This is a genomic window from Lacibacter sp. H407 (assembly GCF_037892605.1).
In the GTDB taxonomy this organism is placed as follows: Bacteria; Bacteroidota; Bacteroidia; order Chitinophagales; family Chitinophagaceae; genus Lacibacter.
The window spans coordinates 1-57,671 of record NZ_JBBKTU010000003.1 but is presented as its reverse complement, the minus strand read 5'-3'; the positions used below and the strand labels follow the sequence as shown (position 1 = coordinate 57,671).

Here is a 57,671-nt window from a genome sequence, read left to right as displayed (position 1 = left end):
ACACGTGTGATTGGTGCTAATGGTGGGCATGTGCAAATTGTTTTGCCGTTAAATGCACCATCATCTGCCAACCCTGGTAATCTTGGTGCTGTGATCACTTCTGCACAAAATCTCGGAACAGTTACCATACGCCGGGGACATACAGCACAAAACATTTCAGTTATAAGCCGCCAGTCAATTAATCGTTATTACGACATAACACCAACAACAAGCACAAGTTTAAATGCTACACTAAGGTTCAATTATTTTAACGCAGAATTAAATGGCCGAAATGAAGCGCTGTTAAGTTTATGGAGGAGCAATGATAACATAAACTGGACCGGTGCAGGATTCTCCAGCAGAGATGCAACAAGTAATTTTGTGCAACAAACGGGCATTGCATCTTTCTCAAGATGGACTTTAACTGATATTGATTTCCCAACAAATGTATTCGACCTAACATCTGCCGGCGCACCGGCTATTAAAGTGTGGCCTAACCCAACAGTTGAGTTGCTCAATATTTCTGTAAGAGTAAAGAAAACGACTGATGCAACTGTTTCAGTAATTGATATGCAGGGCAGGCGGCTAATGAATCGTGCAGTGAAACTCGTAGCAGGAAATAATCAATTGCAGATCGAAACATTACAATTGGCGGCAGGGGCTTATCAATTAATTATTACTGCTGAAGATGGATCAACATTAAAATCAACACTCATCAGGCAATAAGTGAACCAACATTATTTTTTATTCAATCATCAACTAAAACACCGGTTATGAAAAAAGTATTCGCACTACTATTCTTTGTTTGTCTTTTTCTTTCCTGCGGCAAAAAAAATGACGGCGGGCTACAGGGTATTTCTATCAATTTTCCGCACGCTTCCATCTTTACTATTGATAATGGAACCGATTGGATCTATTTACGCATTGGCTCCAATGTAATTCTCAGGGATCCAGTTGAAAAAACGTACAACATGAATGATCTGGCAAGGGAGAAAGACTGCAAGTTTGAAGTAAGACTTGGTAACACCATCAACTCAAGACAGAGTTACAGTTTTCATTTAATTACCGATCCCAACATCAGAATGCGTGTACGTAAAACTGCATCCGCTTTTGGAGCGGAGGAATTGTACCTCGGCATTCATGAATCAAGTTCTGCACCATCTGATGATAGCTGGAAGTTCTTTCTCGATTTTGAATCGGATGTAGATGGTAAAAAGCGTGTAAGGGTAGAGAGTGTGCAATACCCCGGTTACTTTTTCACAAACTCAGGTCACACATTAAACGGCAAAGGAGTGCAATTAAAAACAGAAAGCGATCAGCGGGCTGCTTTGTTCGTTTTACATCGCTAAAAAATCCACATATAAAAAACGGTTTCACAAAAGTGAAACCGTTTTTTGCAATACACCCCTTTAGGGGGTGGGGGCTTAAAGTGTCTTCAACACATCATTCATATTTCTTACAGCATCGGCGCTCTTATTAAATGCAGCTTGTTCATCAGCATTCAATTCAAAGTCAAGAATTTTTTCCCAACCGTTGCGACCAATCGTAACAGGAACACCTAAGCAAATATCTTTCTGTCCGTATTCACCTTCAAGCGCTACGCAACAAGTAAAGAGTTTCTTTTCATCACGCAAAATACTTTCAACCATTGCAGCTCCCGCAGCACCTGGTGCATACCATGCAGAAGTACCAATTAATGCAGTAAGTGTAGCACCACCCACCATTGTATCTTTTACAATTTTCTCTTGCTGTTCAGCACTTAAGAATTTTGTTACGGGAACACTGTTCCATGTTGCTAAACGGATCAAAGGGATCATCGTTGTATCACCATGACCACCAACTACCACTGCATTAAGATCAGCAGGAGAGCAACCTAAATGCTGGCTCAGTTGATATTTAAAGCGGCTGCTGTCAAGCGTGCCACCCATACCAATGATGCGGTTCTTTGGTAAACCTGTTGAAGTTAAAGCGAGGTAAGTCATCGTATCCATCGGGTTACTGATGATGATGATGATGGTATCAGGAGAATACTTCAAAATGTTTTCGCAAACACTTTTTACAATACCTGCGTTCACACCAATCAATTCTTCACGGGTCATGCCGGGTTTACGTGGCAAGCCAGATGTAATTACCACAACATCGCTGTTAGCAGTTTTGCTATAGTCGTTGGTGCTGCCAACGATCTTAGTATCAAAACCAAGGAGGGCTGCCGTTTGCATCATATCCTGTGCTTTACCTTCGGCAACGCCTTCTTTGATATCGAGCAACACAAGTTCAGAACACAATTCTTTACGGGCAATATTATCAGCACAGGTTGCACCCACGGCACCGGCACCTACAACAGTAACTTTCATGGAACAAGTATTTTTAAGTGAAATAAAATGTGGCGCAAAGGTATTGGACGAAAGGCGAAATGACAAAAGAAGGAATTACTATCTTTAAGGGAACCAAAAACAACCCATATGATCATTTTGTATGTTATCCTCGGCATTATTGCCTTTGTATTGCTGGTGGCCGCTGTGCTGCCCGGTAAATACCTCGTTGAAAAATCAACGATCATTAGCAAGCCTCCCGCAGAAGTGTATAACAAAATAGCGAACCTGAATCATTACAGAGATTGGAACCCTTGGGCAAAGACTGACCCTGATGCGCAAACCAGCATAACAGGTGATCCAATGCATGTAGGTCATAAATATTACTGGAATGGAAAGAAAGTAGGAGAGGGCAGTTTAACTGTTCGTTCAACAGTACCAAGTAAGGCCATTAATTTCGACCTTGTATTTTTGAAACCGTTCAAATCGCAAGCAATTGATGCCTGGGATTTTACCGAAGTGGAAGGGGGTACAAAAGTAGTATGGCGCAACAGCGGTGCATTTCCGTTTCCGGTTGCACGCCTGATGGGCCCTTCAATTACCAAACAACTCAATTCACAATTTGAAGACGGGTTACGTAACCTGAAGGAAATGTGTGAGAAATAAGGAAGGTTAGACAAGGTTGCCAACCTTACATAGCAAAACAAAGGCTGGTCTATTTTGGCCGGCCTTTGTTTTGTCAATCAGTTAACAAAGCTAGAAAATAAATTTGGAGGTCTACGAAAAAACCGTAGCTTTACGAAAACTTCGTAGAAATGCTGGAAAAACTCACACAACAGGAAGAAGAAGCGATGCAGGCCGTTTGGCGAAAAGGAGAAGGAAATGTAAAATCGTTTCTGGAACATTTGGATGAAGAGATCCCATACACCACACTGGCATCTACTATTAAGAATTTAGAAAAGAAAGGATTCCTCTGCAGCAGGCTGGTGGGCAATGCATATCTATATAAGCCGGCCATAACAGAAGAAGAATACAAAAAGAAATTCATGAATGGATTTGTAAAAGAGTATTTCGAAAACTCGTACAAAGAGCTGGTGAACTTTTTTGTGGAGCAGAAAAAATTATCACCAAAAGAGCTGAAAGAAATTGTTGAGATGATTGAAGGGAGGAAATGATGAAGAATGAGTAATGAATGATCAGTGATGAGTTGCTGATGTTCAATTTTCAAATTTTCAAATTATCAAACTAAGATGCCTTTTCTCATTGAGTATTTATTAAAAGTTTCCATCGCCCTTGCGATTGTGTATTTGTTTTATCAGTTTGTATTGCGCCGGCTAACATTTTACAATTGGAACCGCTGGTATCTGATGGGCTACAGCCTGCTTTGTTTCACCATTCCGTTCATGAACGTTACTGATTTTTTGTTCAGGCATGAACTGGACGGAGCGCAGTTTGTACAATTGGTGCCGGTGTATAACCTGCAATTTACGGATCCGGGTTTTGAATGGGACCAATGGACCATTTCAATTGCTATTCTTGTAACAGGAATGCTGATCATGGGTATCAGGATCTTGATCCAGCTATTCAGTTTGCAACGCATAAAAACAAATGCAATACTGTTGAACGAAGGAGATGTAAAACTTTTTGATGTAAATGAACACATCGTTCCATTCTCTTTTAACAATGGAATTTATATCAACCGTCAGTTGCATACGGAAGCTGAATTACAAGAGATCATTCGCCATGAGTTTGTCCACATCAAACAAAAACACAGTATTGATATTCTGTTCGCCGAATTATTATGCATGCTGTTGTGGTTTCATCCGGCAGCCTGGCTTATCCGCAAAGCGATCCGCCAGAACCTTGAATTTATTGCAGACGAAAAAGTGTTACAGGATGGAGTTGATAAAAAGCAATATCAATACCTGTTGCTGAAGGTTGTTGGCAACACTAATTACAGCATTGCACCGAATTTTAATTTTTCTTCACTTAAAAACCGAATCATCATGATGAATCAAATGAAATCTGCCCGGGTGCAGATCATCCGTTTTCTGTTTGTATTGCCGCTGCTGGCAGTATTGTTGCTGGCCTTTAGGGAAGCGAGACAAAACGAAACAAAACAGGATTTTATACAAACAGATGTATTGCTCGCTGATACATTGCCTGCTGATGAAATAAAAAGTGTGCGTGTTAATAAAAACAACAATGAACAATCAGTAACGATCATATTAAAAAACGGAACGAAAGAAACCTACAATCTGAATAATGAAATAGAGAAAGCGGCATTTGAAAAGAAATATGGCAAACTGGACAAACTGGTGCCGCCACCACCTCCTCCTCCTACACCGGCAACAATTGCACCTTCAACACCAGCTCATGAAATTGTGAAGCTAAACGAGAAAGGTTATTACGTAACAATTGCCGATAATCTGGGCGAGTGTATTGTGATTGTAAAAGATAAAAAGAAAAATATTGTTGAGGCACTCAAGCTTACCGACTGGACATTGAAAGAAGCGGCGTATGAAAAGAAGTATGGAAAAATTCCTCCACCTCCTCCGCCAACACCTGATGTACCTGCTGCGGTTTCTGTTGTGTCGCCCGTAAGTACAACCGCTGCTGTGAGTGCGCCTGCTGAAGTAAGCACCATTGCGAACGTGTCTACTGCAAATGAGGTAGTCGTTACAGGATATGGAACTACAGCAACCTCACCAGCTAATCCCCTTAAGGAAGTAACAGTAGTTGGTTACGCAACTTCCGCAACAGCAACATCTCCGGAAGCGTCGAATAAGGAGGTGATCGTTAAGGGTTATAAGAAAATTGAATCATCTGGTCGTCCGGTTACAGTGGAAGGATATCAGAAATCGCCAATGGTTGGCAGCGCCTTATCAAATTCAAAGGGAACAATTACGATTGGTTTAGGATATGGTTATAATAATGAAAATATCTTATACATTGTTGATGGCAAAGAAACTGATTATGATGAGTTAAGGACATTTGATGTGAACACGATTGAAAGCGTTAGCGTTTTAAAAGATGAGTCAGCAGTAAAAGCTTATGGTCAAAAAGGAAAAAATGGTGTAGTGATCATTAAAACAAAAACAAAGAAAACAAGTTTTAAATTCTTTACAACTCCCTGGAAAGTAGAGAACGAAAAATGCTGATCCTTTTCAGTACTGCAATCATTCAACTTTATCATCAACCATCAGCGAATCATTTTGAACAATGATTCGCTTTTTTATTCGCTGATCAAACGGATGAGTTCAGCCGTGGACATTCCTCCATCTGCATAATGTATCAGTTCGCCTTTTTTATTATAGACCGCAATAAGCGGCAGGTAATGATTCAGAAAATATTTTGGAAAGAAGTATAATACATCTCTGCCCATGATGATATTTTTAAAAGATGCGATCTTGTACTCGTCATGAAATGCTTTCATCATGCCAAACGGAAGGGTAGTAGCCATTACGATCTGCACATGCTTAAACTTATCGATCTGCTCTGTAATTTCTTTGGTTTGTTGTTTGCAATGGTCGCATTCGGGGCTAAAACTCATGAGGATGGTGATACGGTTGCTTTTCAGGTTTTCGGTATAAAAGTTCGTGCTGCTGTCGGGCAGTAACAGCTTAAAATCGGGCAAGCGAAGGTTTTTTAAATGAGCGGGGATAGAATCTGTTGCCGGGTTTGCTTTTGCAGTTACTGTAACGGATACCAGGAAAAGCAGGAAAAAAACGTTTTTCATAGCCGCAAGATACAGGAAACAGCAAAAAGGTTGTCTGACCGTGAAACTATCCCATCTTCAATTTGCCTGCTTGCCTCATTGCCGTATATTTGCAGCCTTCATTCAAAAATTAATCAGTTTTATGGCAACTACATCAGACATCAGTCGTGGTATGATCATTAAGGTCGACGGCAGCTTATATAAAATCGTGGAGTTTGGCGAAAACAAAACGGCACGTGCCGCCGCAAAAGTGTGGGCCAAGCTGAAAGGTGTTGATAATAACCGTTCAGTAGAGCAAACCTGGAACAGCGGCGAAACCATTTACCCCGTTCGTGTAGAGCGTAAAGATTTCCAGTTTTTATACAAAGATGATACAGGTTACAGTTTTATGAACAATGAAACATTTGAGCAAATAACCGTACAGGAAAGTTTGATCGACGCTCCGCAGTTCTTGAAAGATGGCGGCGAAGTATCGGTACTCATCAATACCGAAACGGAATTACCCATGACGGTTGAATTACCCGATAAAATTGTAATGCTGGTTACCTACAGCGAACCGGGCATGAAAGGCGATACTGCTACCCGTACCTTAAAGGCTGCTACCATTGAAACCGGTGCAACTGTGATGGTGCCGTTGTTTGTAAACGAAGGTGAACTCATCCGCATCAACACCAAAACAGGTGATTATGTGGAAAGAGTGAAGGAATAAGATTCTTACAATACTTGATAGCCGCCTCGTTTTGAGGCGGCTTTTTTTATGTTTCCGTGTTTCCACGCTTGCATTTTCTGGATATTATTAGCATATTTATGATACCTAAAATCACCAGAATGCTCAGGCGCTACCTGCTTTTTCTTCTTTTTACACTTTCATTCACTATTCAAAATTTATGCACCTATGCCCAGTTTTCGGGGGTGAAGTGGGAAAGAGAATTATACAACGGCAATTCTTCAAGGTCTGATTATTGCGATAAATTACCTCGAATTAAGAAAGTAATTCATTCTGCAGAAAATCATACGTTTATAGTTGGGCGAATATTTGGCGAGTGTGGAACACCGGCGTTAGGAAGGCCATTTGTTTCCAGAGTTGATAATGAGGGAACAATATTGTGGACCACTTGGCTGGATAGGTATTGGTATTACAATTATAATAAAGAGATATTGGAAGCAGTTCCTTCACAAGATGGAGGCTTGTTTTTGCTTACAGCTGAGCAAGGTTCTGGCGGTAGCCAATGGGACACAACTTCTGGTTATGATTTTGAGGATACTACCTTTTATGCTGAACATTGGACAGATATTTATTTGAGTAAAATATCAGCTGATGGAATTCTGCTATGGCATCGAAGTATCGGAGGGAAAAGGGAGGATTATGGCAATAGTTTAGTAGTTGATCCTCAAGGAAACGTTCTTGTTGCGGGACAGACATTTTCAGCATTTAATGATTTTGCCGGAAAAAGAAGGTATGTAGACAGCGTCACGTACTGGGATGACTCTACCTATGACGTGGATAATAACGATGCGTTTGTTTCAAAAATTTCACCCACTGGAGTATTGCTTAATGTTAAATGTTACGGCGGAAGTTCTTCAGATAATTTTTTGCATATCCAAAATCATCCAACTTATGGTTACGTTGTCGCAGGTTATTCTGAATCTAATGACTTGGATCTTCCCGCAGAAGGCACAAAGAACGGTTTGTGGATATTACATCTTGATTCAGCTCTAAATATAGTTCAGCAAACAATAATTGATACGTCAATCACCGCTGGGAGTACTTTTTTTGTAAAGGATAATAAGATGTACTTATCAAGTTTACTGAAGTTCAGAGAAATTGGTGCTGATGGGGCTTTCACACGTGAGCATAGTTCAGGTGGGGTAATGTTTGGTTCGAATTGCTATTTTGATAAAACAGGATACATCTACAGGCCATTTAGCAACAGACAGGTTTTTGTATATGATAGTACTTTGCAACTCGTGGATACTTTAAGTTTTCAGGGTTGGAATCATGGCATCTATTCGATTGATGGTACTAATAGAAATAATCTGTATTTAGTAGGTATCGAAAGGAGAAGACAGGAGCTTGACTATTTTGTGGATGGGTTATCGACAATAATGATGTACAGTAACGTAGTGATGAATTTTTCGGAGCAATATAACCTCGTTACGGGTAGCGTTTATATTGACTATAATAACAATGGTCTTAAAGATAGTGGAGAGAATCAAATTCGAGGAATAAAAATACAGGCAAATAATGGATCACTGCAAAGAACGATTTTACCGCATACATCGGGTCGTTATCGGTTGCCTTTAGATTCAGGTAACTACACAATTCAGGTATCTTCTGTTTTTCCGTATCATACTGTGACACCGACCTCAGTTAACCTGCAGTTTCGTGCTTTTGATAAAACTGATACTATCAATTTCGCCCTTCAACCCATCCCCAACAAAAAAGACCTTTCCATCAATCTTCTCCCTTTGAACATAGCCCGTCCCGGTTTCCCTGTTCAATACCAATTGATCTGCACCAACAAGGGAACAGAAATTATTTCAAATGTGCAGGTGAAATTTGTAAAAAATCCAAGAGTAAGTTTTGTTTCATCATCGCCGCTAGTAACCACAACTGTTGGCGATACATTGATCTGGAACATCGCTTCCATGAAGCCGTTTGATACTTCGTACATCAATTTGGATTTACGTATTGCAGCACCACCCGCAGTGAACAATACCGATACGCTTTTATTCAGATCATTTGCCTTTCCATTAGTTGCTGATGAAACACCGGAAGACAATCAGTTCAACTTAGTGCAGCAAGTACAAGGTTCGTATGATCCTAACGACAAAACAGAAACACACGGTGGCATTATTACACCTGAGCAATTGACAGGCGATGAATTTCTCACCTATCTCATCCGTTTTCAAAATACCGGAACCGATACTGCTTTTACTGTAATGATCAGAGATACACTCACAAACAAACTTGACTGGAGCAGTTTTGAAATGCTATCATCAAGTCATCCGTATCAGCTGTACATGATCAAGCCGCATATCCTTGAATTTAGTTTCCCGAATATTCTGTTAGTTGATAGCAACAAAAACGAACCGGCCAGTCATGGTTTTGTTGCATACCGTATTAAGCCAAAATCGAATCTTGCAGTCGGTGATACTGTGCTGAACCGTGCACATATTTATTTTGATTACAACTTGCCGGTCATTACAAATGATGAGTTGACGGTCCTACGCAACACAGTCATTACTTCCGTGATTGACATTGATCGCCCGGATAATCAGTTGTTGCTTTACCCGAATCCCTCAAACGGATTGGTGACTATTTTCAGAAAAGGAAGATTGAACGGCAATGCGAATCTGCAGATCATTGATATGAATGGCAAGGTGGTTCATCAATCCAATTTAGGACAAATTGCAACGGAGCAATTTAATCAATCAGTTGATGTGAGTAGATTACTGAAAGGTATGTATATCGTTCGCTTGCATGCAGGACGGGATATTTATCAATGTAAGGTTATCATACAATAACAGCTGTAATAATGTAAAAATTGTTTATGAATAAGCAATTCATCAAACGAATTCTTTTTATGCTGCTTTTTGCAGTACTGAATTTGTTTGCGAATGCCCAGTTTTCGGGGGTGAGGTGGCAACAAAAATTTCTTGACTCCATTTATTTCAGAGGCGATCACGCACCATTAGAAGTACTGAGAAAAATTGCGCATTCGACTAAAGATGAAGTATTTGTTGTTGGGAGACAGGGCCCACCTAATATGCATTCATTTACCTTAGGAAACATATCAATTATTAAGTTTAGCAACGATAAAAGTTATATGTGGAAATCTCGTTTTGGTATGCTATGGGGGGATAGAGATTCTTACAATGCAGATGTTGCAGAAGTAATGCCAACAAATGATGGAGGGATTATAGGATTAACTGTAAATCCTACAATGGAGTTCGGGATTGATCTGCCTGATGGAAGGCACGATGGTTCTGAATATGCTGATATTTATTTATGTAAATTTTCCAGTAGCGGGACTCTGGAATGGGAGAAATACATTGGTGGCACACGGTGGGATTATGCATTTAATTTAAGTCTTGATCGGTTTGGTAATATTTTAATTGCAGGACAAACCTGGTCGGCAACAAATTACTTTGCCAGTAAGCGCCGTTCCGTTGATACAGCTTCCATGGCATATAAAACCAACGGAGGCGTTTCCGATTCAATATACAGAGATACCGCAATTTCTAATGAATGGTACAGACAGTATATGAGAATGAACGATGCTTTTGTTGCCAAATTCTCCCCAGCCGGACAATTAATGAACATAAAGTGTTTTGGAGGATCTTCAACCGACAAGTTTATACATATAAAAGATCATCCCGTTTACGGTTATGTAGCAGTTGGGTATTCAGATTCAAAAGACCTAGACTTGCCAGCAGCGGGAACAAAAGGCGTACCGTGGATTCTACATCTGGATACAGCATTGAATATTGTGCAAAACATAATTGTTGATTCCGCTTTAATTGGAACGAGTTCTTTCTTTATAAAAGATGACAAAATGTACTTATCTGATTCTTTACGATTTCGACAAATTGGTTATAATGGTTCCATCGAAAGGGAACACAATGCAAATGGGGCAAAGTTTAATGCGTCTAGTTACTTTGATTCCAGCGGATATATCTATAAGCCTATTGATAATCAAAAATTAATGATTTATGATAGTACGCTTCAATTTGTAGATTCACTTAAATTCCCCGGTTGGGAGCACGGATATTACTCTATGGTTGGAATGAACAGAAATAATCTTTATTTAATAGGGAACAATACAAATTTTGAATTTCGGAGCTGGCCACTCGGTTCACCTGATCCTGATTGGGATGTATATAGTAACGCCGTCATCAACTTCGCTGATCAGTTCAATTTTTTTAAAGGGAAAACATATGTTGACAACAACAAAAACAATCTGTTTGATGCGGGGGAATCTTTTCTAAATGGCGTAAAAGTTGAAGCACAAAAACAAAATAACGTTTTTACAGTTACAACTGACACAGAAGGCAGATTTAGTTTGCCATTAGATACAGGCAGCTATAGAATTAAAGTGTCATCGCCGTTGCCATATTATAGTATTTTTCCTTCAACAGCCAATGTTCAATTCACAAGTTTTGGTGTGAACGATTCTATTGACTTCGCCTTACAACCCATCCCCAACAAAAAAGACCTTTCAATCAATCTTCTTCCTCTAAACATAGCCCGTCCCGGTTTTCCTGTTCAATACCAATTGATCTGTACTAATCAGGGAACAGAAACCATTTCAAATGTGCAGGTGAAATTTTTGCGTAATCCGAGAGTTAGTTTTGTTTCGGCATCGCCTGTAGTAAATGCAACTATTGGCGATACCTTGATCTGGAACATTGCATCCCTAAAACCATTTGATACATCGTACATCAATCTTGATTTACGAATTGCAGCACCACCAACAGTGAACAATACTGATACGCTGTTATTCAAATCGTTTGTCTTTCCGTTAATTGCTGATGAAACACCCGAAGACAATCAGTTCAACTTAGTGCAGCAAGTACAAGGTTCGTACGATCCCAACGACAAAACAGAAACACACGGCGGCATTATTACACCTGAGCAATTGGCAGGTGATGAATTTCTAACCTATCTCATCCGTTTTCAAAACACCGGAACCGACACCGCTTTTACTGTAATGATCAGAGATACGTTGACAAACAAACTTGACTGGAACAGTTTTGAAATGCTCTCATCAAGTCATCCCTATCAATTGTACATGATCAAGCCGCATATCCTTGAATTTAGCTTTCCGAATATTCTGTTAGTCGATAGTAGTAAGAACGAACCGGCCAGTCATGGTTTTGTTGCCTACCGGATCAAACCAAAATCGAATCTTGCAGTTGGGGATACTGTGCTGAACAGGGCACATATTTATTTTGATTACAATCTGCCGGTAATTACAAACGATGAGTTAACGGTTCTGCGCAACACAGTCATTACTTCCGTGATCGATATTGATCGACCGCATAATCAATTGTTGCTTTACCCCAATCCATCAAATGGTTTGGTAACAATTTTCAGAAAAGGACAAATAAACGGCAATGCAAATCTGCAGATCATTGATATGAATGGGAAGGTTGTTCATCAATCCAATTTAGGACGGATTTCCACTGAGCAGTTTAATCAATCAGTTGACGTGAGTGGATTAGTGAAAGGTATGTATGTCGTTCGATTGCTGGCAGGACGGGATATTTATCAATGTAAATTTATCATACAATAGAAACTGAAATCTTACAACCAGGTAGTTGATATAAAAATTATCTTATGGGTCGGCAATACTCAAATAGTATTCTTCTTACAATGCTCTTGCTTATAAGCAGTTCGTTGGTGAATGCCCAGTTTTCGGGGGTGAGGTGGGAAAGAGAAATTTTAGATTCTCAGTTTTACCGAGGTGATTGGCCCCCCCTTGAAAGATTAAGGAAAGTAATACAAAATAGTAATAGTGAAGTTTTTGTTCTTGGCAGAAAAGGAGACCAAAATACGTATAACTTTTCTTTAGGGCGGATATCCGTTTCTAAATTTGGAAATGGCGGAAACTTCTTATGGCAAGTTTATTTTGGCAGAGACTGGATTTACGGGCACTCGGCTGATGTTTCAGAAATCATACCTACAAATGATGGTGGATTTTTAGGGCTTACAGTTAATCAGACAAAAGAATTTGGTTATGAACATCCGTATGTTGGTGATCCATTTTTGTTTGCTGATATTTATTTGTGCAAAATATCAGCAAATGGAGTGCTTGAATGGCAACAATATGTTGGGGGTACAAGATGGGATTTCGCATATAGTTTAGATATTGATCGAAATAATAATATTTTAATTGCAGGACAAACATGGTCTGCTACAAATTATTTTGCAGGTAAACGGCGTTCAGTTGATACAACCTCGCCGGCCTACAAATCAGTAGGCGGGGTTTTTGATACAGTCTATAGAAATTATGATACAATAGTTGAATATGATACTAGTTTTTATAAACGACTAGCCAGTCAGTATTCACAAATGAATGATGCTTTTGTTGCAAAATTTTCTTCCTCGGGTCAATTATTGAACATTAAATGTTTTGGCGGCAGTGTATCTGATAAATTCATACACATACATGATCATCCTGTAAATGGTTATGTGGCAGTTGGCTATTCCGACTCAAAGGATATGGATTTACCAGTTGAAGGAACAAAAGGCGGACTCTGGATGCTGCATTTGGATACAGCCCTGAATATAATTCAAAATAAAATAATTGATTCATCATTAATTGGAAAGAGTTTCTTTTTTACAAAAGATAAAAAAATGTATTTGTCAGATTCAGTAAGGTTTCGTGAGCTTGGTTATGATGGATTAGTGGTTACCGATCGTAATACCAATGGTGTAAAATTTGATGCATCCAGTTATTTTGATCTAACTGGTTATGTTTTTAAGCCCAGTGAAAACAGAAATGTGGCTGTTTATGACAGCATCCTTCAATTTGTTGATTCCATCAAACTTCCAGGAATTAGGAATGGTTACCATCTTATAGATGGCACTAACAGGAATAATTTATATGTAATCAATAATAGCCTGAATGAAGAACGTTATCATGATATAGATTTCGAATGGGATATTTATAGTAATACAGTACTCAATTTTTCTGAACAATACAATCTTGTTACCGGCAATATTTTCATTGACAATAACAGTAACGGCATTAAAGACATAGGAGAATATTTTATCAATAATTTAAAAATAGAAGCTAAAAAGGGCAACAGATTAATAGCGGCTGCTTCGTCTATGGACAACGGTTATAATATTCCGTTGGATTCTGGTCAGTACACAATCAAGGTTTCTTCTTCTCTTCCGTATTATACTATTGCACCCGCCTCAGTTAATCTGCAGTTTCCTGCTTTTGATAAAACGGACACCATCAACTTTGCCCTTCAACCAATAGGTTCTAAAAAAGATCTCTCAATTAATCTTCTTCCTCTAAATATTGCCCGTCCCGGTTTCCCCGTTCAATATCAATTGATCTGCACTAACCAGGGAACTGAAACCATTTCAAATGTGCAGGTGAAATTTGTACAAAACCCGAGAGTTAGTTTTGTCTCTGCATCTCCTGTTGTTAATACAACAGTTGGCGATACATTGATCTGGAATATCGCTTCCATGAAACCGTTTGATACATCGTACATCAATCTGGATTTGCGCATTGCAGCACCACCCGCAGTGAACAATACCGATACGCTTTTATTCAAATCATTTGTCTTTCCTTTAATTGCTGATGAAACACCGGAAGACAATCAATTCAACTTGGTCCAGCAAGTACAAGGTTCGTATGATCCTAACGACAAAACAGAAACACACGGTGGCATTATTACACCTGAGCAATTGGCCGGTGATGAATTTCTAACCTATCTCATCCGTTTTCAAAATACCGGAACCGATACTGCTTTTACTGTAATGATCAGAGATACGTTGACAAACAAACTTGACTGGAGCAGTTTTGAAATGCTTTCATCAAGCCATCCCTATCAGCTGTACATGATCAAGCCGCATATCCTTGAATTTAGTTTTCCGAATATTCTGTTAGTCGATAGTAGTAAGAACGAACCGGCCAGTCATGGTTTTGTTGCATACCGTATTAAGCCAAAATCGAATCTTGCAGTCGGTGATACTGTGCTGAACCGTGCACATATTTATTTTGATTACAACTTGCCGGTCATTACAAATGATGAGTTGACGGTCCTACGCAACACAGTCATTACTTCCGTGATTGACATTGATCGCCCGGATAATCAGTTGTTGCTTTACCCGAATCCCTCAAACGGATTGGTGACTATTTTCAGAAAAGGACGATTGAGCGGCAATGCGAATCTGCAGATCATAGATATGAATGGCAAGGTTGTGCATCGATCCAATTTAGGACAAATTGCAACGGAGCAGTTTAACCAAACAATTGACATCAGTAACTTGCCCAAAGGATTTTATCTGATCAGTCTTCGTGTAGGAAAGGATCAGTACACGTGCAGGTTCATTATTCAGTAATACTCTTGAATCAACTTGGCATTTTTTGAGCCATCGGATTTGCCTGTTTTTTGTCGTTTTTCTTATGATTTTGGGCATTTTTGGCCCATTTTTGCCCGAAATTGTAAAAAATTGCTCATTTCTGGAACTGATTCCCTTATCTTAGCCGCCCGTTATTATTCACTAAATTAAACCTCACGATCATGGATTTCAAGCAAATTCAGGAGTTGATAAAATTGGTCAACAAATCGAATCTCAGTGAACTTACAATTGAAGAAAAAGACTTTAAAGTAACCATACGACAAAAAGACGAGATCATACAGCAAACAGTGATCTCTGGTCAGTTTCAATCGGCTCCTGCATTAGCTCCGGCTCCTGCTCCGGCACCTGCTATTGCTGCTGCACCAGCTGCCCCAACAACTACTGCTGCACCTGCTGATGACAACAGCAAATACATCACGATCAAGAGTCCGATGATCGGAACATTTTATCGCAAGCCATCTCCTGATAAACCACTGTTTGTTGAAGTGGGTTCAGAAGTTACACCTGGTAAAGTGGTGTGCATTATTGAAGCGATGAAGCTGTTCAATGAAATTGAAAGCGAAGTAAAAGGTAAGATCGTAAAGATATTGGTGGAAGATCAATCGCCTGTTGAATATGATCAGCCATTATTCCTCGTAGACCCAAGTTAATTTGAGAATGTGTTAATTTGAAAATTTGAAAATGCAAAACCATTTTCAAATTTCAGATTGCCGTTCATTTTCAAATTATCTAATTCTCAAATTTTCAAATTGTCTCCATGTTTAAAAAGATATTGATTGCCAACCGTGGTGAAATTGCATTACGCATTATCCGCACTTGTCGTGAAATGGGTATTAAAACGGTGGCTGTTTATTCTACTGCCGACAGAGAGAGTCTGCATGTGAAGTTTGCGGATGAAGCGGTTTGTATTGGAAAACCTGCCGGTGCAGAATCGTACCTCAATGTTCCCAATATTATTGCAGCTGCTGAGATTACCAATGCAGATGCCATTCATCCGGGTTATGGTTTTTTAGCAGAGAATGCAAAGTTTGCCGAGATCTGCGGACAAAACGGAATTAAATTTATTGGACCTACGCCCGATCAGATTCGTTCAATGGGTGATAAGATCACTGCCAAAGAAACGATGATCAAAGCCGGGGTTCCTGTAGTGCCGGGCGGTGGTGGATTATTAGAAAGTGTGGACCATGCCAAACAAATTGCAAGTGAAGTTGGCTATCCTGTTATTTTAAAAGCAACAGCAGGTGGCGGTGGTAAAGGAATGCGTGTGGTGTGGAGTGAAGATGAATTGGAACGTAATTTTGATATGGCGAAGAATGAAGCAGGAGCTTCATTTAAAAATGATGGCATCTATCTGGAAAAGTTTGTAGAAGAGCCACGTCATATTGAAATACAAGTTGCTGGTGATCGCTACGGAACAGTATGTCATTTAAGTGAGCGTGATTGTTCAATTCAACGTCGCCATCAGAAACTGGTAGAAGAATCGCCATCACCTTTCATGACGCCCGAGCTGCGAAAAGCAATGGGTGATGCAGCCTGCAAAGCGGCAAGTGCAATTGGGTATGAAAGTGTAGGTACCATCGAATTTCTGGTGGATAAGCATCGCAATTTCTATTTCATGGAAATGAATACACGTATCCAGGTAGAACATTGCGTAACGGAAGAGGTAACCAACTTTGATTTGATCAAAGAACAGATATTGATCGCCCAAGGCGAAAAGATCAGCGGTGAAAATTATGAGCCCCAGATGCATGCCATTGAGTGCCGTATCAATGCGGAAGATCCATACAACGATTTTCGTCCATCTCCCGGAAAGATCACCACGTTGCATCAGCCGGGTGGACATGGTATCCGTATCGACTCGCATGTGTATGCGGGTTATGTAATTCCTCCTTATTACGATTCAATGATCGCAAAAATTATTGCGGTTGCCCGTACACGTGAGGAAGCCATCAACACCATGAGCCGTGCATTGAGTGAGTATGTGATCGAAGGTGTAAAAACAACCATTCCATTCCATCAGCAATTGATGTTGGATGAAAATTTCCGGAAAGGAAATTTCACAACGAAGTTCTTGGAAGGATTTACAATGAAATAAGTTGATCTTGTTTTAATACCCGAAAGCCACTTATTTAAGTGGCTTTTTTATTTGGATAAAATGAAAAGAAAAAAGACCTGCAATTTCTGCAGGTCTTTTACTATAACCAAATTAGTAAGTAGCTTCTTAGCGTAAGAATAACAACTCTCTGTATTTCGGCAGATACCAGCTTGCATCATCAACAAGCAACTCAAGCTTGTCAACATGGTAGCGGATCTCATCAAAGAACACACCCTTAACATCATCGCAATAAGCAATTGCTTTTGCTCTTGTGTCAGTAAGGTTGTTTGCTTTTTTGCGTGCTTCGATCATCTGCTCAACCAAGTCGCTCACTTTATTGATGTGAACCGATATCTTTTCAAGGATCTGCAATTGATTTGCATACGAATCAGCTTTTACGCCGATATCTTTCAATCCTTTGATGTTGTTGATCAGAATGTTCTGGTAACGGATCGCAGCAGGTAAGATGTGGCTTGTGCAAAGCTCACCCATGATACGTCCTTCGATCTGTACTTTCTTAATGTAGTTCTCGAGTTCAATTTCATGACGTGCTTCCAGTTCAGCGTGTGTAAATACACCTGTGCTTTCAAACAGCTCTTTTGATTTTTTAGTAACCATTGCATCCAATGCAAGCGGTGTTGTTTTCACATTTGGCAATCCACGCTTTTCAGCTTCTTTTGCCCAAGCTTCACTGTAACCATCACCCTCAAACAATACCTTTTTGCTTTCTGCAACATAACGCTGCAACACATGCATGATCGCAATTTCTTTCTTATCACCTTTCTCGATCAACGCATCAACTTCTGCTTTAAAGGTGATAAGTGTTTGCGCCATAATAGCGTTCAACACCGTCATTGCGTTTGAACAGTTTGCACTTGAACCTACAGCACGGAATTCAAATTTGTTTCCGGTAAATGCAAAAGGTGAAGTACGGTTACGATCAGTATTATCCAAAAGCAATTCAGGAATGCTCTTGTGCAGATCTAATTTCAAGATCGCTTCATCCTGTTCGTCGAACTTATCGGTTACTCTTTTTTCAACTGCTTCTAATACTTCAAACAGATATTTACCAACGAATACAGAAATGATAGCAGGAGGAGCTTCGTTTGCACCGAGACGATGATCGTTACCGGCGCTGGCGATAGATGCTCTTAAAATATCAGCATATTGATCAACTGCACGTACCACATTCGTGAAGAATGTAAGGAACATGAGGTTTGTTTTTGGCGTTTTACCAGGTGCTAACAAGTTAACTCCTGTATCAGTTGCCAAGCTCCAGTTGTTATGCTTACCACTACCGTTGATGCCGGCAAATGGTTTTTCATGCAACAACACTCTTAATTTATGACGGCGTGCAACACGATCCATCACATCCATCAACAAAGAGTTATGATCGATCGCAACTGCAACTTCTTCAAAAATAGGTGCACACTCAAATTGTGCCGGTGCCACTTCGTTATGACGTGTACGTAATGGAATTCCAAGTTTGTATGATTCATTTTCGAAATCACGCATGAAAGCATATACTCTTTCAGGAATCGAACCGAAGTAATGATCTTCCAATTGCTGACCTTTTGCAGGTGAATGACCAAATACTGTACGTCCACTCAACACCAGATCAGGGCGGGCATTGAACAATGCTTCATCAACCACAAAATACTCCTGTTCCCAACCGAGTGTTGGAGTAACTTTTGTAATGTTCTTATCGAAGTAATGACAAACATCCAGAGCTGCTTTGTTTACAGATTCTAATGCTTTCAAAACGGGTCCTTTATAATCGAGAAGTTCGCCCGTATAAGAAACGAATACAGTAGGTATACAAAGTGTTTTACCATTGCCGATCTCCATAATAAATGCCGGAGAAGATGGATCCCATGCTGTGTAACCACGTGCTTCAAACGTTGCACGCAAGCCACCACTCGGGAACGAAGACGCATCAGGCTCTTGTTGGATCAATGCAGCGCCATCAAATTCTTCGATGGCAGTACCATCACCTTTCAACGTAAAGAATGAATCATGTTTTTCAGCTGTTGTACCTGTTAATGGCTGAAACCAGTGTGTGTAATGGGTAACACCTTTTGTTTCGGCCCACTGACGTATACCGCTTGCGATCTGGCTGGCCATGCTGCGATCAATACGTTTACCACCCTTTACTGAAACAACTAAACTTTTATAAGCTTCGTCGCTCAGAAATGCACGGGCAACTTTTAATGTAAAAACATTTTCACCAAAAATGGCAGTGATCTTCGTTGAACCTACTATGTTAGGCTCGGAATGGTTGTTTAAATTGTCAATTGCTTTAAATCGTAATGATTGCATGTGGCGTAAGTTTTTTTCAAACGCAAAACAACGTAAAAAACACCATATTACTTGTTAGTTTTCGAAAAAATGCTGCGAAATCGATTGCGGATTGAAAAATTGTGGAAAATTTTTGACTAAATCGTTTAAATCAAACAAGTGTTAGCGAAAAAATATAAACATGTAATTTATTCTAATTTGTTTTTCTTCCAGTCAATGGTTGCAATAATTGGTACAAGAATAAAGGGAAAGAAAATAGCACGGTAACGCACAATAGCTCCCAGCTGTGGCACAATGTAACCGGTCAGTAACAGCAATACCATCGACACCAGAAACAGAAATTGCACAACAGAATGCTTGTATGGGTTATCTGTAAATCGGAAGAACCAAATGGATACCAGCAACCAGATGCATAAAATTTCCAATGCACTCACAAGATATAATGGTGAAAGAAATTCGGTAACGTATGGCCGCACTAATGCATGATTCAATGCTTGAGGTGCATTTTGCAGAAAGCCAATAAAAGTGGGTTCCAGTTTCCGTTGTGGTAAAAAAGAGTTGCCGCCTAATTTGCTGAAATCTTTGTTCCGTAATACAATTGAAATAGGTAAGTCTAGCTTGGGATGTATGAACTTTGCACCAAAAAATGCTGAAGTACCAATTATCGTTACCAGCACAAACGCAATCCATTTTCGCTTGAAATATTTTTCGGCCAGCCACCACGCAAATAAACCCGGAATACATGCCAATACAACATGATTACGAACCGGAAAAATAGCCAGCAAACAAAGGCCGATCAACAGAACAGAACGTAACCCCAGCTTCTTTTTCTTCAAGGCAAAATACATAATGTAAACCAGCAGCGACATCAGCAAGAACACGATCCCATCTTTATGAATACCTGACGACCAGAATAAAAAGGAGGGGAGCAAAAAAGTGCTGCAGGTGATCAGTAGTTTCTTTTCAGGAAACACATCATTCATTACTCTTATAAATGCAATGGGGCCGAAGAAAGTAACAAACGAAAAAAAGATCACGTTCACATAATACCTTGACCCGCTCAGCACATTGAACAGCGAAACGATCTTTACCATATAAATATGCTTCAGATCGTTCCAGTATGAATTAACGCTGGAAAACAGGTGGCGGTACTCCCTGTCGTATGGATTATCTAAAATGCTGGCGAAGTACCGAACGGGGTTTTGATAAAGCAGCTGGGTATCGCTCTTTGCATCAAAAAAGAATTTCCAGCTGTCAGATGATGCTTCAAAATTGGGAATCGTACTGTAATAATAGCCGTATATAACGCCGGCAGCCACTTTCAGCACAAATAACCCGATCAGCCATTGATTATTTAAACCTGTTTGTTGAATAAATTTTATCTTGGTAATGAGCCAGCAAAAGAAAACGAGGTATGTAGCAAACAGGAAGTAAGTCATGGAATAATCAGCAAATTAAAATATTTCTTTTCATACATTCAAACCATTGCCCCTGCATTTGTACTTTTGCGCTTTCTTACACATCATGGAAATAACAGCAAAAACCGCACAGCAGCTTCGTTTAACCGAAGAAGAATTCGAATTAATTAAGCAAAAACTTGGTCGTACACCCAACTTCAATGAACTCTGCGCCTTTAGTGGTATGTGGAGCGAGCATTGTAGTTACAAGAACTCGATCAAGTGGTTGAAAACATTGCCACGTGAAGGTGGACGTATGCTTGTAAAAGCAGGAGAGGAGAACGCCGGGTTGATGGATATCGGCGATAACCTTGGTGTGGTATTTAAAATTGAAAGTCATAATCACCCTTCGGCTATTGAACCATTTCAAGGCGCTGCAACAGGTGTTGGGGGTATTCATCGTGATATTTTCACCATGGGGGCGAGACCGATCGCTGCATTGAACTCACTTCGTTTCGGTAACCTGAAAGAAGCTAAAACACAACACCTGTTAGGCGGGGTTGTACATGGCATTGGCCATTACGGTAACTGTTTTGGTGTGCCAACAGTTGGCGGCGAAATTTATTTTGAAGATTGTTATCATACAAACCCACTCGTAAATGCCATGAGTGTAGGAATTGTAAAAGCAGGTGAAACAGTTTCTGCAACTGCACTCGGCTTAGGTAATCCCGTGTTCTTTGTAGGTAGTGCTACCGGCAAAGATGGTATTGGAGGTGCAAGTTTTGCAAGTGCTGATATTACGGCAGATAGTGCAGAAGATCTGCCAGCGGTACAAGTGGGTGATCCATTCCAGGAAAAGAAATTATTGGAAGCTTGTTTGGAAGTAATTCAAACAGGTGCTGTGGTTGGTATGCAGGATATGGGTGCAGCCGGTATTATTTGTTCTACTGCTGAGATGAGTGCAAAAGGTGAAGTGGGCATGCGCATTGATCTGGATAAAGTACCTACTCGTCAACAAAACATGAAGACATGGGAATTGCTGTTGAGCGAAAGTCAGGAGCGTATGTTGATGGTGGTGGAAAAAGGAAAAGAACAAGTTGTTTTAGATGTGTTTGAAAAATGGGATCTTCCTTGTTCTGAAATAGGTGAAGTAACAGACGATGGCATGTTACGTTTTTATATGCATGGTGAACTGGAAGCAGAGTTGCCGGCATACGAATTAGTATTAGGCGGTGGCGCTCCACAATACACAAGAGAATATACTGAGCCTGCGTACTTCGAAAAAATAAAAGCGTTCGATGCAAACAGTATTGAAGTTCCGGATGATCTGAAAGCAGTGGCTGAGCAGATCATACAAATCCCAAACATTGCAAGTAAGCGTACAGTATATCATCAATATGATAGTATGGTGGGTACCGGTAACTCAAGTACCAATGCACCAACAGATGCTGCAGTAGTGCATGTAAAGGGAACAACCAAAGGTCTTGCAGTAACAACCGATTGTAACAGTAAGTATGTATTTGCTGATCCATACAAAGGTGCCATGATCGCTGTAAGTGAAGCTGCACGTAATATTGTTTGCAGTGGCGGTTTGCCATTGGGTGTTACCAACTGTTTAAACTTTGGTAATCCATACGATCCGCAAGTGTATTATCAGTTTGTACATGCCATCAAAGGAATGGGTGAAGCTTGCAAAAAATTTGATACACCTGTTACCGGTGGTAATGTGAGTTTCTATAACCAAAGTCCGGATGGAGCAGTGTATCCAACACCAACCATTGGTATGGTGGGATTGCTCGAAAACATCAGTGATAAAATGACGCTTGACTTTAAAGCAGAAGGCGATGCTATCTTCTTGATCGGTCGATCAACAAATGATATTAACTCAAGCGAATACTTACATAAACTGCATGCAGTTGAATATAGTCCAGCACCACACTTTGATATTGAAGAAGAATTTGTGTTGCAACAAACAATTGCTTCACTCATCAAACAAAAATTAATTGCCTCTGCACATGATGTTAGTGAAGGCGGATTGTTTACCACATTGCTGGAAGCATCGTTCAATAATAATCTTGGCTTTGATGTAGTTGCCAACGATAGTAATATCCGTAAAGATGCGTATTGGTTTGGTGAGGGGCAAAGCCGTGTAGTAGTAACCGTGAAAGAAGAACAGATCGCAGCTTTCAAACAGGCAGTTGGAACTCATCCGTATGCAGAATTAGGCGTTGTTACCAACGGAAGCATTGAAGTAGATGGTATGGAGTGGGGAACACTGTTAAGCTGGAAAGAGAAATATGATACAGCGATTGAAAATTTATTGGCTGGTCATGAAAGTGAACATGCATTGATTGCACTTTAATGAACAAGGATGCTACCATAATTGTTACAGGTGCTGCAGGTTTCATTGGCAGTTGCATGGTTGAATATTTGAACGAGCTTGGGTTTGCGAATCTTATTCTTGTTGATGAATTTAACCGTGAAGCCAAAGAGCCGAACTTTTTTGGTAAGAAGTTTATAAAGCAGGTGGAGCGTGAAGGATTATTTACCTGGTTGTACAAGGAAAAACCAGTGATCGATTTTGTGATTCATCTTGGTGCAAGAACAGATACAACTGAATTTGATTACGCTATCCATCAGCATCTCAACGTAGAATATTCGCAGCTTGTATGGAACTACTGCACACTCAATAATGTGCCCTTGATCTATGCATCGTCTGCAGCTACTTATGGTGATGGAGAATTGGGTTATAAAGATGATCATGACTTATGCCATCAATTAAAGCCCCTCAATCCTTACGGTATTTCCAAAAATGAATTTGATAAATGGGTGCTGCATCAGGTAGATCATCCGCCTTTCTGGGCCGGGTTGAAGTTTTTCAATGTGTATGGTCCAAATGAATATCACAAAGGCAGAATGGCCAGTGTGATCTTTCATGCCTTCAATCAAATTCAGCAAAATGGAATGATGAAATTATTCCGTTCGCACAAAGAAGGATTTAAAGATGGTGAGCAGTTACGTGATTTTGTGTATGTAAAAGATGTGGTGAATGTCATTGCATGGCTGATGGAACATCAACCAACTTCCGCTATTTATAACTTGGGAACAGGCAAAGCCAGAAGTTTTCATGATCTGGTTGCAGCCACATTCAAGGCGCTCGATCTTGAAACAAAAATTGAGTTTATAGATATGCCGGAAGATATTCGTGATAAATATCAATACTTCACACAAGCGGATATGCAGAAATTGGAAAGTGCGGGTTACAACCGATCGTTCGCTTCATTGGAAGATGGAGTAACGGATTATGTAAAAAATTATCTGGTTGGGCATCGTTATTATTAATAACTTTAGCTCATAAACGAAAAAGCATGCCGCAGTGAAAAATCGCTGCGGCATTTTATTATCAAAAATCTCAGTTATGAATAAGAAGATTGCCATCATTGGCGGCGGAAATCTCGGTGTTGCTATTGCAGAAGGATTGATCAAAAGTAATTTCTGCATTCCCAGCCATATTATTGTTACCAAGCGAAATATTAAAACACTCGAAGAGCTTGAGCGCAAAGGTGTATTGGTGACCAACGATAATAATGAAGCAGTACGTTATGCCGACCTGGTGATCCTTGCAGTAAAACCGTTCCAGATAAAAGAAGTTTTACTTGGTATGAAAGACGAACTGAGTGCTGCACGGCATGTGGTGGTAAGTGTTGTTACCGGCGTGCTCATAAAAGATATGCAGGAGTGGATCGGAGAGGAGATGCCTATTATGCGGGCTATGCCAAACACTGCGATTGCTATACAGGAAAGTATGACCTGCATCAGCGCAAAAAATGCAGTGCAGGAACAACTGGATTATGTACACGATCTGTTTTCACAACTTGGTCGTGTAGCGTTAATAGAAGAAAAGTTGATGGATGCTGCAACAGTACTGGGTGCATGTGGTATTGCATATGCATTACGTTATATCCGTGCAAGCATACAAGGTGGTATTGAAATTGGGTTCGATGCAAAAACAGCTACACTCATTGCAGCACAAACCGTAAATGGTGCTGCTGAATTACTGATACAAAAAGGATCACATCCTGAGGCGGAGATCGATAAAGTAACCACACCACGTGGATGCACCATTGCGGGGTTGAATGAAATGGAGCATAGTGGTTTCAGCTCATCACTTATTAAAGGTATTAAGACGAGTTACGAGACGATTGGGAAATAAAAACCTAATACAAACGGCCATTATCAGTATCCAGTTGATAATAATTAATGTTGATACCATACTGTTCAAAGGCGCCACTTTTATCTAAACCGTCTGCAATGGGTAATGGAAGAATTAAATAGGAAAGAATTTTTGAATCTTTCCCTGAAGAGCGGATGATCTGCTTAGATGCTCTGCTGTAAATCGTCCCATTGAGAAAATGCAGTTCAAAAAAATTATCAATTGATTTGATGAATACTTTTTCTCCATCACAAAATCCCCATATTTTTCGTGCCGGATATTCCTGCCCGTTTGCATCTTTGGCAATAAGTAAACTGCTTTTACTGTCTTTTCTGATTTCAAAATCAGGAATGGAAGGGTTGTTATTTCTGAATTCATCATACGAAGAATAAATTCCTTTTTTAAGGGTCTTTGCTGAAAGAACCGGGATATTGATTTTAGAGAATAATTCTATTTCATCAAACGTTTTTTTTATTCCTGAGGACAATTTAATTTCAGGATCAATTTCTGCAAGTTTCTGTAAAGCGGTAGCTAATGCCGAAGTAATAAATAAGTCTTCATCTTGTTTTTGACTGTTTAACCATTTAAACGTACTATCGAAACGAAGTAACGGCACATACATCGTTTCATTTTTTGCATAAAACTCAAAACGAGTGATAATGCCGGGAACAAAAGGCGGTTCCTCTTTTTTTGTAGTTTCATTGATTGCCTTGTGTTCGATTTCTTTACTTAACCAGAATTTACGGATCACAATCAGCAACTCTGTTTTGGCTGTGGGATCTAATTTGGAAGCTGATGTGAAAAAATGAGTAAAACTTTTTGTATGACCATTTTTTAATACCAGGTAGTTTTTCGTTCTTGACTTAGGTTGGTTGAAAGCATAAAAACCTATAAAAGAAGTGTCAGCCCGTTTATCTGTTACATGAATAGCTTTGTAGGGTAGCTCAATAGTAGTTTCAGGTATGGCAATTTCAAGCTCTTTTTTTTGAAAATGTGTAAGGTCTATTTTGTTTGACTGCGTTTTCTGTGCATACAGAGATGTTCCTGTAAAAAACAGGCAACTTAAAAAAGTAAGGCTTTTAATAAACGAAGTCACGTGAAGCATTAGTCTCTTGTTTTTCATCTTACAAATAAAGTATTCCTTTTTTGATTTTGAAAATAGTTGAGTCATGTGCTCATTAATTTGTTCTTTTTCTAACCAATTCGTTCAGTTTTCTTTCCTCTTATTTTCCACACTTGGCCAGTCAATTTTTTCAATTAAAAAAATCCTCGTAGGTTTGCATGACCTCCACTAGTTAATTTTTCCATTTTACATTAAGGCAGGTCCGTTAAACTTGAAAATTTATTTTTTATGGCCAAGTACATTTTTGTAACCGGTGGCGTTACATCTTCATTGGGTAAAGGGATCATTGCGGCATCGCTGGCAAAACTGTTACAGGCCCGTGGGTTTAAAGTAACCATCCAAAAATTCGACCCTTATATCAACGTAGATCCCGGAACCCTCAATCCTTACGAACACGGTGAGTGTTTTGTAACAGAGGATGGTGCTGAAACCGATCTGGATCTTGGCCACTACGAACGTTTCCTCAATATTCACACTACACAGGCAAACAATGTAACTACCGGTCGCATTTATCAAACCGTCATCAATAAAGAACGGGAAGGCGCTTATTTGGGTAAAACGGTACAGGTTGTACCGCATATTACAGATGAGATCAAACGCCGGATGTTGCTGTTAGGGAAAGATGGCAAGTATGATATTGTGATCACCGAAATTGGTGGAACAGTAGGTGACATCGAATCTCTTCCGTTCGTGGAAGCTGTTCGTCAGATCCAATGGGAACTGCCGGAGGAAGATTGCCTCGTTGTACATCTTACATTAATTCCTTATTTAAAAGCGGCCAAAGAATTAAAGACCAAACCAACGCAGCACAGCGTTCGTTTGCTGAGTCAGGAAGGTGTGCATCCAGATATTATCGTGTGCAGAACAGAACGTTCGTTAAGTACGGAGATCCGTCGCAAAATTGCATTGTTCTGTAATGTGAAACCTGAAGCGGTGATTGAAGCAATGGATGCATCTACCATTTATGAAGTGCCGTTGTTTATGTTGAAGGAAAAACTGGATGTGATTTGTTTGCGAAAACTCAGCGTTACCATTTTCCCTGAGCCGGAGTTAGAGAATTGGAAAAAATTCCTCGATAAATTAAAATATCCCAAGAGCCAGGTAAATATTGGTTTGATCGGAAAATATATTGAACTGCAGGATGCCTACAAATCGATCCTTGAAAGCTTTATTCATGCTGGTGCAATGAATGAGTGCAAAGTGAATGTAGTGAATGTGCATAGTGAATTTATTACTGATCAGAATGTTGCTGAGAAGCTAACCGGATTGGATGGCTTACTCGTTGCACCGGGTTTTGGTAACCGTGGTATTGAAGGAAAGATCACTGCCATTAAATATGCACGTGAGAACGGTTTGCCTTTTTTCGGTATTTGTTTGGGTATGCAGATGGCTTGCGTTGAATATGCAAGAAATGTATTGGGATTGAAAGATGCGCATTCGTTTGAAATGAATGCTGAAACACCTGATCCTGTGATCGACATTATGGAAGAACAGAAAAAGATCACCAGCAAAGGTGGCACCATGCGCCTCGGTTCATATCCCTGCGATATAAAGCCCGGTTCATTGGCAGAACAGATCTATGGCGCAACGCAGATCAATGAGCGTCATCGCCATCGTTACGAATTCAATAACAAATATCTGGAAGCATTTGAACAGTCGGGTATGGTGCCCAGCGGAAAAAATCCTGAAACAGGATTGGTGGAGATCATGGAAAATCCCAAGCATCCGTTCTTTATTGGTGTGCAATATCATCCTGAACTTAAAAGTACAGTTGAAAATCCTGCACCGTTGTTTGTACATTTTATCAAAGCGGCAAAAGAATATTCGGAGAAGCAACAGTCGATCAAGAATCCGTTGCTGGAAAGTGAGATGATTTAAGTTGAAATCGAAAATTGAAGCTGAAAAATAAAAAGTGAAGAGGTTAACTCTTCACTTTTTATTTATAGACTAATACCTATCGGTTATCAATTAATTTTCCGGTCTCCCAATCATTTGCTGCTTGATCTTTTCCCAAAAGCCCTGCACATTTTCATCATTTCTTTTCCAATCTTTCCCAAAGTGATTGAGTTTGTTCCGTTGTTCATCTTTCTGCATGCGGAAAAATTCTTCCATCGTTTCTGTATCCTGCTGCATCGATAATTTATTATAAAGTCGTTTCATCTCTTTTTCATAATCCGAACTTTCTTCGGTCATTATTTTTTCAAGTGCTTCACGCTGTTTTACTTTTTCATCGTACACACCCACAGGCAATAATGTTTTTGCAATCACCGGCATCAATTCAATCAACATCAGAATAATTAAAATGAGGTAATAACGAAACTGTAAGGCGCCATTCTCCTTCAACAAATTATCCATCGCTTCAATACGGGTTAAAAAGCCCGTGTTGAGATAATTTAAAAAATCTGCTTCCTGTTTTTTAATGGTTGTTTCCATTTGGCTCAACTCTTCATCAATGGCAGCGATGCGTTGTTGTTGTTGCGTTTGCAATACTTTGTATTCGGCATCCAGCTTTTGGTATTCATTACGTTTGGCAAGGGCAATATCCTGAATACCTACTTTACCGCTGCCACCACTGCCATCGGTTTCAGCAATAAATTTTTCACGTGCCGAGTTTACATCGGCATATTTTACATCAAGCTCTTTTTGTAATCCTGTTTTTTCTTTCAGCAATTCATCTTTCCTGTTTTTATATAACAGATCAAGTTCGGTACGTTTGGTGAGTTTTCGTTTTTCATTATCCAGCGACACCTGCATGTTGATTTCTTTATCAAACATAAAAAGAATAGCAGGCTGTGCCATAAATGTACCGATGGTGAGTGCCAGTATTCCACGAAACAGGAGTGGAGTGAATTTTCGTTTGTTGAATTGATTGATGCCTTTGATCAATGCCCGGTCGATGCTGAGGATTACAAAGCCCATGAACACACCGCTGCCAACATAGAGAAATACATTGTCAATAACGGTTGAGAAAAAATAGGTCCAGGCAAGTGTGGCAAAGATCCAGGTGGCGAGTACACTCATGCCAACGATCCTGTAACGGTTCCGGTCAACCACACAATCTTTGATCAGTTCTTTTTCAGCTGTCGCCAGCCACCATAGCAATTCATCGGTTTGTGTAGGAGCATACGCTTCCCCTGCGTACATGGGCGTAGTCGGTTGACTCATAAAAATGATTTAATTGTTAAGCTTGGTTAAAGCGGGAACAGCTATGTGGTTAAAGTAGAAATATAAACGAGTAGTAAAAGTAGTTATTGTAAAAGAAATGGTAAAGAAAGGAGTGGGCGAGTGGGTAATCATTAGTCGTCAGTGGTGAGTCGAGAGTGGGATGCCGCTGGTTTCGTACTTCTTACCTCTTACTTCCTACTTCTTCCCCTGTACTTCCCTCCAAATACCTACCTTTGCCGCTCCAAAATAAATACTCAGATGAATTTTGACCGGAATACGATAATTGGTTTTGTGGCAATGATGGCGCTCTTGTTTGGTTACATCTATTTTACCCAGCGCCAGCAAGGTGCATTAGAAGCTGAAAAGCAACAAACGGCTGATTCGTTAGCAAAAGTTGAAGCAGCTAAACGAAAGTTGATTGATACAACGGCGGCCAAGCAACAAGCTGCTGTTCAGGATTCCGCAACAACAGCACAGGCAGCAGGTGAATTTCAGCCTGCACTTACAGAACAGTTGACTGTAGTTGAAAACGAAGTGATGAAGGTGAGCTTTACCAACAAAGGTGGTTTTCCAAAATCAGTTGAGCTCAAGAATTACAAGCGTTACGATGGCAAGCAGGTAGTATTGGGTGGTGAAGCACATCAACTTATTTATTCCATCAATACAGGAAATAATAAAGCTGCATTGACTTCACAACTGAATTTCACGCCAAGTGAAATAACCAAAACGGCTGATGGTCAAACCATCAAATTCAGCATTGCCAATGCAGAAGGTCAAACAGTTGTGCATACATACACCGTTAAGAATAATAACTACTTAATTGATTGGTCAATTCAAATGACCGGTGCAGATAAACTTCTTACACAAGGCATTTTGAACCTCAACTGGGATATCACAGCCAAGCAGCAGGAAAGTGACATCAAATATGAAAAAGGTCAAAGCAATATTGGTTTTGTTGAAGAGGGCGATTATGATTTTGAAGCAGCCGGTACAGGCGATAGCAAAAAGTTTGGTGATAAAACAAAATGGATCGGTGTAAAGCAACAGTTCTTTAATACTTCGATCATCTCTGCTTCTAATTTCTCGTATGCAGAAACCAATTGGACCGTTCCAGCGGAAGAAGAGGATTCGTTGCAAAAGGTGATGGATGTAAAATCGATCCTTCGCTTCAATCTGGCAGGTGCATCTTCGGCAACAGTACCTATGCAGATGTATTACGGCCCCAACGATTTTAAAATTCTGAAAGCGTTTGATAATAAACTCGAAAGCCATGTGCAGCTAGGCTATGGCATTTTTGCGTTTGTAAAATACATAAATCGTTATGTGGTAATGCCTGTGTTTGATTTCTTTGATAAGCACATTGGCAGCATGGGTATAGTAATTCTCTTGCTTACCTTCTTTATCCGTTTGATCATTTCTCCACTTACATACTCAAGTTATCTCAGTGGTGCAAAAATGAAAGTACTGCGTCCTGAAATTGATGAACTGAAAAAGAAACATGGCAGCGATCAGCAGGCAATGAGCATGGATCAGATGAAACTGTTCAGGCAAGCTGGCGTAAACCCATTAGGTGGATGTATTCCTGCATTATTGCAGATACCGATCTTCTTTGCGTTGTATAGTTTTTTTAATGCCAGCATTGGTTTACGGGGCGAAAGCTTCTTGTGGGCGAAAGATCTTTCGTCGTACGACACCATCGCAACCTTACCTTTCAGTATACCATTTTATGGCGATCATGTTAGCTTGTTTACCATAACAGCTACGATTACCAGTTTACTGATCTCTGTTTACAATATGCAGATGACGCCTACGCAGGATAACCCGATCATGAAATACATGATCTATTTCTTCCCTATCATGTTGCTGTTTATCTTTAACAGTCTTCCTTCGGCCTTAACATGGTATTATACGGTGTCAAACATTGTAACCTTAGGATTGCAGTTTGTGATCCAGAAGTTCATCATCGATGAAAAGAAGATCCATGCAAAATTGCAGGAGAATAAAAAGAAGCCGGTGACCAAATCAAAGTGGCAGGAACGCCTTGAACAAATTCAGAACAGTAATCAGAAAGTGCAGGATATGCAGAAGAAACCAGGCGGTAAAAAATAATCTTAACAATAGCGATACAGCCCCGACCGTAAAGTCGGGGTTTTTTGTTTTTGGCAGAATGCAACTTGGAATACTATTTTTATATCTTTAACCTGTATTGAATAACTAAAAATCATGAAGAATTTTTGTAAGATCGGTTTAGTAGTAATGCTTCTTGCTCCTTTGGCTTCGTTGAAAGCACAGCAGGCATATGGCGAAGGCACAGTTTCGTATAACATTGTTGTAAATACAGGGAATAATCAAACAAAAGCAGCTGATTTATTAGATGGTGCAACTCAGAAGATCTATTTCAAAGCTGTTAACACACGTACAGAGTTGACCAGCGTGTTAGGGAAAACCATCACACTGCATGATTCAAAGGCTGGAAATGCGGTTGTAATGAATGAATATGGTGAGCAAAAGATCTTGATCCGGATGACGAAAGCTGATTACGATGACCGGAACAGTAAATATGCAGGTATTCAGTTTGAACTGTTGCCTGAAACAAAAAAGATATTGGGCTACAACTGTAAATTAGCGATCGCTAAATTGAAAGATGGAAGCACGTTCAAAGTATTTTATACAACAGAACTGGTATTTCAGAACAAAGACTACGGGGAGCAGTTTAAAAATCTACCCGGTTTTCCGTTGGAATATGAATCTGAATTAGGTAAGAATAAAGTGACCTTTATTGCCGACAAAGTGAGTTTTGACCCTGTTCCATCGGCAATGTTCGATACACCGAAAACAGGATACAGAGAGATGACATATGATGAGATCAAGAAAACAAGAAAGAACTAAAGAAAATAAGCATAAAAAATCCCGCTCGAAGCGGGATTTTTTTATTTGATTTCTTTTTGAGGAGTTTTGAATTTACTGAACACTACCTTTTGTTTCACCGGTAACACATACAGATTGTTTCCTTTCTGAAAACGAACGGTGGTACCACTCATGATCAGGCTGTTGTTATTTGTGCTGGAGAAACTTAATCCACCTTTAAAACGAAAACCGTTTTGAAGACTAAGTGGATTGTTCTTTAAACTAAGGGAAGTAATGACCGATTTCGCTGTCTTCTTTTTGCCACCACCAGAAGTGAAACTGGCAGAAGAGGCAGAATAAAAGATCGCAAAACAGCTCACAAGCAATAAACTATTACGCAAATAGTTTTGGCGGTATGTAGCTTTAGCAGTCATTTGAACACAAATTTAACGATTAATAGATGGATAAGTCAAGCCGCTTATCACATATTTACATATATATTAACGTATGTTGATAACTAAATGTTACATGACTATGGTAATTTTTATCAAATACGGGTTAATTTACAATAACCTGCAACCACATGAAGCAAAATCCCTCTCGAAACGACAAAGAAGAAATCAGAGAATTACTTCGCTTGTTTGAAAATCTCAAGAACGGGCGCTCTCACTCTTTTCTCGAAGAAGAAAGTTTTGAAAAACTCATTGATTATTTTGACGACAAAGAGGATATTCCCCAGGCCCTTCAGGCAGCAGAGCTCGGGATCGAGATCTATCCTTATTCTTCAGCTTTACACATAAAAAAGGCCGATCTGCTGTTGGCCACCCGCCAGTACAAAGCAGCTTTGGATGTGCTCGATCAGGCAGAACTGCTCGACAGTAACGATATTGATCTGTACATTCTTCGTACAGATGCTTATTTGGCACTTGATCAACAGCAAAAAGCAGTGGAGTTGTTAGAGGAGGCGTTGCAATTATTCTCGGGTGAAGAGCGGGTAAGTTTATTATTTGAGCTTGCCGATGTGTATGATGATTACGAAGAATTTGAAAAGGTATTTGATTGCCTCAAACTCATTCTGGAAGAAGAGCCCACCAACGAGGAAGCACTTTACAAGATCTGCTTCTGGACCGATTTCACCGGCCGCAACGAAGAATCGATCAAGCTTCATCTCAACATCATCAACGATCATCCGTATAGTGAACTGGCCTGGTTCAATTTGGGTGCAGCCTATCAGGGGCTCAAGTTGTATGAGAAATCCATCGACGCTTACATGTATTGTATTACGATCGATGAAAAATTTGATTACGCTTACCGCAATATTGGGGACGCCTATATTCGTTTACGCAAGTACAAGGATGCTATTGAAATGCTGGAGAAGGTATTGGAACTAAGTCGTCCGGAAGAAGTAATACACGAAGCGATCGGGTATTGCTACGACCGCATGGGACAATATGCGCAGGCACGCTTTCATTACCGGAAAGCATCACATATGAATCCTGAGGACAGTAAACTGTACTACAAAATTGCCTGTACTTATCTCAATGAAGAACAGTATGAAAGTGCCATCAAGCAAATGCAGCAGGCGCTTCGCATTCATCGATTACAGCCCGATTACAATCTTGCTATGGGTATGGCTTTGGTTGAGATTGGCGACTATAAAACAGCGGTTGAGCATTTTGCCAATGTGATCAAGGCTCGGCCTAAAAATGTAAAAGGCTGGAGTGCAATGCTGGAATGTATGCTCAAAGCGGATATGCTGGAAAATGCCGATGATTATGCTGTTGCGGCTTACGAAGCAACCGGCAGCAAGCCCATCTATATCTTTTACAGAGCTGCTATCTTTTTTGCAAGTGGAAAAACAAAGCAGGCCATTGCCCAGCTTGAATATGCGATGTCAAAAGCGCCCAAGCTGATCAAAAAACTGATCGAATTACAGCCCCGTTTGTTGCAGCATCCACAAGTGGTTGATCTTATTGCACGCTACAAGCGCTCCCGGTCATTGTAACGTATTGATGCTGACGAATGTCAGTAAATCTGTACTTGCAGGTTGCTGCTGCTTTCCTATTTTTGCGCCGATCCAAAAAATGAACTTTCAATGAATTTTAATCTTACACAGATTCCGGAACGAAATAAGAAACCCCGTGCCCATGGTATTACAATGGTGATGGATAAAGGTTTGAGCGTAGAAGAGGCAAAGAACTTTATGAGCATTGCTGAGCCCCATGTTGATATTGTGAAGCTGGGCTTTGGCACTTCGTTCGTTACACCAAATCTCAAGCAAAAACTGGAAGTGTATGCTTCCTACGACATACCTGTTTATTTTGGAGGCACTTTGTTCGAAGCCTTCCTGATCCGTAATCAATTTGAAGATTATATCAGTGTGTGTAAAGAATTTGGTGTGAAGTATATGGAAGTGAGTGATGGTTCTATTGAAATACCACACGCAGAAAAATGCGGATACATTGAGAAGTTGACGAAACACGGTACAGTGTTGAGCGAAGTAGGTAGTAAAGATGCCGCCCATATCATTCCTCCGTACAAGTGGATCGAACTGATGCGTGCTGAACTGGAAGCAGGCTCAACTTATGTAATTGCGGAAGCTAGAGAAGCCGGTAATGTTGGTATTTATCGTGGAAGCGGTGAGGTAAGAGAAGGATTGGTGCAGGAAATTTTAACCCAGATCCCGGAAGAAAAGATCATTTGGGAGGCGCCACAAAAAGCCCAGCAATTGTACTTTATTGAATTGGTAGGTCATAATGTAAACCTTGGTAATATTGCTCCGTCAGAAGTAATTCCGCTGGAGACCATGCGTTTGGGTTTACGTGGCGATACATTTCATATGTTCCTCGATAAACAAAAAGCATAATGCGGCAGTTTGGATTGATAGGCTACCCGTTGAGTCATTCATTTTCAAAAAAATATTTCACACAGAAGTTTGCTGAAGAGGGAATTCATAACTGTAGTTATGAGTTGTATCCGATTGCATCCATCAACGAGTTTCCAAATCTAATACAACAAGTAAAAGATTTGGAAGGCATCAATGTAACCATCCCTTATAAAGAAGCGGTGCTTCCTTTTTTGCATGAGCAATCGGCCGCCGTTCAGGAGATCGGTGCCTGTAATTGCATCCAGGTCAAAGACGGTAAATTGATTGGTTATAATACAGATGTAACAGGCTTCCGGCAATCAATTGAACCATTTTTGCAGGCACATCATCAGCATGCATTAATACTCGGTACCGGTGGTGCCGCCAAAGCTGTGGCATGGGTGTTGAAGCAGTTAGGCATCACATACCAATCGGTTTCCCGTAACAAGAGTGCAACCACAATCAGCTACGATGAACTCGATGAAGCAGTGATGCAAACTGTTCAATTAGTTATCAACACAACACCATTGGGTATGCAACCGAATGTACTTGATAAACCATCATTACCTTATCATTGCATAAATAATCGTTTTCTTTGTTATGATCTCATCTACAACCCCGAAAAAACTGCTTTCCTGCAAATGGCCGAAGCGCAGGGAGCAGTGATCAAAAACGGGGCTGATATGTTGTTGATTCAGGCGGAAGAAAGTTGGAAGATTTGGAACAGCTGATGAAGTTGTTAGGATTTTCCTGATTATGATTTGTGAACACAATACAATGTCCAAAAAGTTTCTCATATTGATCTTCCTGGCAGCAGGGTTTTTTACAGCAACAGCGCAGGCTGATAAAACAGACGAGTTATACCAAGAAGCACGCAAGCTCCGCAGGGAGGGTAAATGCGAAGCTGCTCTTACTCTTTTCAAACAAATGATCGAAAAGAAGCCAACGATGGCAGCCGCTCATTATGAATTAGGTTGGTGTTACAATGAACTGGAGCAATACGATTCAGCGCTTGTTGCATTAACGAATGCACGCAAACTCGATCCTACAAATTTTCGCATTATTTATGAAGCCGGTTTTGCAAAATACAAATTGGGTAAGGTAAACGAAGCGCTTGCTGACTTTAACCAGGTGATCAAACAAAATGCTTCTTATGATAAAGTTTATATAGCAAGAGGCGATCTGTATAAAGATGCCCAAAAGAAAACGGCGCTTGCCTTGGCTGATTTTTTGAAAGCCCTTTCATTAGATAGTACAGAATCAAAAATTCATTACAGGATCGGATGGTGCTATAACGATCTTGGTCAATTCAACGAAGCTGTTCCGTATTTGCAAAAGGCAATTGGTTTTGAAGAGCAGAATTATCTTTCGTATTCAGAGCTTGGTTTTTCTCTTTTTTCAATGAACAGAATTGATGAAGCATTAGTTCGGTTAAATAAAGCAAATGAATTAAAACCGGGATTTGAAACAACGGTTTATTACATTGGCATGTGCCATGTAAAACAAAATAAAAAAGCAGACGCAGTACAGAAGTATAATGAACTGGTAAAGCTTAGCAGCAGTTATGCAGCATCGTTGCTTAATGAAATTAAATTAATGAAGTAACCTGCTTCGATCACTTGAATACGGATTAACCTATTGCTAATTGCCGATCAACGATTTCCTATTCTCTTCCTCCCAGCTTCTCTTTCACAATCACGGGTACTTGTGTAATTTTCTTTAGAGCATAGTTATAACAGATCATTCCTGTTTTGGCTGCTGCTACAATTGTTTGATCTGTTTTCAGCAGTTGATAATACAGGTCGAATCCAACGCTGCTGAAATTGGTTGCTGCCACATTGATCTCCAGCACATCACCATAAAAAACTTCTTTCTTAAACTCAATACCCACATCGCTCATGATTAAACCTACACCTCCGCAATCGAGTTCAGTAAAGCCATGATGAGTAAGAAACTGCATTCTTGCTTCATGAATAATAGAAAGTACAGCATCGTTGCCAACATGATTCCCGTAATTAAGATCGGTAATACGAACTGGGATTGTTGCTGTAAACGAAAAAGAGGAGGGGGGTGTGATTCGGATGCGTGACATAGTGAAAAGGTAAGCGGTGAGTAAGAATATTATTGCTGATCAGAAATACTGTTGCTGAGCTGGTTGAGATCAATGTCGCCGGCAGATGCAGAAAAAGCAGCCGCCATGGCCATTTTTTCACGCCAGCGCTTCAACTGTTCGTTGCAATCTTTTAACTCCTGTGCGGTAGCTGTTGTAGAATTGGAAACAGCCACACATTTCAGATCGGTGATTTTTTTGGAAACACGTACCAGTTCTCCGTTATCGTTCAGCAACATGTAATACTGACTTTCAGAAAAACCATTTGTTTCCTGTGGTACAAGTTGTTTTTGATGATGAATGCCCTGGTATGGAACGTGATTTTCCAAACTATGATCCGGGGTTTCAATATATGCAACGGCGTCGTTGAGTTTCAGTTTTTGCTTGATACGTTCTTTAATTTGAACACGGGTAGGTGTAACATCTGGTTGCACATCATCCTCAATACTGTCTTGTTGAGCAGGAACCGGAATTACTACACTGGGTGTTGCAGATTCCTGTACAGAAGCAATTGGAGCAGATTGTTCAGTTGAATTATTATTGAGCAAACGGTAACCACCCCATGCAAGAATACCAAAAACAGCCGCAGCTGCCGCCATGCGATAGAAACGTTTTGTAGAATTTCTGTTGATGGAAATTACTTTGGCTCCGCTTTCTTCAAGTGAAGCTTCAATGAAACTCCATGCATCAGCAGGAGGTGTTACTTCAGTTGATTGCAAGGTTGCAGCAACGTATGCATCATTCTGTTCAATATTCAACTGTTGTTCAATTTGCTCCCATGCACTAGCAGGAACAATTTCTTCGACCGAGTTTATTTTTTGTTGAATCGAGAGATCGTCTAACGCAGGTTGTAATTGTTCCCAAACAAATGAAGGGGCTTCTTCTTCCAATTGCAGCACCTGTTGTTGCAAAGGTTTATCTGCTTCCAGTTCATCAAGATCAACAGCAATCTTCTCCCAAACCATTTCCGGTGGGGCAACTTCTGTTTGCAGAAGTAATTGTTGAAGAGTGGAGTCGTTCATGATTTATTTAGCTCAGCGTTTAATTTTATCCTGCAAGATCATTCTTGCTCTTGCCAATTGCGATTTGCTGGTGCCTTCGCTGATGCCCAGTAATTCGCCAATTTCTTTGTGACTGTATCCTTCAACTACATAAAGGTTAAACACGCTTCTGTAGCCGGGTGATAAGTCTTTAATGATCCTGAGCAAATCCTTTTCGTTGATGTTTTCAATCGCCGAAACGGATTTGTATTCAATACTTTCTTCTTTCTCTGTTAATGATAAGTCGGTTTTCTTTTTACGGATCTGTTCAATTGCGGTATTTACAAAAATGCGTCGTACCCATCCTTCAAATGATCCCTCGCCTCTGAAACGTTCCAGGTTTTTAAAGATCTTCACAAATCCTTCCTGTAATATATCCTGTGCATCATCGGCATTGCCCATGTAGCGGAGGCAAACGGCGTACATTTTACCGGCATATTTGTCGTACAGAGCTTTCTGCATGCGACGGTCGCCGGAAATGCATCCACTAATTAAGTCGGTATCAGGAATCATTTGGTTGCTTTGCATCTTGGTTTCTCCTTAACTTTTTTTGAGGAAATCGATCATCAGGTCGAGCCCTTTTTTACGGTGACTGTATTTGTTCTTTTCCTCCATCGTCATTTCGGCGAAAGCTTTACTGCTTCCGTCGGGTAAAAATACAGGGTCGTATCCAAATCCCCCTGTTCCAGCTTTATTTTCTAAAATCGTGCCGTTACAGATTCCTTCAAACTGGTAAAGCTTACCATCAAGGATAAGCGAAAAAACAGTGCGGAAACGGGCTTTGCGATTTTCCTTGCCCTGCATATTTGCAAGAAGCTTGTCAGTATTGGCAGAAAAATCTTTCCCATCGCCTGCATAACGGGCCGAACGCACACCCGGTTCACCATTGAGCGCTTCCACTTCAAGCCCCGTGTCTTCGGCAAAACAATCCTGTTGCAAACGTTCTGCTAAGAACTGTGCTTTGTGTTTCGAATTTTCTTCGAGAGTGTCAAATGGTTCAGGAATTTCTTCATCAACTCCCGCATCTTTCATGGTGAGAATGCGGAAACCTTCCGGAAGAGCGGCTTCAATTTCTTCGGCTTTGTGCCGGTTACCGCTGGCGAATATGAGTTGTTGCATAAACAGGTTTACAGGCCCAGCATTTGTTTTAATGCCAGCCATAATTTTGATTTTTTGCTTTTATCGGTGCGAATGGCTTCCAGCGTTTCAGTGCAACATAACAAATAACCCTGTTGATCCTGAACACGGTAATCAGCCGGTTGAATAGGTAACGCATCAACCTGCACACCCGATGCTATAATGAACTTTGGTTGCAATTGCTGCACCAGTTCATCGAAATGGTTACGGTTATTGGCCACATTCACCAGGGCAATATCTTCCATATTCATTTTACAGGCGGTCAATACATCGCCCAGGAACTGGAAATCAGCATCGTTGAGGTAAGGGAAATAATGTTCTTCCACCAGCCACATGAACTGCTTTTTGTTTTTACCTGTAATGCCCTGCAACGGAGCAGTAGCGGCTACAGGTTCAGGTGCGATGCTGGTTTTGGCTGCTTTCGTTTCAGTTTCGCTGGTATTGTCTCCTTTTTCAACAATTACGAGTTGTTTGCCGTAGAGATCGGCCAATTGATCGTCAGTAAGTTGAATGTTATCAAAAGACATAGTTGAGTTGGAGTAAAACCCTTGTTTATTTTTTTCGTTTCTTTGCGTGACAAAAATAACGAGTTATGATTGGTGCTATGGATATTTTAATTACAAAATCTGAAACAAGTAAACTGAGCAGCCTCGATCTGGGTAATGTTCCTTTTGGTAAACATTTTACTGATCATATGCTGGTTGCCGATTATGAAGATGGTGAGTGGAAGAATGTAGAGATCAAACCTTATCAACCTATTACCATTTCTCCTGCTAATGCCGCCATGCATTACGGACAAAGCATATTTGAAGGCATTAAAGCGTTTCGTCATGAAAATGGTGAAGCTTATATCTTCCGTCCATACGATAATTATAATCGTTTCAATAAATCGGCAGAACGCATGCAGATGCCAACAGTGCCTGAAGAAATTTTTATTGAAGGGATGCGTAAGCTGATTGAAATAGATAAAGATTGGATTCCGATGAAGAAGGATCATTCATTGTATATCCGTCCATTCATGTTTGCAAATGATGATGTGATAGGAGTGAAGCCGAGCGATAAGTATAAGTTCATGATCATTCTTTGTCCAACCGGTCCTTACTATGCGGTACCGATGAAGATCTATGTGGAAGAACAATTTGTACGTGCAGTGCCCGGTGGTGTTGGTTTTGCAAAAGCAGCCGGTAATTATGGCTCATCCATGTATCCAACAAACGAAGCAAAGAAAAAAGGATACGACCAAGTATTGTGGACAGATGCAGTTGAACATAAATACCTGCAGGAATTTGGTATGATGAATGGCTTTGTGATCATTGGCAATACAGCCATTACTCCAAATTTGGATGAAGGTACCATTCTTGCCGGTGTTACAAGAGATAGCGTGATCGCTATTTTAAAAGATATGGGTTTAACAGTTGAAGAACGGCCCATCAGCATTCATGAAGTAGTGGAAGCATTTCAAAACGGAACATTGAAAGAAGTGTTTGGTACAGGTACAGCAGCAACTATTTCAATGATCAAAGAGTTATGTTATAAAGATACTGTGATGAAGTTCGATACTGATAAATGGACGATCTCTCCTGAAGTGAAACGTCGTTTAACTGATATCCGTGAAGGGAAAGCAGCAGATATACACGAATGGTTATTTAAAATATAAACCTGCAATGAAAACAGTAGAGCGGCTTTGAGAAGAGCCGCTTTTTTATGGTAATCAGATATTGTAGCTGGGTGCATGCATGCTTATTTTCGCTTTGCAGTATGTTAGAGTGTTATGAATAAGGGAGCATGAACAAATAAGCCAAAATACTAAAATGGCAAAAGAATATTTAAATAACATGCTTAATACAGGTAAGAAAAGGTATTACATTTTATTACCTATTATTTTATTTTCATTTTTTATTTTTCGTTTTTTGATACCCCAGTTTTCGAAAGATGCCAGATGTATTACTTACAAAGAATTCCAAAAAATAAAGTTGGATGGAATTCTGATAAAAAAATACATAGATTCTTCACAGCATTCATTCCCAACTCTTGAGGTGCAAAATCTAGGGGATTCAAGAGTCGAAAAATTAAATCTTAACCTCGATGCTAGTGGATTTTATGATAAAATAAATCTACTTGACACTTTGTACAAGGAGGTAGGGAAAGATGAAGTTTACATAAAAAATAATGGAAAAAAAATAATAATGAAAATTGATTTTGGCTGTGATAACAAATGAAAAATTGTTGCACTCGTTCATTCTCGCTGCTGTCGGTGTATTAATGAAAGAATCACGCCCAAGTTGTGTGTTTTCACCAACCGATAAAATATCATTGCAAAGGCAAAGGGGTTAACACCAATTGCTCCCATGCCTTATATTTTCTCTTTAGCTCTTCTACTTTTACCTGCTGAGTTGTAATAAGATTATTGCGTTCCCCTTCATCAACCGATAGATCGAAAAGGTGTTCACCGGTTTCATCAACAATGTATTTCCAGTTATGATCAAGTATAGCGTGTTGATTGCGGCGTTGAGTAATGCGCCAGTAAAATGTTCTTGGCAAAACCTGTTGCTTGCCTGTAAGAACAGGAAGCAGATCAATGCCATCAGGCGCATACTTTTCATTTGCTTTTGCACCCGCAGCTGCAAGGATGGTTGCTGTCCAATCCATTGTTATCACCTGTTGATGCGATACAGTATTCGCTTTAATTTTTCCGGGCCATCGCACAAATGCAGGAACCCGCACACCACCTTCCCACACTGTCATTTTCATTTTCGCAAGTGGTCCCATATCTGAAAATTTTTCACCACCATTGTCGCTGGTGAAGATCACAATTGTATTTGCAGCTAATCCAGTTTCTTCCAATGTTTTCATAATTATGCCAACTTGCTCATCCAGACTTTTCATCATTGCTTTATAGGCTTCCGCTGTTCCCATTGTCGCCATGAGTTTGGCACTCATTTTAACAGTGTCAGGCAAAGCAGGATCGTTTGGTCCCTGCCATGGCCAATGCGGCGCAGTAAACTGCAGGCTTAAAAAGAATGGTTTATTGTGTTTTTGTTGTAAGAATGAAATTGTTTTTGAGCCAAGTAGTTCTGTTGCGTATCCCTTTGTATAAACAGGCGTTCTGTTTTCATACAGATCATGCATTTCTCCATCGCCTTTGTGCGAAATATAATCAGCTGCACCGGTGTAAATGCCGTAAAAATAATCAAACCCATTATCAAGCGGAGAGAAGGATGGCCCGACACCTAAATGCCATTTACCAATGAGTGCAGTTTCATAGCCAGCTTTTTTTACCAATGCCGCTACCGAATGATCAGCTGCGTTTAAACCAATACTGTTATCACGTTTTGAAGGTACCCAGGGTTCCAGCAAACCAATAGAAGTGCGTGCAGGATAACGGCCTGTCATAAATGCTGTACGAGTGGGTGTACAAACAGGAGCGGCCGCATATGCTTGTGTAAACTTCATTCCCTGTGCAGCAAGTTTATCGAGATGTGGGGTTTGATAATCTTTACGTCCATAACAACTGAGATCTGCATAACCCAGATCATCGGTCATAATGTAAATGATATTCGGTTTTTGCTGAGCAACTGAATAGCTATTCAATACATGAGAAATTGCTGCAACTAAAAACCACCTGTTGTTCATATTGATCGCTTTCCTACAAATTACCGCTTTCATTCTATTTTCCCTTAATAAAAAATAGCTGTGGGCAACCACAGCTATTAATATCGGTTATCAAAAAAATAATTACCGGATGAGTGTAATCGTACCCTGCATTTTAAATACAGCACCGTCGCCACAAACAACTTCGGTGATGTAGGTGTACATACCTGTTGGCTGTTCATAGCCATTACGTGTACCATCCCAACCAACTGCAGGATTATTTCCCTGTATATTTTCCTTTGAATAGACAGGCTTACCCCAACGGTCGAATACAGTTATACGCTTGATCTTATCAACTCCATCACCAATCACATAAAAGCGATCATTCTTTCCATCGTTGTTCGGTGTAAATGCATTGGGGATGTAAATACGCCCGGCTAAACATCCCACCAACACAGTTACTTCATCTGATGATACGCAACCGGCGATGTTACTTACCTCAACTGTATACGTTGTATTATTTTTTGGAGAAGCAATGGGGTTAGGGCATGTGGTACAACTCAGGTTTGTAAACGGCGACCAGTTGTATGAAATGATATCAGGCGAACCGGCGGCAAACAATTGTGCTGTTGTTCCTGCTATGATCACGGTATCATTGCCCGCATTGATGGTTGGATAATTATACACATAAACTGTTACTGATCTTGTATCGGTAAAGCAACTGCTGCTGTCGAAACCTGTAACGGTATAAGTTGTAGTTGTTGTTGGTGTTGCAATCGGATTCGCAATTGTTGAACTGCTGAGTCCGGTTGCCGGCGACCAGCTATAATTTTCTGCACCCGTAGCAAGTAACTGCATGCTTTCACCCACACATAACGTATCGCTTGCACTAACGGTAACGGTAAATGGTTTCTTTACACGAATGAAAACAGAATCAACCGTACTGCAACCTGCTGATGTGCCTGTTACATAGTAGCGGATATTATTTTGTGGAGTAGAAACAGGATTCGTGCAATTGGTACAATTCAAATCAGTTCCCGGCGACCATAAATAGGTAGAAGCGCCAGATGGATTTAAAACGAAACTGCTGCCAATACAGATAGTGGTGTCTTGTCCGGCATCAATGGTTGGGGTTTGATTAATTGTAATAGTGGTTGATGTACTATCTGTACAACCACTGCTGTTTGTTGCAATGAGCCATGCAGTATAAGTGCCTGCAGCTGGAATAGAAAAGTTGGAAAGATTTTTTGTGTTCACAATTCTGTTATCAACTTTCCATGTCCACTGTATTGCAGATGTATCAGGATTAATCAGGTTGCCGGTGAGATTTACAGTAGCCGGACTGCAATAGACGGTAGTTCCTGTAATACTTAATTGCGGAGTGGGTACAACTTTTATTAATTGTGGTTTGGTAATGGTATTACTGCATCCGTTTACAGTGTTAATGGTGAGCGTTACATCATACACACCTGTGTTGCCGTAAGAATGTGAGGGGTTACGTAAACCACTTGTATTACCATCACCAAAATTCCATACATAACTGCTTACAATATCTGCTGTAACCGATGAATCACGGAATTGAATGGTACCATTATCGCACAACACTTTTTTATCGACACTGAAGTCCGGTTTTGAACCAAATATCTTTATTGTATCAATACCTATCAATGGTGTTAAACAACCTTGTGTATCCTGTAAGATCACTTTTGGTACATAAAAGCCGGGGGATTGATAATTAAAACCGACCGTTGAATCGCTTGTAAACAACGTGTTGCCATCTCCAAAGTCCCAGAGGTATTTTACATTGTTGTTTGCTGTTACCGCAAAGTTTACCTGCATGGGGAAACATCCGGTAATTGGATTGTAGCTGAGATTACCAACTGTGTTTGACAATACACGTATCAGCATTTGTTTGGTGCTTGTACATCCACCGGCTGATGTTACAGTTAATGTAACTGTATAATCGTTTGGAATCGCATAGGAGTAAGATGGATTTGCTGCAGTGGATGTATTGCCATCGCCAAAGTTCCAGAGAACTGTTTTATAGTATGTTGATGTATTTGTAAACTGTACCTGCAACGGAGGGCAGATGGTGAATGTATCACTCGCAATGAAATTTGCTAAGGGTACATCAACAGTAATGTAATTTATTTTGATGGTGGAATCTACACAACCAATTGCTTCACGACCGATCAACTTCACCGTGTATGTGCCTGTTGCTGCATAACTGTGCGAAGGATTAACAGCTGTTGATGTATTGCCATCACCAAAATCCCATGTATAACTTAAGTTACTACCTGTTGAAGTATTTACAAATTGTACGTTTCCGTTAGGGCAAGACAAACTGTCTACTGCGTAAAAACCAAGCTTTGTTTCAAAGATATCAAGAACTGCCCCTCCTAATGTACTGTCAACACAACCGTATGAATCAGTTACGATCAATTTTGGAAAATAAGTTGATGCTGTGGTATAACTATGTTGCACTGTTGCATTATTTCCATTCAAATTATTGCCATCGCCAAAGCGCCATAAATAATTTGTAATTGGGTGTGTTCCGTCGGTTGTTGATGTATTGGTAAATGTTACTGATTGACCAACGCACTGTGGGTTGGGGAGTGCAGTGAAGGATGGAGTTGCTCCATACACATTCAATAGTTTTGTTGTACTGTCTTTACACCCGTTTATATCTGTAATAACAAGCTTAACTGTATAACTGCCGACAGCAGTATAAAAATGATTGAATGATGCTGAGTTGTTGGTAGTGCCGTCTCCAAGATCCCACGACCAAGATGTGATGTTAGCTGGTGTTACATTGCCGGCAGAAAAACTAAATGATTGGAATTTACATTTTGCATTCTGATCTGTAATGATCGTTGGATTGAAATTTAAAAAGTTGACCACACGTTGTGATGTATCTGTGCAACTTCCATTGGTAACACTTAATGTAACAGTATAAGTGCCGGGAGATGCATACACATGCAATGGATTGGTTGCTGTTGATGTATTTCCATCGCCAAAATTCCAAATACGGGTAACTGCTCCAATAGAACTGTCGACAAATGAAACGGTGGAAGTGGTGTTACAATCGTACACTATTCCAAAGTTTGATACCGGGGGTAGTATGTTGATGTAGTTTGATTTTGTTACAGTATCACCACAACCATTTTTATAAGCAATCAACGTAACTGTCATTAAGCCCGCCTTGTTATAAGCATAGGAAGGGTTTTGCAGAGTACTTGTGCCGTTATCGCCAAACTCCCATCGAAAAGCATCGGGTGAGCCGGAACTTAGGTTGGTGAAATTAACCGGCTGTCCGGCACAACTTGTAAGTGGCGCAGCAGAAAAATTAGCAGTTGGTTTCGTGCCTGTTTTTACGCCATCTACATAGGTGATGGTTTCTGTGCAACCTCTCTTTGTTGTTACAGTTAAACGAATGGTATAATTCCCTTGACCCGGGTAAAGATGACTTGGGAATTGTTGTGTTGAAGTGCCGCCATCACCAAAATCCCATAACCAGGAAATAACAGAATCCGCCGATATCACGGAAGGAACGGGATTAAATGTGTAAGGGAAACAACCACCTGTTGGCATGCCGGGTATCGAAACAACTGGTTTCTGTACCCGGATAAAATTTGTTTTAGTGATTGTACCTGTACAACCTGCTGAAAGCTGAACTGTCAGCTTCACTGTATAATTTCCTTCAGCTGTATAAGTATGTGATGGATTCTGTTGTGTTGAAATAGCACCGTCTCCAAAATCCCATAACCATTGTTTGGCTCCTGCGGTAGTGTTAGAGAAATTTACTGTAAACGGTGCACTGCATGCAATGGAATCATTTACAAGAATATTTGGAACCGGGTTGCTGATAACATTAATTGTTTTTATGGATGAGTCAACACAGTTTCCATAGTTGTTGACCAGTTTTACTGTATAAGCACCGGTGGTGCTGAAAATTTTGATCGGGTTGGCTGTGATAGATGTAGTGCCATCGCCAAAATACCATGTAGATGCATTCGGAGCCGGCACAGATTGGTTTGTAAATTTCACCGTATCACCAATACAAACACTATCCCTGAAGCTGAAGTTGGAATTAAAATTACCAATACTTAATTGGTTGTTCTTAGTAATTGTATCAATACAGCCCTGATCGCTTTCTGCGATCAATCTCACATTATAAGTACCGGCTGTAGTATAGATATGCGAAGGGTTGGTAGTAGTGGAGTTACCGCCATCGCCAAAATCCCATCTATAGGTAACTGTTCCGGGCCCGGTGGTAAGGTTGGTAAAGCTGATCGATTCCGGTGGTTTACAATTAACCGGGGCGCTGGCGCTAAAATCCGCTTTTACACCATTGGACGCCCTGATAAACGAGGGTTTTACCAATAATGTAAAACAACCACTGCTGTTGGTTACTTTTAATGCTACATTATAATTACCCGTGTTGTAGTAAACATGATAGGGGTTTTGGGCGGTGCTGGTTGTACCATCTCCAAAGTCCCATTCCCAGGATGTAATGGCGCCTCCCGATGTGGCCACCGAATTATCAACAAACTGAACTCTGAGCGGAAAACAACCAACAGAGCTGGTGGAAGTGGAAAAAGCAGCCTGTGGCGGTTGAATTACATTAATATAGCTGGTTTTAATCAGAGAATCGGCGCCCGATGCATTAGCCACTACCAGTTTAATAGTATAAAGCCCCGGTGTTAAATAGTTGGTAGAAGGATTTTTTTGTGTTGATACGGTTCCGTTGCCCAGATCCCATTTCCAGTTGGTTGGGTTTCCGGTCGATTGATCAGTAAACGTTACGAGTAATGGAGCACAACCACTGACCGGACTCGCTGTAAAAGCGGCGCCGGGAGCCTGTGCAAATGCACTGAAACATGTAAAAACTAAAGGAAACAGAAATACCCATCTTGTATAAATTGTTGAAGAAAAGAGGGTTTTAAGTTTGTTCATAAGCTTGGTTGGCAGTTTCTTTAGGTATCAGGCCTCAAAATACAGGTTCGGGCGTTACAAAAAACTGCCCCGTACCATATACTCTCCACAAACGCTGAAAAGATGTGGATTATTTTGATAGCAGAAAAAAGGTTAAAGTTTTTGTTATTAAATCTTAACCTCCTACCTTTGCCGTCCGAAAAATAAAAGGTTACGAATGCCTACAATACAACAATTAGTAAGAAAAGGAAGAGAAATTATCAGGGCGAAAAGCAAATCCCGTGCGTTGGATGCGTGCCCGTTCCGCAGAGGTGTATGTACACGTGTGTACACAACCACTCCTAAAAAACCGAACTCAGCGTTACGTAAAGTAGCCAAAGTTCGTTTAACCAATAAGATAGAGGTGATTGCCTATATCCCGGGTGAAGGACATAACCTGCAGGAGCACTCCATTGTACTTGTACGTGGTGGTCGTGTAAAAGATTTGCCAGGTGTACGTTACCATATCGTTCGTGGTTCGTTGGATACTGCCGGTGTAAAAGACCGTAAGCAGAGCCGTTCGAAATACGGAACCAAGAAAGAAAAGGCTAAAAAATAATCTGAACTAAGTAATTCTTATATACAATGAGGAAGACGAAACCGAAAAAGATAGCACTTGCACCAGATCCTAAATTTAACGATGTACTGGTGACTCGTTTTGTGAATAACCTGATGTGGCAAGGTAAGAAGAGCACTGCTTTTACCATCTTCTACGATGCAATTGATAAAGTTGCCAAAACAACCGGCGAAGACGGTTATGAAATCTGGAAGAAAGCAGTTGCAAACGTAACTCCTGCTGTTGAAGTACGCAGCCGTCGTATTGGTGGTGCTACTTTCCAGATTCCTGCGGAAGTACGTGCTGATCGTAAAGTTTCATTGAGCATCAAATGGCTCGTTCGCTACAGTCGTGAGCGTAACGGTCGCAGCATGGCCGATAAATTAGCAAACGAAATTGTAAGCGCAAGCAAAGGTGAAGGTGGAGCTTTCAAAAAGAAAGAAGATACGCACCGTATGGCTGAAGCAAACAAAGCGTTTGCGCATTTCAGATCTTAATTTCAGTAATGAAAAATATATCAGAATCCCCCTTCAAAACAGGGGGATTTTTGTTTCCCATATTTTTGAACGCAACTGATTTATAGGTCAGGTAATTTCCTTACTTTTGCGGCGCCTAAACAGGTAATCACAGGTGAGGAGTGCATACGTGAAACAGGATTATTTGTTGACCGGCGTATTATGAGAGTATAAAAATCTACATATCAGCAACAGGTGTTCCGGTAAAACGGACAGTTCCTTCCCGTCTATATGCTGATAGCCATCCCGAACCTGAAGTGTGCGACGCCACAGGTGCCGAACAGAGAAACAGTCGCAGATAACAATCACACAACGTTTTTTTTAAACAGATAAACATTCAAACAAATAGTCATGGCAGACTTAAAATTTCAGAGAAACTTTGGTATTGCGGCGCATATTGATGCCGGTAAAACCACAACTACTGAGCGTATCCTCCGCTACACCGGTATGATTCACCGTATTGGAGAGGTGCACGATGGTGCAGCTACAACCGATTGGATGGAGCAGGAAAAAGAAAGAGGTATCACCATCACTTCGGCTGCTGTAAGCTGTGTGTGGAATTTCCCTACCAACAAAGGCAAGGAAGATGCAAATACAAAAAAATACAACTTCAACATTATTGATACTCCCGGTCACGTGGATTTTACTGTAGAAGTAGAACGTTCTATGCGTGTATTGGATGGTTTGATCGCTTTGTTCAGTGCGGTTGATGGTGTAGAACCACAATCTGAAACTGTATGGCGCCAGGCGAACCGTTACAATGTACCACGTATCGGTTTTGTAAATAAAATGGATCGCAGTGGTGCCGACTTCTTAAACGTAGTTAAGCAGGTGCGTGAAATGCTGGGTTCAAAAGCCGTTCCTCTTCAGTTACCAATTGGAGCAGAAGATGATTTTACAGGTGTGGTGGATCTCATCAAAATGAAAGGGATCATCTGGCACATGGAAACAGAAGGTATGACCTTTGATGAAATTGACATTCCTGCAGATATGCTTGAAGAAGCGAAAGACTGGAGAGGTCAACTCGTTGAAGCTGTTGCAGAATACGATGATAAATTAATGGAGAAATTTTTCGATAATCCTGATTCGATCACTGAAGATGAAATTCATGAAGCGGTGCGTAAAGCAACGATCGATCTTAGCATTGTACCAATGATGTGTGGTTCATCTTTCAAAAACAAAGGTGTACAAACAGCATTGGATGCGGTATGTCGTTACCTGCCTTCTCCAATGGATATCGAAGCCATTAAAGGAACTGATCCTGATACTGGTGAAGAAATTACTCGTCAGCCGGATGCAAAACAACCATTTGCAGCATTGGCATTTAAGATCATGACCGATCCGTTCGTAGGTCGTTTGGCGTTCTTCCGGGTTTACTCAGGTCATCTTGATGCCGGTTCTTATGTGTTGAATGTACGTAGCGGTAAGAAAGAGCGTATCAGCCGTATCATGAAAATGTTTGCCAACAAACAAAACCCAATCGATTTTATTGAAGCGGGTGATATTGGTGCAGCTGTAGGATTTAAAGAAATTAAAACCGGTGATACATTGTGCGATGAAAATCATCCGATCACATTGGAGAACATGTTTATTCCTGAACCTGTGATCTCTTTAGCTGTTGAGCCAAAAGCTCAGGCTGATGTAGATAAAATGGGTTTAGCAATTTCTAAACTGGTAGAAGAAGATCCTACATTACGTGTACGCACAGACGAAGAAACAGGTCAAACCATTTTAAGTGGTATGGGTGAATTACACCTGGAGATCATTGTTGATCGTATGCGTCGTGAGTTTAAAGTTGAAATTAACCAAGGTGCACCGATGGTGGCTTATAAAGAGTCGTTTAAACAAAGTGTTGAACACCGTGAAGTACTGAAAAAGCAATCGGGTGGTCGTGGTAAGTTCGCCGATATCATTTTTGAGATCGGACCTGCTGATGAAGAGTGGTTGAAAGAAAACCCCGGTAAATCATACCAGTTTGTAAACGATTTGTTTGGTGGATCAATTCCAAAAGAATTTGTTCCTGCCATTACAAAGGGTTTTGAAACTGCAATGACGAATGGTGTATTGGCCAACTATCCAATGGTTGATATGAAGGTGCGTGTATTTGATGGTAGCTACCATGATGTGGATTCTGATGCAATGAGTTTTGAATTGTGTGCAAAGAGTGGTTTCCGTGAAGCAGGACGCAAAGCAAAACCAACTTTGCTCGAGCCAATCATGAAAGTAGAAGTTGTAACGCCTGATCAGTACATGGGTGATGTTACGGGAGATTTGAACCGTCGTCGTGGTATGCTGGAAGGTATGGATACAAAAGGTAATGCACAAGTGATCAGAGCCAAAGTTCCATTGAGTGAAATGTTTGGTTATGTTACACAGTTACGTTCATTGTCTTCTGGTCGTGCAACTTCAACCATGGAGTTCAGTCACTATGCACCTGCACCAAACAACGTTGCCGAAGAGGTAATTGCGAAGGTGAAAGGAAAAGTGAGTGCTTAATTAAATTAAGTTGATTGAAATAGAATCCCCTTGCGAGAGCAGGGGGATTTTTTTGTTATCACATCAAGGTATAAATGAAAATGAGAAGGAAAGTCAATGTCGATTCTTTTTGTATTTTACATCCATAATCTCTATTTAAACCAATGAAGCATCCTTTAGTGAAAATCATTCTGACAGTATTCTTTTGTTGCAACCTTTTTTCGCCTAAGGCTCAGGCTCCTGTTATTAAGTTCAAAAAATATTATGGTAATAGCGATCAAATACCATTAATTATCTACGATGCCAAACCCACAAGAAGTCGTGGTTTAATTCTAGCCGGCAGTGATTCAACACGCATGAATTCCGGTAGCGGATTTTTTACAGGCGAATATAAGTCTTTGGGTAATCGCCCTTTTTTATTAAAAACTGACAGTGTAGGAAAAGAGTTATGGAGAAGAAATCTAGCATTGGCAGACTCGTTCTATAACAGTGCTTTTACGTCAGTAGTAGAAACAAATGATGGAGGTTATATTGCCACAGGAAAGTACTGGGATAATGCAAATGCCTACCAGATGGTTATAGCCCGATTTACCTTCGATGGCAACTTGTTGTGGCAGAAAAAATATGGTGGCTCAGGCGATGACGAAGGATATCAAATAATTGAAGATTCAAAAGGCGGGTTTGTTGTTGTTGGATGGTCGGCTTCTAGTAACGGAGATGTAACATTAAATAAGGGGGGAAATGATGTGTGGGTATTAAAAATTGATGAAACAGGTAATATTGTTTGGTCTAAGTTATATGGTGGTACTGAAAATGATCAAGGATATTCACTTGTACAGTCAAGTGACTTCGGATTTATTATTGCGGGAAAAACTGCGTCTACCAACGGGGATCTTGCTGGGGTAAACAACAGCATACATAGTGCTTGGTTGTTTAAGATAGATAATACAGGTAATTATATTTGGAAAAATGTCTACACAGGACAAATCGGCGTTCCTTCTTTTCATTCAGTAAAAATTGCAAATGATAATTCGATCGTTTTGACAGGATTGGATTTTGTACTTAATCCGGGCAGTCAGTTTAATTATAATTTAGAATTACTCGTTGCAAAAGCGTCTATGCAAAATGGCAGTATTCTTTGGACTAAAACGTTCGGCGGATTGGAATCTGATTATGGATATTCGATACAGCCGATGATAGATAATTCAATATTAGTTTCAGGTACCACAACCTCACGAGATGGAGATCTTACAAAACACAATCTATCGGCAATTGTACCTTGGCTGTTACACTTATCAGCAAATGGTGATTTATTGTGGGATGTTGTAACGCCTAATCCTGAAAGTACCTGGGGCTACCAATCATGGCTGCTGAATAATGGAGAGTACATTGTTACAGGAAATGATGTGACTTATAATCGTGGAGTGGTATTTTGGTTGGGTAGTATGAATTCCATTAAGGGCCAATTATATCTTGATGCAAATGCAAACAATACAAAAGATGCAGGTGAAACAGGATTTAATAATGGATTGGTGGTTGTAAAAAAACAAGATGTAGAGATAACTTCTGCTTCACCCTATAACGGTGCATTCGAAATGCCTGTTGATACGGGAGCTTATGTTACCACTCTTCAACTCTTCAATCCTTACTATACAGTTGTGCCTTCATCCCGCAACAGCACTTTTAGTTCTTATCTTAATACTGATTCATTCAGCTTTGCCATTCAACCAATCGCTAACAAACAGGATCTGATTACACATTTAATTCCTGTGTCCCCAGCACGTCCCGGCTTTAAAGCACAGTATGTGTTGAATTATAAAAACATCGGCACAACAACTATTGCAAACGGAACTGTGAAGTTGATCAAAGACAATCGCTCAGCTTATTCATTTAGTTTGCCATTGCCGGCATCTATAGTTGCAGATACCATTACCTGGAACTATACGAACTTAAAACCACTTGATTCAATTGCAATTGGAATTGAGTTGCAATTAACAGCACCACCAATGCTCAATAACAATGATACATTAAAATACACTGCAGTTGTGTTACCTGTTACGGGAGACCTTACTCCTTCAAATGATACAAGTAGTTTGCGTCAACTTGTGCAAGGTTCATATGATCCAAATGATAAACAGGAAAGCTTTGCAGGACGTATGCCATTAAGAACAATTCAGAACGGTGCTTACATCAACTATATGATCCGTTTTCAAAACACCGGTAATGATACGGCCTTTACTGTTCGCTTGATGGATACATTAGAAAACAAACTTGATTGGAGTTCTTTTGAAATGATCGGCAGCAGCCATAAATATAGTCTCACAATTAAAGAAGGAAACAAACTGCAATGGGTTTTCAACGATATTAAACTGCCCGACAGCACAACGAATCTCATCAGAAGCGTTGGCTTTGTTGCATTCCGCATCAAACCAAAAAATACCGTATCAACAAATGATGTAATTAAGAATAAGGCAAGTATTTATTTCGATTACAATTTGCCGATTGTAACAAACAGTGCTGATATTACTATTACGAATGAAATAATAACAGCAGTACGTGAAATACAGAACGACGAAATGAAATTGCAGTTTGGTCCAAACCCAAGCAATGGTTTTTCAAATCTGTTGATTACAGGTAAGCTAATGGGGAAATTTGAATTAAGGGTTATTGATAATAATGGCAGTGTAATATCACAACAAACCATTACAAGAAATTCAATTGCTGAAACAAATACAATTCCCGTTCATCTCGAAAAACTGTCTTCGGGTGTGTATTATATTCTACTGCAACAGAAAGGGAAAAGCTGGTGGCAAAAAATAATTCTTCAATAAAAAATAAACCCCGGAATTTCCGGGGTTTATTTTTTATTGAACTTGAGTATCTGTTTTTGGCTCTGGTATTGCATTGCCTTTCTTCTTCAATTAAATAATTAAATTAAATATTTGTTCACTTGCTTGCATTTAGTAAAATCATTATTTAATTTCATAGTCCCGCAAAAGTTTTTTAAACCGTGCACCTACCCAAACCCCTGTTTTAATCTACCCCTCTTAACCCTCCCTTCTAAACAGCAAATTGTAGTTGTAAAGTTTTTTAACCATTTCGAAAAAGTATTTCTTGCTTCGAAACCATTACGAATTCTGTACTCATTTTATTGGTTCAGGTTATTTAGCTGTGTATTCAGTTTTAACAATGAGTGCATGCTGAATAATTAATATGACCATCGTCAGTTTTTACAAAAGCTAACGGCGGGGAGATATACCTATGTGTTGAATTGATTCCATGCATTGCGGGATGTATGTGTATCATGTTCATGTTTCTATCAATAAGCACCCAATTATCCTTTTAATTTCCATTTACTTTTTGTCCTGTCTTTTATTTCAATGTCCTGCAGCAACCAGCCCTGTCTTTATTTCCAATGTTCTTAAACTCATATCCGGAAAAATCAACCATCCATTTCCTTCGAAAGAAATTGTCGCTATTGTAATGGTTAAACTTTAACAGGTACAGAAAAATACCTGCACCAACCCAATTGTTTGATCCATCCGGTGAAAACAGGCTAAGTTATTTTTTAACTCTTAAAGCTGATTTTATGAATATTTCTACAGATCGATGTAATATTCATTACACCCAACCCAAAATACATTGGTGCAATGGATTCGCTATTTACATCAAACAAATTCTAACGCTTTTTTTTCTTAACCTTTTAATTTTTTCATTTAATGCTGTTGGTCAGCTGTCAACAAATAATAATGCTGACAAGTGGATAGCTTTTAATTTAAACAGTATTCTTTACAACGGGCAGCATGCGGGTGTTGCACATGCAGAGATTACGAACCATGTTCCAAATGAGTGGAATACAATTCAAACGGGAACATTGGTTAGCAACAGCAATGTTCAGTTTACATTGGATGCAATGAATCCAATTCGCTCCCTGGTCTTCAACACTAAGTTTGCGCCTCCCGAGGCAGCCGATTTAGATCAACTCAGGAATGGCGGAATAGGCGAACCTCCAACTCCCAATAACTGGGTAAATGGTAATGCCGGACCAGAGAATTCGCATTTCATTGAAAGCTGGTCGATCCCTTATCGTATGCGTATATCGGGTTTAACCAATAATACTTCGCATAATATTATTATTGAGTGGGATATTATGGGCTCATCAGGTACCAAACATGCTATTGATTACATTACTCATTTCCAAAACCTTGGTAGTAATACTTTACACAATTCATTGTTTGGACATAATGCTGAAGTGGTAAACCCAGGTTTTGGATTAACTGTAAGTTCAACAAATACCTGGCCCATTCCTGAACCAAGTTCAGCAGGTTCACCCGTTGCAGGCCAGCCTACAACGAGCTTTAATGCCTTGAATTTAAAAGATTTTACGATCTATAACGGAACCATAACTGCAATGAGTTATGTTTCGCAAGGCGATTTAACTGCAGATGGCTCAAAAACAAGGTTATCGATTACGTTCACTGCTAATTTCAGTGGTGGGGCAAATACGGTAATACTTGGTTGGGGTGGCCATATTGCTTCACAATCAGATTGGGGTATTGGCGAATCAGCAAGTGATATCAATGGTTCTCCTTATCACACCCGTTTGATTGAATTGGATGGTTCCGGTGGTAACCAGGATCGTTCATTGAAAGCAGATGCAGTAGTGGTACCACCGGGTTGTAATATTACTTCTCCAGACTTGTGTCCATTGACAACAAGTTCAACTGCAACTGCCGGCCTTACTAATGCAGCAGGTGTAACCACATCTTATACATGGAGCCTTACCGGAACGAATACAGCAAATGCAACTCTTACCGGCAGCACAAGTGGCTCGGTAGCTTCAGGTGTAACAACAATTCCAGGTGTTGGCATCAGCGCACCGGCAGGTGGTTTTGCAGCAGGCACATCCTTTACTGTTCAGTTGTCTGTTTCAAGAACATTTTCAGGTATTGTATTTAGCAGCATCTGTACAAAAACAGTAAACATTACAACCGGTGCAACAGCAACGGCAACAGCAAATCCTACAGCTATTGATATCAGAACAGCTGCACATAACACTACATTGAACGTTAGTGTGACTCCAGGAAATATCAGTGATTATGATTTGCTATGGACAGAAGATGGCGCAGGTAGTTTAAATTTCAATAACGTTGCAAGCCCAGTCTATACTGCAGTTCCCGCGGACCAAGCACAAACAATTAATTTCAATGTAACCCTCACACCAAAAGCGGGCACAACAGGATTATGTCCTAACAATGCCCAGGTAAGTGTACCCGTAAATGGCACAGCTACATGCTTAGTTTCATGTTTAACAAATTGTTCGCCATGCGCAGGTAGCGTTTCAACTTTCAGAGGGCCTCTTAATGATCCTGTCGGTTCTAATACATTCTATGATTGGAACATTACGTCAGGTGATGCAAGCATTACCGGGGCAGACAATGGACAAGAAGTTACAGTTACTGCGGGATTAACTAACTACAGGCTTGAGCTTACCATTACATACTCCAACACTGCACTTAACCAGGCGCCTTGTGGAATTGATGTAACGGTGGGCGATGTTCAGGCCAATGCTGTTCCAACACATGCATTATGTTTTGGTGGTAATGGCTCAGTAAATCTTACAGTTAGTGGCGGTACGGCTCCATATAGTTTCTTGTGGAATACAGGGGCAACAACAGAAGATCTTGCTTCAGTACCTGCAGGAGCATATAGTGTAACCGTAACTGATGCCAATGGCTGTACAGAAACAGCGAATGCAACAGTTAATCAGCCAACAGATGTTACAGCCAATGCAGTTCCAACTCATGCATTATGTTTTGGCGGCAATGGTTCAGTAAATCTTACCGTTGGTGGTGGTACGCCTCCATATACTTTCTTGTGGAATACCGGGGCAACAACAGAAGATCTTGCTTCAGTACCTGCAGGAGCATATAGTGTAACTGTGACTGATGCCAACGGCTGTACAGAAACAGCAAATGCAACAGTTAATCAGCCAACAGATGTTACAGCCAATGCAGTTCCAACACATGCATTATGTTTTGGCGGCAATGGTTCAGTAAATCTTACCGTTGGTGGTGGTACGCCTCCATATACTTTCTTGTGGAATACCGGAGCAACAACAGAAGATCTTGCTTCAGTACCTGCAGGG

Annotated in this window: 42 protein-coding genes (1 of these 42 running past the window's edge); 28 read left to right on the top strand and 14 right to left on the bottom strand. The window is 40.2% G+C overall.

The window, feature by feature from the left end:
* Together WG989_RS20615 and WG989_RS20610 are read left to right on the top strand one after the other, a co-directional pair.
* Nucleotides 1-705: the 3' portion of a T9SS type A sorting domain-containing protein gene (locus WG989_RS20615; protein ID WP_340432028.1), read on the top strand. It extends 390 nt beyond the left edge of the window; only the last 705 of its 1,095 coding nucleotides appear in the window; its start codon lies off the left edge, out of view; the stop codon is at nucleotides 703-705.
* 47 nt (nucleotides 706-752) lie between these two features.
* Nucleotides 753-1,328 (top strand): hypothetical protein, encoded by a 576-nt coding sequence (locus tag WG989_RS20610; RefSeq protein ID WP_340432027.1) that lies wholly within the window; start codon nucleotides 753-755, stop codon nucleotides 1,326-1,328.
* A gap of 75 nt (nucleotides 1,329-1,403) precedes the next feature.
* Here the strand turns inward: WG989_RS20610 and mdh are convergent, their stop codons facing one another.
* Nucleotides 1,404-2,333, bottom strand: a complete 930-nt coding sequence (gene mdh / locus WG989_RS20605; protein ID WP_340432026.1) for a malate dehydrogenase — start codon at nucleotides 2,331-2,333, stop codon at nucleotides 1,404-1,406.
* Nucleotides 2,334-2,441: 108 nt separating this feature from the next.
* Between mdh and WG989_RS20600 the strand changes: the two genes are divergently transcribed.
* The 3 genes from WG989_RS20600 to WG989_RS20590 all read left to right on the top strand — a co-directional run bounded on the left by WG989_RS20600 (nucleotide 2,442) and on the right by WG989_RS20590 (nucleotide 5,452).
* Complete coding sequence (locus tag WG989_RS20600) at nucleotides 2,442-2,957, top strand: SRPBCC family protein (protein ID WP_340432024.1); 516 nt, start codon at nucleotides 2,442-2,444, stop codon at nucleotides 2,955-2,957.
* A gap of 149 nt (nucleotides 2,958-3,106) precedes the next feature.
* Entirely contained in the window at nucleotides 3,107-3,466 is a 360-nt protein-coding gene (locus WG989_RS20595; protein ID WP_340432023.1) for a BlaI/MecI/CopY family transcriptional regulator, read from the top strand.
* A 75-nt stretch (nucleotides 3,467-3,541) separates the two neighbouring features.
* A complete protein-coding gene (locus WG989_RS20590; RefSeq protein ID WP_340432022.1) occupies nucleotides 3,542-5,452 on the top strand; it encodes a M56 family metallopeptidase in 1,911 nt (636 codons plus the stop codon).
* A 74-nt stretch (nucleotides 5,453-5,526) separates the two neighbouring features.
* Here WG989_RS20590 and WG989_RS20585 read toward each other — a convergent pair whose 3' ends face one another.
* On the bottom strand, nucleotides 5,527-6,030 hold the full coding sequence (locus WG989_RS20585; RefSeq protein ID WP_340432021.1) for a hypothetical protein: 504 nt from the start codon (nucleotides 6,028-6,030) through the stop codon (nucleotides 5,527-5,529).
* 121 nt (nucleotides 6,031-6,151) lie between these two features.
* Here WG989_RS20585 and efp point away from each other — a divergent pair, with 121 nt between their 5' ends.
* From efp to accC, 6 genes are all read left to right on the top strand, one after another.
* Nucleotides 6,152-6,718 carry an elongation factor P gene (gene efp / locus WG989_RS20580; RefSeq protein ID WP_340432020.1) on the top strand — a complete coding sequence of 189 codons (567 nt, stop codon included), beginning with the start codon at nucleotides 6,152-6,154 and terminating at the stop codon, nucleotides 6,716-6,718.
* A 119-nt stretch (nucleotides 6,719-6,837) separates the two neighbouring features.
* Entirely contained in the window at nucleotides 6,838-9,537 is a 2,700-nt protein-coding gene (locus WG989_RS20575; protein ID WP_340432018.1) for a DUF7619 domain-containing protein, read from the top strand.
* 302 nt (nucleotides 9,538-9,839) lie between these two features.
* Entirely contained in the window at nucleotides 9,840-12,308 is a 2,469-nt protein-coding gene (locus WG989_RS20570) for a DUF7619 domain-containing protein (RefSeq protein WP_340432016.1), read from the top strand.
* A gap of 515 nt (nucleotides 12,309-12,823) precedes the next feature.
* Nucleotides 12,824-15,100, top strand: a complete 2,277-nt coding sequence (locus WG989_RS20565) for a T9SS type A sorting domain-containing protein (protein ID WP_340432014.1) — start codon at nucleotides 12,824-12,826, stop codon at nucleotides 15,098-15,100.
* A gap of 182 nt (nucleotides 15,101-15,282) precedes the next feature.
* Nucleotides 15,283-15,771, top strand: a complete 489-nt coding sequence (gene accB, locus WG989_RS20560; RefSeq protein ID WP_340432013.1) for an acetyl-CoA carboxylase biotin carboxyl carrier protein — start codon at nucleotides 15,283-15,285, stop codon at nucleotides 15,769-15,771.
* Between the two features lie 107 nt (nucleotides 15,772-15,878).
* Nucleotides 15,879-17,216: an acetyl-CoA carboxylase biotin carboxylase subunit gene (gene accC / locus WG989_RS20555; RefSeq protein ID WP_340432012.1), complete on the top strand. Its 1,338-nt coding sequence runs from the start codon at nucleotides 15,879-15,881 to the stop codon at nucleotides 17,214-17,216.
* Nucleotides 17,217-17,342: 126 nt separating this feature from the next.
* Here the strand turns inward: accC and WG989_RS20550 are convergent, their stop codons facing one another.
* The gene (locus tag WG989_RS20550; protein WP_340432011.1) at nucleotides 17,343-19,535 is read right to left on the bottom strand and encodes a glutamine synthetase III family protein; all 2,193 of its coding nucleotides are present in this window, start codon (nucleotides 19,533-19,535) and stop codon (nucleotides 17,343-17,345) included.
* Nucleotides 19,536-19,702: 167 nt separating this feature from the next.
* Nucleotides 19,703-20,953: a hypothetical protein gene (locus WG989_RS20545; RefSeq protein WP_340432010.1), complete on the bottom strand. Its 1,251-nt coding sequence runs from the start codon at nucleotides 20,951-20,953 to the stop codon at nucleotides 19,703-19,705.
* Between the two features lie 85 nt (nucleotides 20,954-21,038).
* Here WG989_RS20545 and purL point away from each other — a divergent pair, with 85 nt between their 5' ends.
* The 3 genes from purL (at nucleotide 21,039) to proC (ending at nucleotide 25,124) form a co-directional block, all read left to right on the top strand.
* Nucleotides 21,039-23,273: a phosphoribosylformylglycinamidine synthase subunit PurL gene (gene purL / locus WG989_RS20540; protein ID WP_340432009.1), complete on the top strand. Its 2,235-nt coding sequence runs from the start codon at nucleotides 21,039-21,041 to the stop codon at nucleotides 23,271-23,273.
* Nucleotides 23,273-24,253, top strand: a complete 981-nt coding sequence (gene rfaD / locus WG989_RS20535) for an ADP-glyceromanno-heptose 6-epimerase (protein ID WP_340432008.1) — start codon at nucleotides 23,273-23,275, stop codon at nucleotides 24,251-24,253. Before purL ends, rfaD begins: the two co-directional genes overlap by 1 nt.
* A gap of 76 nt (nucleotides 24,254-24,329) precedes the next feature.
* Complete coding sequence (gene proC, locus WG989_RS20530) at nucleotides 24,330-25,124, top strand: pyrroline-5-carboxylate reductase (protein WP_340432007.1); 795 nt, start codon at nucleotides 24,330-24,332, stop codon at nucleotides 25,122-25,124.
* Between the two features lie 4 nt (nucleotides 25,125-25,128).
* Here the strand turns inward: proC and WG989_RS20525 are convergent, their stop codons facing one another.
* Nucleotides 25,129-26,229: a hypothetical protein gene (locus tag WG989_RS20525; protein ID WP_340432006.1), complete on the bottom strand. Its 1,101-nt coding sequence runs from the start codon at nucleotides 26,227-26,229 to the stop codon at nucleotides 25,129-25,131.
* Between the two features lie 246 nt (nucleotides 26,230-26,475).
* Between WG989_RS20525 and pyrG the strand changes: the two genes are divergently transcribed.
* Nucleotides 26,476-28,125, top strand: a complete 1,650-nt coding sequence (pyrG, locus tag WG989_RS20520) for a CTP synthase (protein ID WP_340432004.1) — start codon at nucleotides 26,476-26,478, stop codon at nucleotides 28,123-28,125.
* A gap of 90 nt (nucleotides 28,126-28,215) precedes the next feature.
* Here the strand turns inward: pyrG and WG989_RS20515 are convergent, their stop codons facing one another.
* Entirely contained in the window at nucleotides 28,216-29,412 is a 1,197-nt protein-coding gene (locus WG989_RS20515; RefSeq protein ID WP_340432003.1) for a DUF4407 domain-containing protein, read from the bottom strand.
* Between the two features lie 258 nt (nucleotides 29,413-29,670).
* Here WG989_RS20515 and yidC point away from each other — a divergent pair, with 258 nt between their 5' ends.
* Nucleotides 29,671-31,521 (top strand): membrane protein insertase YidC, encoded by a 1,851-nt coding sequence (gene yidC / locus WG989_RS20510; RefSeq protein WP_340432002.1) that lies wholly within the window; start codon nucleotides 29,671-29,673, stop codon nucleotides 31,519-31,521.
* A 114-nt stretch (nucleotides 31,522-31,635) separates the two neighbouring features.
* Nucleotides 31,636-32,301 (top strand): hypothetical protein, encoded by a 666-nt coding sequence (locus tag WG989_RS20505; protein WP_340432001.1) that lies wholly within the window; start codon nucleotides 31,636-31,638, stop codon nucleotides 32,299-32,301.
* 41 nt (nucleotides 32,302-32,342) lie between these two features.
* Here the strand turns inward: WG989_RS20505 and WG989_RS20500 are convergent, their stop codons facing one another.
* Nucleotides 32,343-32,693, bottom strand: coding sequence for a hypothetical protein (locus WG989_RS20500; protein ID WP_340431999.1), 351 nt, complete (start codon nucleotides 32,691-32,693; stop codon nucleotides 32,343-32,345).
* A gap of 149 nt (nucleotides 32,694-32,842) precedes the next feature.
* Between WG989_RS20500 and WG989_RS20495 the strand changes: the two genes are divergently transcribed.
* From WG989_RS20495 to WG989_RS20480, 4 genes are all read left to right on the top strand, one after another.
* The gene (locus WG989_RS20495) at nucleotides 32,843-34,264 is read left to right on the top strand and encodes a tetratricopeptide repeat protein (RefSeq protein WP_340431998.1); all 1,422 of its coding nucleotides are present in this window, start codon (nucleotides 32,843-32,845) and stop codon (nucleotides 34,262-34,264) included.
* 90 nt (nucleotides 34,265-34,354) lie between these two features.
* Nucleotides 34,355-35,125 carry a phosphosulfolactate synthase gene (locus WG989_RS20490; RefSeq protein ID WP_340431996.1) on the top strand — a complete coding sequence of 257 codons (771 nt, stop codon included), beginning with the start codon at nucleotides 34,355-34,357 and terminating at the stop codon, nucleotides 35,123-35,125.
* Nucleotides 35,125-35,856 (top strand): shikimate dehydrogenase family protein, encoded by a 732-nt coding sequence (locus tag WG989_RS20485; protein WP_340431995.1) that lies wholly within the window; start codon nucleotides 35,125-35,127, stop codon nucleotides 35,854-35,856. Before WG989_RS20490 ends, WG989_RS20485 begins: the two co-directional genes overlap by 1 nt.
* Before the next feature lie 46 nt (nucleotides 35,857-35,902).
* Nucleotides 35,903-36,730, top strand: a complete 828-nt coding sequence (locus WG989_RS20480; protein ID WP_340431994.1) for a tetratricopeptide repeat protein — start codon at nucleotides 35,903-35,905, stop codon at nucleotides 36,728-36,730.
* Between the two features lie 58 nt (nucleotides 36,731-36,788).
* On the opposite strand, the gene WG989_RS20475 is transcribed toward WG989_RS20480, so the two are convergent.
* Genes WG989_RS20475 through WG989_RS20455 form a run of 5 tightly spaced genes read right to left on the bottom strand, consistent with a single transcriptional unit; the run spans nucleotide 36,789 to nucleotide 39,939 of the window.
* Nucleotides 36,789-37,217 (bottom strand): acyl-CoA thioesterase, encoded by a 429-nt coding sequence (locus WG989_RS20475; protein WP_340431993.1) that lies wholly within the window; start codon nucleotides 37,215-37,217, stop codon nucleotides 36,789-36,791.
* A gap of 29 nt (nucleotides 37,218-37,246) precedes the next feature.
* Nucleotides 37,247-38,257, bottom strand: coding sequence for a hypothetical protein (locus WG989_RS20470; protein WP_340431991.1), 1,011 nt, complete (start codon nucleotides 38,255-38,257; stop codon nucleotides 37,247-37,249).
* 12 nt (nucleotides 38,258-38,269) lie between these two features.
* Complete coding sequence (locus tag WG989_RS20465) at nucleotides 38,270-38,788, bottom strand: RNA polymerase sigma factor (protein WP_340431989.1); 519 nt, start codon at nucleotides 38,786-38,788, stop codon at nucleotides 38,270-38,272.
* Nucleotides 38,789-38,815: 27 nt separating this feature from the next.
* Nucleotides 38,816-39,394, bottom strand: coding sequence for an RdgB/HAM1 family non-canonical purine NTP pyrophosphatase (gene rdgB / locus WG989_RS20460; protein ID WP_340431988.1), 579 nt, complete (start codon nucleotides 39,392-39,394; stop codon nucleotides 38,816-38,818).
* Between the two features lie 8 nt (nucleotides 39,395-39,402).
* Entirely contained in the window at nucleotides 39,403-39,939 is a 537-nt protein-coding gene (locus tag WG989_RS20455; protein WP_340431987.1) for a hypothetical protein, read from the bottom strand.
* A gap of 65 nt (nucleotides 39,940-40,004) precedes the next feature.
* Here WG989_RS20455 and WG989_RS20450 point away from each other — a divergent pair, with 65 nt between their 5' ends.
* The gene (locus WG989_RS20450; RefSeq protein WP_340431985.1) at nucleotides 40,005-41,069 is read left to right on the top strand and encodes a branched-chain amino acid aminotransferase; all 1,065 of its coding nucleotides are present in this window, start codon (nucleotides 40,005-40,007) and stop codon (nucleotides 41,067-41,069) included.
* A gap of 154 nt (nucleotides 41,070-41,223) precedes the next feature.
* Entirely contained in the window at nucleotides 41,224-41,631 is a 408-nt protein-coding gene (locus tag WG989_RS20445; protein ID WP_340431983.1) for a hypothetical protein, read from the top strand.
* 91 nt (nucleotides 41,632-41,722) lie between these two features.
* Here the strand turns inward: WG989_RS20445 and WG989_RS20440 are convergent, their stop codons facing one another.
* Complete coding sequence (locus WG989_RS20440; RefSeq protein ID WP_340431982.1) at nucleotides 41,723-43,045, bottom strand: sulfatase; 1,323 nt, start codon at nucleotides 43,043-43,045, stop codon at nucleotides 41,723-41,725.
* 102 nt (nucleotides 43,046-43,147) lie between these two features.
* On the bottom strand, nucleotides 43,148-47,959 hold the full coding sequence (locus tag WG989_RS20435) for a PKD domain-containing protein (protein ID WP_340431980.1): 4,812 nt from the start codon (nucleotides 47,957-47,959) through the stop codon (nucleotides 43,148-43,150).
* Nucleotides 47,960-48,155: 196 nt separating this feature from the next.
* Between WG989_RS20435 and rpsL the strand changes: the two genes are divergently transcribed.
* The 5 genes from rpsL to WG989_RS20410 form a co-directional block, all read left to right on the top strand.
* Nucleotides 48,156-48,536: a 30S ribosomal protein S12 gene (gene rpsL / locus WG989_RS20430; RefSeq protein WP_340431979.1), complete on the top strand. Its 381-nt coding sequence runs from the start codon at nucleotides 48,156-48,158 to the stop codon at nucleotides 48,534-48,536.
* A gap of 26 nt (nucleotides 48,537-48,562) precedes the next feature.
* Complete coding sequence (gene rpsG / locus WG989_RS20425; RefSeq protein ID WP_340431977.1) at nucleotides 48,563-49,030, top strand: 30S ribosomal protein S7; 468 nt, start codon at nucleotides 48,563-48,565, stop codon at nucleotides 49,028-49,030.
* A gap of 369 nt (nucleotides 49,031-49,399) precedes the next feature.
* Entirely contained in the window at nucleotides 49,400-51,544 is a 2,145-nt protein-coding gene (gene fusA / locus WG989_RS20420) for an elongation factor G (protein ID WP_340431976.1), read from the top strand.
* A gap of 143 nt (nucleotides 51,545-51,687) precedes the next feature.
* Complete coding sequence (locus tag WG989_RS20415; protein ID WP_340431975.1) at nucleotides 51,688-54,354, top strand: DUF7619 domain-containing protein; 2,667 nt, start codon at nucleotides 51,688-51,690, stop codon at nucleotides 54,352-54,354.
* 758 nt (nucleotides 54,355-55,112) lie between these two features.
* Nucleotides 55,113-57,671 (top strand): hypothetical protein (locus WG989_RS20410; RefSeq protein WP_340431974.1); only part of this gene is annotated, 2,559 nt, incomplete at its 3' end.

What these genes read in the sequence shown, in the direction of transcription:
- WG989_RS20610 (WP_340432027.1), top strand. Translation starts at nt 753, where the DNA reads ATGAAAAAAGTATTCGCACTACTATTCTTTGTTTGTCTTTTTCTTTCC.
- mdh (WP_340432026.1), bottom strand. Translation starts at nt 2,333, where the DNA reads ATGAAAGTTACTGTTGTAGGTGCCGGTGCCGTGGGTGCAACCTGTGCT.
- WG989_RS20600 (WP_340432024.1), top strand. Translation starts at nt 2,442, where the DNA reads ATGATCATTTTGTATGTTATCCTCGGCATTATTGCCTTTGTATTGCTG.
- WG989_RS20595 (WP_340432023.1), top strand. Translation starts at nt 3,107, where the DNA reads ATGCTGGAAAAACTCACACAACAGGAAGAAGAAGCGATGCAGGCCGTT.
- WG989_RS20590 (WP_340432022.1), top strand. Translation starts at nt 3,542, where the DNA reads ATGCCTTTTCTCATTGAGTATTTATTAAAAGTTTCCATCGCCCTTGCG.
- WG989_RS20585 (WP_340432021.1), bottom strand. Translation starts at nt 6,030, where the DNA reads ATGAAAAACGTTTTTTTCCTGCTTTTCCTGGTATCCGTTACAGTAACT.
- efp (WP_340432020.1), top strand. Translation starts at nt 6,152, where the DNA reads ATGGCAACTACATCAGACATCAGTCGTGGTATGATCATTAAGGTCGAC.
- WG989_RS20575 (WP_340432018.1), top strand. Translation starts at nt 6,838, where the DNA reads ATGCTCAGGCGCTACCTGCTTTTTCTTCTTTTTACACTTTCATTCACT.
- WG989_RS20570 (WP_340432016.1), top strand. Translation starts at nt 9,840, where the DNA reads ATGTGGAAATCTCGTTTTGGTATGCTATGGGGGGATAGAGATTCTTAC.
- accB (WP_340432013.1), top strand. Translation starts at nt 15,283, where the DNA reads ATGGATTTCAAGCAAATTCAGGAGTTGATAAAATTGGTCAACAAATCG.
- accC (WP_340432012.1), top strand. Translation starts at nt 15,879, where the DNA reads ATGTTTAAAAAGATATTGATTGCCAACCGTGGTGAAATTGCATTACGC.
- WG989_RS20550 (WP_340432011.1), bottom strand. Translation starts at nt 19,535, where the DNA reads ATGCAATCATTACGATTTAAAGCAATTGACAATTTAAACAACCATTCC.
- WG989_RS20545 (WP_340432010.1), bottom strand. Translation starts at nt 20,953, where the DNA reads ATGACTTACTTCCTGTTTGCTACATACCTCGTTTTCTTTTGCTGGCTC.
- purL (WP_340432009.1), top strand. Translation starts at nt 21,039, where the DNA reads ATGGAAATAACAGCAAAAACCGCACAGCAGCTTCGTTTAACCGAAGAA.
- rfaD (WP_340432008.1), top strand. Translation starts at nt 23,273, where the DNA reads ATGAACAAGGATGCTACCATAATTGTTACAGGTGCTGCAGGTTTCATT.
- proC (WP_340432007.1), top strand. Translation starts at nt 24,330, where the DNA reads ATGAATAAGAAGATTGCCATCATTGGCGGCGGAAATCTCGGTGTTGCT.
- WG989_RS20525 (WP_340432006.1), bottom strand. Translation starts at nt 26,229, where the DNA reads ATGCTTCACGTGACTTCGTTTATTAAAAGCCTTACTTTTTTAAGTTGC.
- pyrG (WP_340432004.1), top strand. Translation starts at nt 26,476, where the DNA reads ATGGCCAAGTACATTTTTGTAACCGGTGGCGTTACATCTTCATTGGGT.
- WG989_RS20515 (WP_340432003.1), bottom strand. Translation starts at nt 29,412, where the DNA reads ATGAGTCAACCGACTACGCCCATGTACGCAGGGGAAGCGTATGCTCCT.
- yidC (WP_340432002.1), top strand. Translation starts at nt 29,671, where the DNA reads ATGAATTTTGACCGGAATACGATAATTGGTTTTGTGGCAATGATGGCG.
- WG989_RS20505 (WP_340432001.1), top strand. Translation starts at nt 31,636, where the DNA reads ATGAAGAATTTTTGTAAGATCGGTTTAGTAGTAATGCTTCTTGCTCCT.
- WG989_RS20500 (WP_340431999.1), bottom strand. Translation starts at nt 32,693, where the DNA reads ATGACTGCTAAAGCTACATACCGCCAAAACTATTTGCGTAATAGTTTA.
- WG989_RS20495 (WP_340431998.1), top strand. Translation starts at nt 32,843, where the DNA reads ATGAAGCAAAATCCCTCTCGAAACGACAAAGAAGAAATCAGAGAATTA.
- WG989_RS20490 (WP_340431996.1), top strand. Translation starts at nt 34,355, where the DNA reads ATGAATTTTAATCTTACACAGATTCCGGAACGAAATAAGAAACCCCGT.
- WG989_RS20485 (WP_340431995.1), top strand. Translation starts at nt 35,125, where the DNA reads ATGCGGCAGTTTGGATTGATAGGCTACCCGTTGAGTCATTCATTTTCA.
- WG989_RS20480 (WP_340431994.1), top strand. Translation starts at nt 35,903, where the DNA reads ATGTCCAAAAAGTTTCTCATATTGATCTTCCTGGCAGCAGGGTTTTTT.
- WG989_RS20475 (WP_340431993.1), bottom strand. Translation starts at nt 37,217, where the DNA reads ATGTCACGCATCCGAATCACACCCCCCTCCTCTTTTTCGTTTACAGCA.
- WG989_RS20470 (WP_340431991.1), bottom strand. Translation starts at nt 38,257, where the DNA reads ATGAACGACTCCACTCTTCAACAATTACTTCTGCAAACAGAAGTTGCC.
- WG989_RS20465 (WP_340431989.1), bottom strand. Translation starts at nt 38,788, where the DNA reads ATGATTCCTGATACCGACTTAATTAGTGGATGCATTTCCGGCGACCGT.
- rdgB (WP_340431988.1), bottom strand. Translation starts at nt 39,394, where the DNA reads ATGCAACAACTCATATTCGCCAGCGGTAACCGGCACAAAGCCGAAGAA.
- WG989_RS20455 (WP_340431987.1), bottom strand. Translation starts at nt 39,939, where the DNA reads ATGTCTTTTGATAACATTCAACTTACTGACGATCAATTGGCCGATCTC.
- WG989_RS20450 (WP_340431985.1), top strand. Translation starts at nt 40,005, where the DNA reads ATGATTGGTGCTATGGATATTTTAATTACAAAATCTGAAACAAGTAAA.
- WG989_RS20445 (WP_340431983.1), top strand. Translation starts at nt 41,224, where the DNA reads ATGGCAAAAGAATATTTAAATAACATGCTTAATACAGGTAAGAAAAGG.
- WG989_RS20440 (WP_340431982.1), bottom strand. Translation starts at nt 43,045, where the DNA reads ATGAACAACAGGTGGTTTTTAGTTGCAGCAATTTCTCATGTATTGAAT.
- WG989_RS20435 (WP_340431980.1), bottom strand. Translation starts at nt 47,959, where the DNA reads ATGAACAAACTTAAAACCCTCTTTTCTTCAACAATTTATACAAGATGG.
- rpsL (WP_340431979.1), top strand. Translation starts at nt 48,156, where the DNA reads ATGCCTACAATACAACAATTAGTAAGAAAAGGAAGAGAAATTATCAGG.
- rpsG (WP_340431977.1), top strand. Translation starts at nt 48,563, where the DNA reads ATGAGGAAGACGAAACCGAAAAAGATAGCACTTGCACCAGATCCTAAA.
- fusA (WP_340431976.1), top strand. Translation starts at nt 49,400, where the DNA reads ATGGCAGACTTAAAATTTCAGAGAAACTTTGGTATTGCGGCGCATATT.
- WG989_RS20415 (WP_340431975.1), top strand. Translation starts at nt 51,688, where the DNA reads ATGAAGCATCCTTTAGTGAAAATCATTCTGACAGTATTCTTTTGTTGC.